This window comes from Halalkalicoccus subterraneus (assembly GCF_003697815.1).
Classification (GTDB): Archaea; Halobacteriota; Halobacteria; order Halobacteriales; family Halalkalicoccaceae; genus Halalkalicoccus; species Halalkalicoccus subterraneus.
In genome coordinates this window covers 1-43,408 of sequence record NZ_RDQG01000028.1, presented here as the reverse complement: position 1 = coordinate 43,408, position 43,408 = coordinate 1, and the positions used below count along the sequence as shown (strand labels likewise).

The window sequence follows — 43,408 nt, the reverse complement described above, 5'->3', positions numbered from 1 at the left end:
CGGCGAGATCCAGGGTCGCCGCGGCCGCGTCGACGACATGTACCAGGAGGGTGACCTGATGGTCATCGAGGGGATCGCCCCCGTCGACGAGATGATCGGCTTCTCCTCGGACATCCGTAGCGCGACCGAGGGGCGTGCCTCGTGGAACACCGAGAACGCCGGTTTCCGCGTGATGTCCGACAGCCTCCAGCGCGAGACGATCATGGAGATCCGCGAGCGAAAGGGCATGAAGCTCGAACTGCCCGAATCGATCGATTACTTCTAGACACGGACCTTTTCACTTCTCGGGTGCGCGCTTCGCGTCGTTCGAAAGAGCGCGAAGCGCTCTTTCGTGATGTGGCCAGAAATCGGAACTCTCTGGCTGCCTGCCGGACGTAGTGCGGCAATGACGAGAGACGCAAAGCGTCTCTCGGACCACACCACTCGAAGCAAAAACTTCCTCCAAAAAGCCGCCTTCGCGGGGTGTAGCCCCGTTTCTGCGGCCGTATGACGACGGTCCGTCATGGAACAGCAACCCGTATCCCGGCGAACGCTCGATACCAGCTATGCCAAGCGAGCGTGAGAAGATGCTGTGTGGGGAACTCTACGACGCGAGCGACCCACAGCTCGTCGTCGAGCGCCAGCGCGCCCGCGAACTCACCCGCGAGTACAACCACACTGCGGCGGACGAACCCGACCGGCGCGAGCGAATTTTGGAAGAGCTGTTCGACTCCGTCGAAGGTGACGCCACCGTCGAACCGCCCGTTCACTGCGATTACGGCTCGAACATCTCCGTGGGCGAGGACTTCTACGCGAACTTCGACTGCGTGATTCTGGACGTCTGCCGGGTCGAGTTCGGCGACAACTGCCTGCTCGGGCCGGGGATCCACGTCTACACCGCGACCCATCCGCTCGCCGCCGAGGGACGTGCGGCGGGCATCGAATCCGGCGAGCCGGTCACTGTCGGCGACGACGTCTGGATCGGCGGGCGGGCGGTACTCAATCCGGGCGTCACCGTCGGAGAGGGTGCGGTGATCGCCTCGGGCGCGGTCGTCACCGAGGACGTTCCCGCAGGCGTGGTCGTCGGCGGAAACCCGGCGCGGGTTCTCAGGGAACTCGACTGATCAGTGTTCGACGAACTCGATCAGGATTCCGCCCGTCGATTTCGGGTGGAGGAAGGCGACGTCGTGTCCCCACGCCCCCTGACGGGGCTCCTCGTCTATGGGTTCGATACCCTCCTCACGGGCTGTTTCGAGTGCTCCCTCGATGTCCTCGGTACCGAGCGCGAGGTGGTGGATTCCGGGCCCGTTACGTTCGAGATAGCGTCCGATCGCCCCTCCCTCGCGGGGTTCGAGCAGTTCGAAGTAGCCGTTCCCGAGATCGAGAAACCTGACGTCCATGCCGTCGAACGTCTCCCGGTGGACCGGTAGGGCGTCGAACACGGTCTCGAACAGTTCGGTCAGTCCTTCTGCGTCGTCGGTCGCGATGCCGGCGTGATCGAAGCGCACACTGCCCGTAGCGTGCCGGTCGGTATAGTTCGCTCCCTCGGCGGTTCGTCCCTGTACTCTTGTCTTATCGGTTCCGAGAGCTCCGAACGTATGCGGAAACGATGGCCAAGACTGGTGATACTGGCTTTCCGAAAAACGAAAACCCGACTTCAGTAGAACTCGCGAACGAGGTCCATCGCGTCCTCCGGGGCACCGTCGGGAATCTCGTTCATCGGCCCCTCGATACCGAGGCGCTTCTCGTAGCCGACGCTGTCGTCGTCCTGGTAGAGCACGCCCTGATAGATGTTATCGAAGTCCATGATTCTCTGTCGGGCCTGATCGTAGTCGGTGGGGTCGTGATCCTCCTCGTCGAGGTCGACCAGCGAGTCGCGGAAGAAGTCGTAGGTGTCGACGTCGTTGAACGTCACGCAGGGGCTGTAGGTGTTGACCAGCGAGAAGCCGTCGTGCTCGATGGCCTGCTCGATGATCTCGGTGTGGCGCTGGGCGTCCGAGGAGAAGGACTGGGCGATGAAGCTGCCGCCCGCGGCCATCGCGAGCGCCAGCGGGTGAACCGGCGACTGCTTGGTCCCCTCGGGCGAGGTCGAGGTCTCGAAGTCCTCCCGACTGGTCGGCGAGAACTGTCCCTTCGTCAGCCCGTAGATGCGGTTGTCCATGACGACGTAGGTCATGTCGACGTTCCGGCGCACCGCGTGGATGAAGTGGCCCGCGCCGATCGAGTAGCCGTCGCCGTCGCCGCCGGCGACCATCACTTCCAGGTCGGGGTTCGCGAGCTTCACGCCCGTGCCGACCGGTAACGCGCGCCCGTGGACGCCGTGGAGCGCATACGAGTGCATGTACGTCCCGATCTTGCCCGAGCAGCCGATACCGGCACAGATGAAGGTGTCGTCCGGGCTATTGCCGGTGTTCGCGAGCGCCTTCATCATGCCGTTCATCGTCCCGAAGTCGCCGCAGCCGGGACACCACGTGGGTTGCTTGTCCGACTTGAAGTCGGTGAAGTGTGCCTGAGAGCTCATACTTTCGCCTCCGATTCGGCGGCGAACGTCTCCGTGATCCGATCGACGAGCTCGTCCGCGTTGAACCGGATGCCGTTGTATTTGTTGATGCGCTCGACCCGTGTAAGGGTGTCGCGTTCGACGACGTCGGCGAACTGCCCCGTCGCGTTACACTCGACGACGACGGTTGTCTCGGCGCTCTCGACGGCCTCCGTCAGGTCCGGCCGCGGGAACATGTACGGCACCGAGATGAAACGCACGTCGATATCGAGCTTCTGCATCGCCTCTCGGATCGCGCCCTCGTTCGAACCCCAGGTCAACACGAGGTTCTCGGCGTCCTCGTTTCCGAACTCGCGGGGAGACCAGTCCTCCTCGTTCTGGGCGGTCTCGACCTTCCGGTTCCGTTTGTCGACCTGCCGAACGCGCTCGTCGGTGTCCTCGGTCCGCCGGCCCAGTTCGTCGTGTTCGAGGCCGGTCGTCATGTGTGCGCCCTCGACGGTGCCGGGGAACGCTCGGGGGCTGATCCCGTCGCCGGCGTCGTAGTGGGGCTGGAACCGGTCCTGTTCGTCGAGATACTGGTCGATGTTGTCCTCGTCGACGACCTTCCCGCGGTCGATCTCGACTTCGTCCATGTCGAACTCCTCCGGCGAGAACGTCTGTTCGGTGACGGCCATCGCGAGGTCCGAGACGACGTAGACCGGCGTCTGGTACTTCTCGGCGAGGTTGAACGCCTCGATGGTCTTGTGGAAACACTCGGCGATGGTGGTCGGGGCGAGGACGAACCGTGGGATCTCGCCGTGACCGCCGTAGAGCGTCATGTTGAGGTCGCCCTGTTCCTGTTTTGTCGGCATCCCCGTCGAGGGGCCCGAGCGCATCACGTCGGCGATCACGAGCGGGGTCTCGGTGGTCGCGATCAGCCCGAACGTCTCGGTCATCAGGTCGATCCCCGGCCCGGAGGTCGCGGTCATCGCCCGAGCGCCGGAGCGCGCGGCGCCGAGCGCCATGTTGATCGCCGAGAGCTCGTCTTCGGCTTGGACGACGGTACCGCCGTACTCGTCGATCCGTCCCGTGAGATACTCCATCACGTTCGTCGCGGGCGTGATGGGATAGCCCGCATAGAAGCGACAGCCGCCGACGAGCGCGCCCATGCCGATCGCCTCGTCGCCGTTGAGCAGGACGTAGTCGTTGTCGGTGGTCTCGAGGCTGTAGCCGAAGTCGTGGTCGTAGTTCTCCTGAACGTAGTCACGACCCTTGCGGGCGGCCTCTTGGTTGTTGTCGACGAGCTTCTGGCCCTTCTCGCCGAATCGCTTCTCGAGGGCGCTGTCGAGGTGCTCGATCGGGAACCCCGCGACCTCGCAGGCCGCACCGAGCGCGACGACGTTTTGCATGATCGCGCCGCCGGCGTCCTCCGCGAGCGATTTGAGGGGGACGTCGAGGGGAATCTGCTCGTCGGGCACCTCGGCGTCCCACGAGCGCTCGCCGTCGTAGATGACGACGCTGTCCTCGTGGAGTTCGTCGAGGTTCTCGTCGATGGTGCGTTGGGTCAGCGCGACGAGGATGTCGAGCCTGTCGACGACGCTGTTTAACTCGTCGACGGAGGTTCGAATCTTGTAGGCGGTGTAGCCCCCGCGGATCCGCGAGGCGAAGTCCTTGGAGGTGAAGACGTGTCGTCCAGCCCGTGAGAGAGCCTGGGCGAAGATCTTCCCCGTCGAATCGATCCCGTCGCCGGCTTCCCCGCCGACGGCCCAGTTTAAGTCCTCAGGCATGTGGGTTAGGAGTAGCCCGTCCCCGGACAAAAAGCCTTCTGAAACGCCCAGTAGGGGGAAATCCGGCCGCGAGAGCAAGCCCTTTTTCTCGTCCGCGAGTACCCGTTTGTATGGAGCCGACCGAAACCACCATCACCGCCGTCCGGGACGTCGGGGCCGACACCGTCGCGGTCGCCCTCGAAACGCCCGACGGGTTCGACGCCCGACCCGGCCAGTTCGTCAAGCTCTCGACCGAAGTCGAGGGCGAGCACGTCTCGCGCTTCTACACCCTCTCGTCGCCCGACGTCGGCGACACCATCGAGACCACCATCGGGATCGACCCCGAGGGCGAGCTCGGACCGTGGATCGAGAGCGCGGAAGGCGAGACAGTCACCGTCGAGGGTCCGTATGGGAGCGCCTACTACGAGGACGAGGACGACTCGCTGATACTGGCGGGCGGGCCGGGCGTCGGTCCCGCAGTCGGGATCGGCGAGCGCGCGATCGCCGACGATAACGGCGTCACGATCGTCTACTGCGACGACGAGCCCGTCCACGAGGACCGGCTGGCCGACCTGCAGGAGGCGGGCGCGACCGTCGTCGTCACAGACGAACTCGCGGATCACGTCGCGAGCTACTACGAGGGCCAGCAGGTGTTCGTCTACGGCTTTCAGGAGTTCGTCACCGAGGCGCTCGACGCACTGGAAGCGGCGGGGGGCGATCCCGAGGAGGCGAAGGTCGAGAACTTCGGCTGAAAGCCCTCGCAGCTGCTTGGCAGCAGCCGCTCGTCCTTGTAGTCCGCTAAATTCGCATCGCAGCCGTCCGATTGGACGGCTGCTCTTAGCGATACCAGCCCTTCCCCGTCCCGCTCGCGCGGACGGCGGGGTGCCGCCCGCGCTCGCGCCGGCCGCCGCACCACTACCATGAACCGCGACTACCCGTCCAGTCGGGCGCTCGCCTCGCGGAACAGCCCGTCGAGGATCTCGGGAAGCGTCGGGTGATACGCTCTATCAGGTAGCTCCCGGACGTCGAGCCCGAGTTCGACGACGACCTGCATCGTCTTGGCCATCGAGTCGGCGTGGTGGTGCAGCCCCTGATAGCCCAGCACGGTGCCGTCCCGTGCGACCACGAGCGTCGCGAGCCCCTCGGGGACGTTTTTCACTGTGAACACGCCGTCGTCGCTCGCCTGCCGGCTCACCTCGATCGGGTCGTAGCCCGCCTCCCGGGCGCTGTCTGCAGTGTGGCCCAGTCGAGCGAACGGGTAGACGCCCAACCCGCTGAATATCACGTGGTGGTGGACGTTCTCGTAGGGTTCGAGTTCGCGGCCCTCCGCGTGTGCGAGGACGTTCTCGGCGGCCCGAAACCCCTGCTCTTTGGCGACGTGAAGGATCGGCTCGTGGCCGTTGACGTCCCCGACGACGAACGTATGAGGGTCGTCGCGGGCCTGCATCGTGTCCTCGACCCAGCCCTCCTCGGGCGAGAGGTCGGTGTGCTCGATTCCGACGCCATCCAGGTTCGGTTTCCTGCCGGTGAACGTGAAGAGCTGGTCGGCCTCGATCGTCTCCGTCTTCCCCTCACAGTCGAGTTCCATGCGCACGCCGCCCTCGGCGGTCGCCTCGACCGAGCGCTCGCGTGCGTTCGTCAGGACCTCGATCTCGAAGGCCTCGCGGTAGAGATCGAGGATCGTATCGCCGTACTCGGGCGGGGCCTCGTCGACCGGGCGGTCGTCATGCTCGATCACTGTTAATTCCATTCCGGCGGCCTCGGCGAGGTAGGGCACGAGTTCGAGCCCGATGTAGCCAAAGCCCATCACGATCCCCGAATCGGGGAACTCCGTCGTATCGAGCACCTCGGCACTGCCCATGGGATCGACCTCGTCCATTCCGGGTAGGTCCGGCACGTTCAGCGTCGAACCCGTCGCGATCACGACGTAATCGGCCTCGATCTCCCGGTCGTCCACCGCCAGTGTGTGCGGGCCGGTAAAGCGGGCAGTCTCATGGATGAACTCGACGCTTTCGCGCTCTGCGAGGTCGTGGACCGCCGCTCGGCGGTGTTCCGCGAAGCCGAGCACCTGCTCGTCTTTCGTCTCGACGACGCGCGCGAGATCGACCTCGGGGACGCCCGACAGCCGGTCGTCGTGGCGGGCTTGGAACTTGTGAGCGCCCGCCGAGAGCACCGCCTTCGAGGGCATACAGCCTCTGAGAATACACAGTCCGCCGCCCGGTTCGCCGTCGTCGATCAGCGTCAGTTCGACGTCCTCGTCGGCGTCGGCCAGCGACTCGGCAACCGCGACGCCCGCGCTGCCGTAGGCCCCGACGATCGCGACGTGGGTCATATCCCTCCTTCGGCCCGCGGCCGTTTAGCCGTTGCCCGGTCGGGGTCGGTGACCTACCGCGAGATCCCGCTTTCGGCCGTGTCGATCACGCTTTCGACCTCCACGGAGGTGACGACGGCGATGTCGCCGGGGATCGTTCGCTTGAGCGCCGCCGTCGCCGCGCCGTATTCGAGCGCCCCACCGATATCGCCGCCTCCGATCCGTTTCGCGAGGAAGGCCCCGACGAAGGCGTCGCCGGTCCCGATGGGATCGAGGGTCTCGGTTTCGAACGCCGACTGGCGAGTGAGGTCTCCGTCGTGGACGGCGAGTGCGCCCTCGGCCCCGAGCGTGAGTACGACCGTCTCGAAGCCCCATTCGTCGGCGAGCTCGCGGGCGATCGCCTCGCGGTCGCCCGTCGCGTCGAGGACGTTCCTCGCGTCGCGCACCGCCGTCACGAGCACGTCGACGTGTTCGAAGAGCCCGGTGAGGGTCTCGCGGGCCGCCGCGGGCGACCAGAGCTTGCTCCGGTAGTTCAGGTCGAAGGCCGTCTTCGTCCTCGCCTCCCGTGCTGCCCGCAGCAGCTCCTCGGTCGTTTCTTCGAGGGTATCCGAGAGCGCGGGCGTGATTCCGCTGGTGTAGAACCATTCGCTTTCCCTGATGCGCTCGATCGGGAGCTCCTCGGCGCGGGCGGTCGTCACCGCTGCGTCCGCCCGGTCGTAGATCACGTCGGTTCCCCGCGGCTCGCCGGCGAACTCGATGTAGTAGGTGCCCTGGCGCCCCTCGTCGCTCAGGACGGGGTCGGTTTCGAGTCCGTAGCTCTCGAGTTCGCTCGTCACCCGCCGCCCCAGCGGCGAGTCGGGCAGTTTCGAGGTCCAGACGGCTTCGGTACCCAGCCGCGCGGCCGCGACCGCGACGTTGCTCTCGGCGCCGGCGGCGCGGACCTCCAGTTCGGTCGTGGTTTCGAGACGTTCGTCGTCCGGCGGCGAGAGCCGGATCATGGTCTCGCCGAAGGTCACGAGGTCGGTCATACCCCGCAGTTCTCGCGCGGCGTCAAAAATCAACCCCCTTCGCGCTCTCGTAGGGTGACCCCGTTCCCCTCTGGCTGTTTCACTTTCAGTGCGCTTGGCGGGGTATCTTAACGGTCGCGCGCGTATCGCCACCCATGTTCCCGACCGATGGCGCTGACCACGAACGGGGGGCGATCGAGCGGACCCGCCGGCGGCTCTACGCCGGGGCAGGCCTCTGTGTGGGGAGCGTCCTCGGAACTGCCGGGGCGGCACTGCTCGACCTGCCCGTCGCGCTGGCGTTGTTCGGCGGGGCCGTCCCCGTACTGGGCTTGCAGACGTATCGGGAGTACCGCCTGTTCGAACGCCTCCAGCGCCGACCCGACCGCGTCGGCGACGCGCCCGGCCGAGAGACGGCCTCGTAATCAGTCCCGGCGTCCCGCGTGGCCCGGATAGTCGCGCTCGAACCGATCGGAGAGCTCCTCACCGTCGATTCGGATCACCGTCGGTCGCCCGTGCGGGCAGGCATACGGGTTCTCACAGGCGTCGAGCGCCGCCAGTAGCTCGACGACAGACCCCTCCGTCAGCGAGGTATTGCCCGTCACGGCAGGGTAGCACGCGAGGTCGCCCAGCAGGTCGTCGACGGTCGAATCGACCGTATCGCTGGGGTCACCCGAGACGCATTCGTCGAGGGCATCCCGCAGGAGTTCGGGCGACAGCGTCGCGTCGAAGGCGGTCGGGACGGTCGTGACCCGCGCCGTCCGCCCGTCGAGGCTCGCGGCGAACCCGAGATGCGCGAGCGCGTCCTCGTAGGCGGTGAACAGCTCGGCCTCGCGGGCCGTCAGTTCGAGTTCGACCGGCGTGGCGAGCGCCTGGGTCGTCGTCTCGCCGCCCAGTTCCTCCCGGAGGCGTTCGTAGTGGACCCGTTCGTCGGCGGCGTGCTGGTCGACGAGGAGGAGTCCGTCGTCGGCCGCACAGACGACGTACGTTCCCTGTAGCTGGCCGAGCACCCGCAGGTCGGGCAGTCGCTCGTAGTCCGGCGAGCGTGGCTCGCCGACCGTCGTCTGGGTCGCCGGGGCACGAAACCGGCGTTCGCCCGACTCGTCGCCCCTCGTCTCTCGCCCACCCGTAACGCCTCCCTCCGCGCTCGTTTCGCCACCGGTGCCCGATGTCCCGGTGGCGTCGCCGACCCCGTGAGTTCGCGACGGAGATCGTTCCGCCGAGCCGCCGGTGTCCGACCCGGTCCCGGACGCCCCCGACGGGGACGACGAGCCACCCGCCGCGTCGTTCTCCCCGGACTCCGGCGCGATCGCCGTCTCCTCGGGGGTCGACCGCCCGCGCGGGGCCGACGCCCGGATCAGCCCGTGTTCGAGCAGGGTGTTCTCTACGGTCTCCTCGATCTGCTCGCGAATGGCGTCTTCCTCGCCGAAGCGGACCTCCATCTTCCGGGGGTGGACGTTCACGTCGACCGTTTCGGGTGGGACGTCGAGATCGAGAACGGCGAACGGATACCTGTCGGGGGCCAACTGCGTGCCGTAGGCATCGATGACGGCCGACCGAACCGTTTTCGCACGGACGTACCGCCCGTTGACGTACGTCGAGATGTACGCCGAGTTCGAGCGCGTGGTTTCGGGGTCGCTGACGTAGCCCGAAAGCCCCTCTAAGGGCCCCGACGCGAGCTCCCCAATCGGAACCATCGCGCGGGCGACTTCCCGGCCGTAGATCGAGAGTACTGTCGACTGGAGGTCGCCCTGACCGGTCGTCGCGAAGACCTCCCGACCGTCGTGTTCGAGCACGAACCTGACCGCCGGATTGGCGAGCGCATAGCGCGTGACGACGGTGTTGACGTGGTCGAACTCCGTCGCCTCGCGTTTGAGGTATTTCTTCCGAGCGGGCGTGTTGTAGAACAGATCCGTTACTTCGACGGCGGTCCCTTCGGGACAGCCCGCCGGCTCGCAGCCCTCGACCTCGCCACCCGCCAGTGTGAGTTTCGTCCCCGTCTCCCCGCCGCGGGGTTTCGTCGTGACGGTGAGTCGCGACACCGCGCCGATGGTATAGAGCGCCTCGCCCCGGAAGCCGAGCGTCGAGACACCTCGCTCCAAGTCCGAAATATCCCGGAGCTTGCTCGTGGTGTGCTGTTGGACCGCCTTCTTCGCGCTCGATTCGCTCATTCCGACCCCGTCGTCGGCGACCCGGATCCGGTCGATTCCGCCCGCATCGACCTCGACGGTGATTTCGCTTGCATCGGCGTCGAGACCGTTCTCGACGAGCTCCTTCACGACCGATGCGGGCCGTTCGACCACCTCGCCGGCGGCGATCTTGTCCACCGTCGCGGCGTCGAGCGCGCGGATCTCGTGTTCGTCGCGACTCATTCGCGAACCCTCGATTGCCACTCCTGGACCTTCCCGATCAACTCGACGGGCGAGACGTTCGCGAGCTCCGTCCCCGAGAGCTCCGCGAGGACCGCCTCGGCTTCGGGATCGAGCGGCTCGTCGGCGTCATCCCCGCTGTTCCCGCTGTCCCCGCCGTCGGTCGAGGCCGTTGCGAACTGTCCCGAGCCCACGTCGAAGACCACCTGCTGGGTTCCGGATCCCCCACTCGACTCGCTACCCCCGCCTTTCGCCTCGATCGCCTTCTCCGCGCGCAGTCGTTCGAGCACCTCGTCCGACCGCGAGACGACGGGGCCCGGAACGCCCGCAAGCCCCGCGACGTGGACCCCGTAGGAGCGGTCCGTCGGCCCCTCGCGGATCGTCCGCAGGAAGGTGACGTCGTCACCTTCGTCATCCACCGCGACGTGGACGTTCTCGACGCGCGGGAGGTGGTCGGCGAGCGCCGTCAGCTCGTGATAGTGGGTCGCAAACAGCGTCTTCGCGCGGGTCTCGTTGTGCAGGTACTCGGTGGTCGCCCACGCGATGCTGATCCCGTCGTAGGTCGCCGTTCCGCGGCCGACCTCGTCGAGGATCACCAGCGAGTCCTCCGTGGCCGAATGGAGGATGTTCGAGAGTTCCTGCATCTCGACCATGAACGTCGAGCGGCCCTGTGCGAGCTCGTCGAGCGCACCCACGCGGGTGTAGATCCCGTCGACGAGGCCGATTCTCGCGTACTCGGCGGGCACGAAACTCCCCACCTGCGCCAGCAGGACGATCAGCGCGACCTGGCGCATGTACGTGGATTTGCCGGACATGTTCGGGCCGGTGACGATCAGGAACTCGCGGTCATCAGTTAGGGAAAGGTCGTTCGGGACGAACTCCGTCGTCCGCTCGACGACCGGGTGCCGGCCCGCCTCGATGTCGAGCGCCCGAGAGTCCTCCAGCTCGGGGCGGACCCAACGGTTCTCGACGGCGTGGGTCGCGAGGCTCGCCAGAGTGTCGAGCTCCGCGATCGTCCGTCCGACGTCCTGCAGCAGATCCGCCCGCTCGGCGACCCGTTCGCGCAGCTCGCAGAACAGCTCGTACTCGAGTTCACCGCGCTGTTCTTCGAGTCGAAGCACCTCGCGCTCGCGCTCCTCGAGGGCGTCGGTGGTGAAGCGCACCGAGTTCTTCAGCGTCTTCACCTGCCGGTAGCTCTCGGGAACCGTCTCGGCCTCGCTCTTGCCGACCTGGATGTAATATCCATCGGTTTTGTTGCGGTCGACCTGCAGGTGAGTGATTCCATGAGCCTCCTTCTCCCGCTCGCCGAGGGTGTCGATCCACTCCAGTGCCGCCTCGTGGCGCCCGACCAGCTCGTCGAGATCGGCGTCGTAGCCCCGGTCGATCAGCCCGCCCTCTTTGAGTGTTTTCGGCGGCTCTTCGGCCAACGCCTCACTGAGCGCTTCGCGGAGCTCCGCCGCGGCCTCGCGGTCCGGTCGCTCGACGACCTTCGATACCGGTGAGTCCGCGAGCCGGTCGTCGTCCGCTATCAGGTCGGCGAGGGCGGGCAGGAGGGCGAGGGTGTCGCGCGCCCGCAGCAGGGCGTGTGCGTCGGCGCTGCCGTGGGTCGCCCGGCCCGCGAGCCGTTCGAGGTCGGAGGCCTCCCCGAGCAGCTCCCGGAGGTCCTCGCGGGCCAGCGCGCGCTCTGCGAGCGCCGCCACGGACTCCTGGCGGCGATGGAGCTCGCGGAGCGACCGCCGGGGGCGCCCGAGCCACTCCTTCAGCAGCCGCCCGCCCGCGCTCGTGACGGTGTGGTCGACCGTCTCGAACAGTGACCGGCCCGCGCCGGTCATCGTTTCAGTGATCTCGAGGTTGCGCTGGGTCGTGACGTCACACGAGGCGAAGTCGTCGGCGCCGTAGGGCTGCAGCCGCGTCATCGAGGGAAGCACTCCCAATCCCGTCTCCGCGACGTACGAGAGCACCGCGCCCGCCGCGCGGACCTCCGGGCCCTCGGGCTCCAGATCCAGGCTCGCCAGCGTCTCGCGGCCGAACTGCTCCCTGGTAGTGTGGGTCGCCGCGCCGGGCGCAAAGGCGTTCTCCTCGTGGCGGGTCACCTCGGCGTCGGTCCGTTGAGAAAGCGAGTTGAGAAAGTCCTCGTCCTCTCTAAGATCTGGTCCTGGCAGGATCTCGACGGGGTCGTAGCGGTAGCATTCGGTGATCGCACGCGCCGCGGCGTCCTCGCCCTCGACCCGAGTGACGAGGAATCGTCCGGTCGTCACCTCCGCGAACGCGAGTCCGTAGCAGTCATCGGCGACGCGGACGATCCCCGCGAGGTATCGAGCGTCCTCGTCGCTCGTCTCGATGAGCGTACCCGGCGTCGCCACCCGGACGATCTCGCGGGCGTGGCCCCCGTCGTCGGTGTCGTACTGTTCTGCGACCGCGACCCGGTAGCCCCGCTCGACCAGCGCCTTGAGATACGGCGTGAGCTCCGAGAGGGGCACGCCCGCCATCGGGTACGACGAGCCGTGGGAGGACTTCTCCGAGACTCGCAGGTCGAGTTCCTCCGCCACTAACTCGGCGTCGTCGGCGAAGAACTCATAAAAATCCCCACACTGCATCGTCAACAGATCGGCGTCGGTCCCCTCCTTCAACCCGAGGAACTCCCCGACGATTCCGCCCTCTGTCATGACGTAACGGTCGCCCGTGATCGCCAAAACCGTGTCGGGTTCACGCCGACGCGGAGTCGTCGGCGTAGAGCCGAACCAGCCCGCACTCCGGACAGGCCCACGCCGTGACCGGCAGCGTTTCCTTCATTCCGAGCTTCCCGAGCACGCCGCCGGCAGACTCGTCGGTGCGGAGCTTCACCGCCTCGCGGTCGGCCGAACCGATCAGCGTTCCGGTGTCCATCGTCACCCCACAGTCGGGACAGCGTCTCTCGTCCATGGTGGGGTTCGAGCAGCGATCTCCAAACCCGTTGTGGCCGAACCGTCGGGGCTTTCCTCCCGTCTCCCCGTAGCTCACACATGGACAAACAGGCGCTACGCGAGCGGATATGGGACGCGCTCGAATCGGAGGGGATCGCCCGGTTCCCGTTCCCGCCCCACGGCCGGATCCCCAACTTCGCGGGGGCCGACGAGGCGGCCGAACGACTGGTCGAAACACCCGAGTGGGACGAGGTGGAGACGGTCAAGGCCAACCCCGACGCCCCGCAACTTCCCGTACGCCGGCGAGCGCTCCGTGAGGGCAAGACCCTCTACATGGCCCAGCCGCGGCTGAAAAGCGAGAAACCGTTCCTCGAACTCGATCCTGCCGAGGTGAGCGATATCGACGAAGCGACGACCGTTTCAGGGGTAGCGAAACACGGCGTTCCGAGAGGTCCCGACGGGATGCCCGCGATCGACCTCGTGGTGTCGGGCAGCGTGGCGATGACCGAAACCGGCGCGCGGGTCGGCAAGGGCGAGGGCTACTCGGACCTCGAATTCGCGGTCCTCCGTGAACTCGACCTCGTCGACGACGACACCCCGACGGCGACGACCGTCCACGAGACGCAGGTGGTCGACGACGCTCCCGCCCCCGCCGCCCACGACGTGCCGATGGATCTCGTATGTACCCCCGAACGCGTGATTCGGACCGAGGGCGGGGAGAAACCGTCGGGGATCGACTGGTCGCTGCTCCCCGCGGAGCGAATCGCGGAGATCCCGGTGCTCGATCGCGTTCGCTAGTCCGGCGCCCCGTCGAGCGCGTCCCGGACCGCCAGCGTCCGTTCGATCACTGTCTCAGGGTCGGGCGCGACCAACTTGACGATCGCCTCCTTGCCGACCTCTCCGCGGTCGATCACGGCCGCGGGCGTCTCCTCGACGTCGAACGCCTGGCGAGCGCCCCACCCCATCGTACTACCCTCCGCCGCTTTCACGTTCTCGGGCTCCTCGCCCCGGTCGAACTCGGCGATCGGGGCGTCGAGGGCGTCGAGCGCCGCCTCGACGTCGTCGTCGAACCGGCAGTTCACCGCGAATCGGAGGTCGGGCGCGAACTCGCGGGCCGACAGCAGGAAGCGCGCGACGTGACTCGACGCCCCGAAGCGAACCCCCCGATTGGGCGCGATGCCCGACATCGTTCTCGTGATCCGTCCCTCGACGGCGGCGGTCTCGCCCACTGATTCGGCGTAGGGTGTCGCCCCGACGACGTTCATCCCCACCTCGGGGACGAGTTCTCGAAGGTCCTCCGCGACGAACCGCTCGACGATTCCTTGCACTCTCTCGGCCGTCGGCTCGCGCTCGGCGCGGTCTCGGAGGCTGGCGAGGTGGTGGACCGCCCCCGGACCCTCTCCCACGTCGAGCGAGTACCTGACGGCGCGCTCCATGAAGTCGAGCGCGCCCGGGACCGCTCGGTCGAGGTCCTCGCCGCGTGCGAGGCGGGCGGCGATCGCCGACCCGAGGGTACAGCCCGAGCCGTGGGTCGCCTCGGTGTCGACCCGCGCGTGCTCGAAGACCTCGCTTCCCTCGTCCGTCACGAGCACGTCCTGTACGTCCTCGGTCGGCAGGTGTCCGCCCTTGACGAGCGCCGCCTCCGCACCCGTTTCGACGAGCGCCTCGCCGACCTCGCGGGCGTCGTCGGCGTCCTCGGGATCGATCCCGGTCAGGACGGCGGCCTCGTCGGCGTTCGGTGTCACCACGGTGGCCTCGGCGATCAGTGCCTCGTAGGCCGCCTCGGCCTCGGGTTCGAGCAGTCGATCCCCGCTGGTTGCGACCATCACCGGGTCGATCACCGCCGGTCCGTCGTAGTCGGCGAGCGTTTCGACCACTAGCTCGACGATCCCGCTCGTCGCGAGCATGCCGGTCTTGATCGCGCCCACCTCGAAGTCGTCCGTCACGGCCTCGATCTGGGCGTCGATCTCCGCGGTGGGGAGAACGTGCGAGCGCTCGACCCCGCGGGTGTTTTGGGCGGTGACCGCGGTGATCGCGCTCGTCGCGAACACTCCATGCGATTCCATCGTCTTGACGTCGGCCTGGATCCCCGCGCCGCCGCCCGAATCGCTGCCCGCGATCGTCAGTGCCACCGGCGGGGTGTGCGGGGCCGGTCTGCGGGTCATTCTTCGCCCTCCAACTCGGCCATTCCCTCTTCGAAGGCCGCCCAAAAGGGATCGCGCTCGGGGCGCTCTACGGGTTCGCCGTCGAAGTAGACGCCCGTGCCCGCGCTCGCCTCGCCGACGCGCGCCGCCGGGATGTCTTCCGATTCGAGCGCCGAGAGCACGTCCGTGGCCCCGCCGCTCTCGACGGTCACCAGCAGGGTCCCCTCGCTGATCGAGATCCACGGGTCGATCTCGAAGGCCCCGCAAGTCTCCTCGACCCCGCCCAGGACCGGTACCGCGTCGCGCTCGACGTCGATCCGCACGCCGCCGGCCCGTGCAATCTCGTGGAGCCCTCCATACATCCCGCCCTCGGTGGCGTCGTGCATCGCCGTGACCGGTCCGGCCGCGGCCGCGACCAACGCGTCACGCACGGGGCTCATGTCGTAAAAACGCTCCTTTGCGGCCTCCATCGCTTCCCCATCGAGATCGAGGAGGTCCTCGAACTGGATCGCGAGCAGCCCCGTCGCCTCGATCGCCGGTCCCTTCGTGACGATCACCTCGTCGCCCGCCCGCGCGCCGTCCGGGCGCACCAGATCCGCGGGATCGCCGACGGCGAGTGCGGTGCCGCCGCCGACCATCGGGTAGTTACAGCCCGCGTATCGCCCGGTGTGGCCGGTCACGACCGAGACGCCAAGGTCCTCGGCCTCGGCGTGCATCGTCTTCCAGACCGTCGCGAACTGCTCGTCGGTGATCTCGGCGGGCAGGTTGAGGTCGATCGAGAGGTGCGTCGGGCGGAGCCCGGAGACCGCGACGTCGCTCATCAGGATGTGGAAGGCGAACCACGCCGCCCGGTCGAAGCCCAACGAGGGCATGACGAAGACGGGGTCGGTCGCGAGCGCGACGACCCGATCGCCCACGTCGATTACCCCGAAATCGACGCCGTGCTGTGGCCCGAGCCGGACGTCCTCCCGGTCGGCACCGAGGTGCGGGTAGATCTGCTCGTCGAAGAACTCGCGGTCGATCTTGCCCAGATCGCTCATGGGTGAGCAATGACGCTGTGGTACTTAGCGGTGGTGATCGAGCCACTGCCGGCCCAAAGGCTTTCTCCTCCGGCCGATTGGTACCGATATGACCAACGTTTCGACGGTACTTCTCCCGGTCGGCGTGCTCGGCCTGTTGTTCGGCGCCGTCCCGCTGCCGGGCACCGGACTGCTCTACGGGATCCTCGTGACCCTTGCCGGGCTCGCCGCTTGGAAGACCGGCCACTGATCGGTCAGTTCAGATGCCGGGTCAAGCCCTTTGGGCGTTCCCCGACCACGATACGTGTGATCAAGATCTCGACGATCGTGATACTGCTGGGTATCGTCCTCGGTATCGGCCTGCTGCCGATCCCCATCCCCGGAATCGGGCTCGGCCTCGGGTTGCTGGTCGTCGGTCTCGGGGTCGTCCTGCGGCTGCTCGGCCTCTGAGGCGGCTTCGAGGAATCGGGGTTCGCTTCCGATACTATAAGTAGCAGTGGACTAGACTTCCCGGCAATGAGCGGGGAGTCGCACAAGCGACCGTGGTTCGCGGCCTTTCTAGCGATCGCCGTTCCCGGCCTCGGCCACGTCTACCTCCGGGCCTGGTTCCGTGCCCTGTTGTGGTTCTGGATGGTCGTCCTCTCGTTCGTCCTGTTCGTTCCGGAGGGGCTCGTCGACGGGGTCAACTCGTTCGGCGACGCCCTCGCGCTTTCCGCGGACCTTCCGTTCGAGGCACAGCTAGCGCTCTTCGTCGTGATCGGGTTCAGCGCCGCCGACGCCTACTGGCAGGCGAGTCAGGAGCGCCAGCGCGTCGAGGGCCACCGCTGCCCGCACTGCGGACGCGAGGTCGACGACCTCGAACTCGACTTCTGTCACTGGTGTACCGAACCGCTCGACCCCGAGGCCGAACCCGAAGGACCCGACCTCACTTCTCGATGATGCGCTCCTCGACGGCCTCGCCGAAGTGGCGCGCAACCGCCTCGTAGTAGAGCAACACCTCGTCGCCCTCCTCGAGGTCGGTCACGGCTTTTCGCCCCTCGCGGGTCCGGACCTTGATGGTTTCTGCGTTCTGGAGCAACGTCGCGACCCGATCCCCGTTCTCGGTTTCGGCCTCGACGCGGAACATCGGCCGGCTCTCGATCTTCACGCGGCCGACGATCGCCTCGCGGGTCTCCCCGTTCGCGTCGACGATCTGGACCTCGTCGCCGCTTTCGAGCTCCGAGAGGTACTTCGTGCCGCCGTCCGGCGTGCGAACGTAGGCGTGGACCGCCCCGGCGTTGACCCGGAAGGGCCGCGAGGCGACGTACGGCGACTCGGCGGTCTCGGCGTGGACGAAGAACAGTCCTCGACTCATCGATCCGACGAGCATCCCCTCGTCGTGGTCCATCAGGCTGCCCGTATCGACACAGACCCGGTCGGCACTGCCCGTTTGGGCGATCTCGGTGACCGTCGCCCAGTCCAGATCGAGGTGTTCGCGCTCGGCGCTGTCGCGTACGGCGACCGTCTCGCGGATCGTATCGGGATCGTCCGAATCGAGTAACACGGCGTCCGCACCCAGTTCCAAGGTCTCGAAGGCGGTGCGGGCCTCCTCGGCGCTCTGGACGCCGGCGATCAGTTCGGTCTCTTCGCCGATCCGGGCGATCAGGTTCTCCAGCGGGATGATCGTCCAGTCCTCGCCGACGACGACCGTGTAGTCGGCCTCCTCGGCCGCCTGCTCGGCGAAGGACTCGTAGTACTCGTCGAAGATCCTGATATAGGCCCCCGTCGCGAGCTCCGCTTCGCGCCGCAGCGCCGAGAGGTCCGCCGACCCCGAGAAGTCCTCGGGGAGGTCGACGGTGCCGTCGCCCTCGCCTTTCTTGCCGACCACGACGGCGTCCGGGTCGGGCTCGGTCTCGGACTCCTCGGCGTCCATGACGTGGACGTCGCCACCCGAACGGAAGGCCGCGACGTTCACGCTGCCCAGTTCGCGCACGCGCTCGACGTCGTCCTCGTCGACGAGGACCCAGTCGACGCCGGCCTCCAGCCCGGCGGTGATTCGTCGTTTGCGCGTCTCCCAGTCGCCGACCGCGTCGTCGGCTTTCAGCCACACGGATCGCGTCATGTCTCGTCGCTCGCACGGGGCGGGCTTGAAACCAACCATTCGGGCCCGCCGCGCGCCCCGCTTCAGGCGATCTGCCAGCCGCCGTCGACGGGGAGCAGTTCGCCGGTGGTGTAGCCGGCAGCGTCGCTCGCGAGATAGAGGGTGGCGTCGGCCACGTCCTCAGGAAAGCCCGCCCGCCCCATCGGGATCGGTTTGAGGAACTCCCCGTCGCCGGCACGCTCCTGGGTGCGCTCGGTACCGTTCTCGGTGAACTCCGTGGCGATCTGACCCGGTGCGGTGGCGTTCACTCTGATCCCCTCCGAAGCGAGTTCGAGGGCCGCTCCCCGCGTCAACATCCGCAACGCACCTTTTGTGGTGTCATACGCCACTTGGCCGTGCTGGGCGAGGTTCGAGCTGATCGAGGCGGTATTAACGATCGCCCCCTCGGCCTCTCGGTCGAGCATGTCGTTCGCGGCGGCCTGGGTGCCGACGAACATTCCTCGAATGTTGACCTCGTAGCCCGTATCGAGGTCCTCGCTGTCGTACTCGGTGAACGAACCGCCGATGAACACGCCCGCGTTGTTGACCATGACGTCGACTCCCCCGTAGTCGCGGGCGGCCTCGACCACTGAGCGGACCTGCTCGGGGTCTGCGACGTCCGTCTCGACGAACTCGGCGTTACCCCCCGACTCCGCGATGACCTCGTGGGTCGGAACGTCGCTGTCGGGGTCCTTCGGTTCTTCCTGTTTATCGGCGACGATCACGGTCGCCTCCGCGTCGCCGAACGCCAGCGCGATCGCCCGGCCGATGCCCGAGGAACCGCCTGTCACGATCGCCGTCTCGTCCGCGAAGTCGTAGTGTACCTGTCCCATACTAGGGGGACCTCGCTCGTCGGCCAAACGAGTTGTGCCTGCGGTCGGCGACTACGCGTCGTCGAGTCCGACGTGTATCGAGACTCCCAGCGGCCGGTGGGCGTTGTTACCGTAGCCCTGCGTGTTCCACGGGTAGCTATCGTCCTCGATTTCCGTCTGTTCGGGATCGGGTTCGGCGACCCGCGTCGGCTGGATTCGTCCCGTCGTGTCGGTCGCCCGCGCGAGCAGTCGGTGCTTGCCCGCCTCAGGGTTCCACTCGGCCCGGAAGCGCCGCCATGCGTAGCGCCCGAGCGCTTGCTCCCCGAGGTCGGCGTCGACCCACGTCCCGCCGCCATCCGTCGAGAGTTCGACGCTCTCGACGGGGTTCTCGCCCGCCCACGCGAGCCCCTCTATCTCGACGGCCTCGTCCGCCGACAGGGTCGCACCGTCGGCGGGGGCCGTGATCAACGATTTGGGGAGTTGGTCGAAGAAGTAGGCGTGGCGCGGCTCGTCGGCCGCCATCTGCTCGTATGTATCCGTGGTCTCCACGCAGTCCAGTTCCTCGGGATCCGTCCCGTCGTCGAACCGCAGACGGTACTCCAACTGCTGTGGCCCTCCGCATCGGGTTCGAAGAACGTGCGGCCGTTGCCCGAACACTCCATCGTGTGAACGACCGACTCGGTGGGGTAGTCCTCGCGCAGTTCCTCGATCCCGACGGCGGGGCCGTCGGCGTCCGCCCCGGTCTCCCCGCTTCCCTCGACCAGCCCCGTCAGTGATACCGTCCATCCCTCGGCGTCGGTTTCGGGCGTCGGGTAGTGGTTCCGGATGTAGTGTGTCCCCGCTGGCGTCAACAGCCCGTCGAGATCCGATCGGGTGGCGACCTCGGCGTTCTCGGGTGATCGCGAAAGCACCGTGAGGTTCGGGAACTCCTCGTCAAGTGCCGGCTCGTCGCCGGGACGGAGCTCGCGTGGCATGGGCGGCGCTTTGCCGTCGCCGTCGTTAGTCGTTGTGCCTGCAGCCGTCTTCAGGCTTCGATCACGAGTCCTGCTTCCTCGATGGCCTCGTCGACGCTTGCGCCCTCGTGGATGATCGTCGAGACCGCCCGCGTGATCGCCTCGGGGTCGTCGTGCTGGAAGATCGACCGGCCCATCGAGATGCCCGCGCCGCCGGCGTCGACCGCCCCGCGGACCTTCTCGAGGGTGTCCTCGTCGGTGCCTCGCGCCCCGCCCGCGATCACGACGGGCAGGCGCGTCGACTCGATGACGTGCTGGAAGCTCTCGGCGTCGCCCGAGTAGCCCGTCTTGACGACGTCGGCGCCGAGTTCCTCCGCGAGGCGCACCGCGTGGCCCAGCGCCTCGGGGTCGGCGCTGTCGATTCCGGGCCCGCGCGCGTAGGCCATCGCCAGCACGGGGATGCCGAAGCGTTCCGCTTTCCCGCTCAGTTCGGCGAGCCCCTCGATCTGCTCGGGCTCGTAGTCCGAGCCGACGTTGATGTGGAAGGAGACGGCGTCCGCGCCCGCGCGGATCGCCTCCTCGATCGTGCAGGTCACGCGTTTGTCGTTCTCGTCGGGGCCGATGGTGGTCGAGCCGTTGACGTGGACGACGTAGCCCGCGCCGTTGGTGTTCGGATGGACTCGCGAGGCGATCCCCTTTTGCGTGAGCACGCAGTCCGCGCCGCCCCGGGTCACCGCGTCGATCGTCCCCTCGATGTCCTTTAGTCCCTTCACCGCGCCCATCGTGATCCCGTGGTCCATCGGGACGATGAGGTACTTTTCGCCGGTACTGATCCTGTCGAGTCGCGCGTCGAAGCCTGCGGTCATAGTATGAGACACTCCGGCATGGAGCGGTTATGGACGTTCCGGTTGCGGCCGGTCAGCCGCCCCCGCGAGCGCACCCTCCTTCAGTTCGCGAGCCTTGCGTTCGAGGCGTTCGGCGACGGTTCCATCGTCCGTATCGCCCTCGGCAATGATGTCGACCAGGGCCGAGCCGACGATAATCCCGTCCGCGCCGCCCGCGACGATGCGTTCCGCGTGTTCGCGCTCGCTGATCCCGAAGCCGACCGCCTTGGGGACGTCCCACTCCTCCAGGCGTTCGAGACTCGCGTCGGTCTGGTCGCTCACGTCGGCGCGCGCGCCCGTGGTTCCGAGGCGCGCCTGCACGTAGACGTAGCCCGAGACCTGGCTCATGATGCGTTCGAGGCGCTCGCCGCGCGTCGTCGGCGCGACGATGAACACCAAGTCCAGCCCGTAGGAATCGCAGGCCTCCCGGAGCGGGTCGGCCTCCTCGGCGGGCAGATCGGGAACGACGAACCCGTCGATACCGACCTCGGCAGCGCGCCGAACGAACGGCTCCGGTCCCTCCTCGTCGCCGTAGCGATAGATCAGGTTGTAGTAGGTCATGCAGACGATCGGCACCTCGATGTCGAGGTCCTCGACCAAGTCGAAGTAGGTCTCGGGGGTCATCCCGCCCGCGAGCGAGCGGACGATCGCGTTCTGGATGGTCGAGCCCTCCGCGATCGGCTCCGAGAACGGAAGGCCGAGTTCGACCACGTCCGCGCCGCCACGCACCAGCGCGCGGACGTACTCCTTGGTCGACTCGACGCCGGAAGACCGTAGGTCTTCCGAGCCTCCGGTCGCTTCGCTCCCGGAGACGCCTGAATCGCCCGCCGCGAGATAGGGGATAAAGGCCGGCCCGTCCGCGAAGGCCTCGTCGATACGACTCCGACTCATAGTCCCCCCTGGAAGACGTCCATGTCAGGTGCCCCTTCGATCTCGCGTTCGGCGGTCTCCTCGATCACCGATTCGAGGTCCTTGTCTCCGCGCCCCGAGACGTTGACGATCACGACCTCTCCCAAGTCCTCGTACTCCTCTTCGAGGAAGGCGAAGGCGTGGGCCGTCTCCAGCGCAGGGATGATTCCCTCCAACTGGGAGAGCCGGTGAAAGCCCTCGAGAGCCCCGTCGTCGTCGACGTTCACCGGAGTCACTCGCTCCTCGTCGACGAGATGGGCGAGTTCGGGGCCGACGCCCGCGTAGTCGAGCCCCGACGAGACCGAGTGTGACTCCATGATCTGGCCGTCCGAGTCCTGTAGCAGTTTGGTTCGCGCGCCGTGGAGGACGCCCTCGCTGCCAGTGGAAAGCGACGCGGAGTTCGGCGCCACGCCACCCTTCTCGTCCACTTCGAGGCTACTGCCGCCGGCCTCGACGGCATAGAGATCGACATCCTCCCCCATGAACTCGTGGAACGCCCCCATCGTGTTCGAGCCCCCGCCCGCACACGCGAGCACGCTGTCGGGCAATTGTCCTGTTTTCTCCTCGATCTGCCCGCGGGCCTCCTCACTGATCACCGCCTGAAAGTCCCGGACCATCCGCGGGAACGGATGCGGGCCCACGACGCTGCCGATCACGTAGTGGGTGTCCTCGACCGAGGTGGCCCAGTCGCGCATCGTCTCCGAGATGGCCTCCTTGAGGGTTCCCCGTCCCGTCGTCACGGGGTTCATTTCCGCGCCGTTCAGTCGCATTCGGAAGACGTTGGGACGCTGGCGGTTGATGTCGCGCTCGCCCATATAGATCTCGCAGTCCAGTCCCAGATGGGCACACGCCATCGCCGTCGCGGTGCCGTGTTGCCCGGCACCGGTCTCGGCGATGATCCGTTCCTTGCCCATGTATTTGGCGAGCAACGCTTGCCCGAGAGCGTTGTTCAGCTTGTGCGCCCCGCCGTGGAGGAGGTCCTCGCGTTTGAGATACACCTCCCGGTCGTAACGCGCCGAGAGCGCCTCGGCGTGCTGTAGCGGCGTGGGTCGCCCGCCGAAGTCCCGTAGACGGGCGCGGAAGTCGTCCATGAACCCGTCCTCGTTTTCGAGGACGTACCGCTGATACGCGTCCTCCAGCTCCTCGATCGCGGGCATCAGCGCCTCGGGTACGTACTGGCCGCCGTAGCGTCCGAACTTGGTCTCGTGCGTGCTCATTGCGTGGTGAACTCCTCGGTGTTCTCGCGTACGTCCCCGTCCATGATGGCGGTACCGATCAACAGCGCGTCCGCGCCCGCCGTCCGCATCCGCCGGACGTCCTCCTCCGAACTGATCCCGCTTTCTGCGACCAGTAGCACGTCCTCGGGGGCCTCCTTCGCGACCGACTCGAAGGTCGCGAGATCGACCTCCAACCGGGCGAGATCGCGGTTATTGATCCCGACGATCTCCGCGCCGGCCGCGAGCGCTTCCTCGAGTTCCTCGCGGGTGTGAACCTCGACCAGCGGCTGGAATCCCCGTTCTCTCGCCGCTTCGATAAGCCCCGCGAGGTCGTCGACGAACCGTGCGATTAGGAGAACGAGATCGGACTCGACGACGTCGAGCTGGTCCTCCCGAAGCAGGAAGTCCTTCCTGAGCACCGGCACGTCGACGGCCTCGCGCACCCGCTCCAGCGTTTCGGGCGACCCCCCGAAGTGCTCGGGCTCAGTCAGCACCGACAGCGCCGCCGCCCCGCCGGCGACCATTTCTCGAGCCAACTCGACGGGCTCGTCCTCCCGGACGCCCTCCGTCGTCGGGCTCGTGGGTTTGACCTCGGCGATTACGGGGACCCGTCCCTCGCGCTCCGCGGCGGCGACCGCCTCGGGGAACGACCGGGCCTCGACCGCAAGCGGCTCGTGCCCCCCTTCGCGCTCGCGGGCCGACCGAAGGATCGCCTCGACGGCGGGCGCGAGCGCATCACTAGTGTTCATCACTGTACGCTAACGTACTGATTTGCACATAAGACTTGCGCCACGGGGTTGAAGTCGCCCTCGGCCCTCCAATCGATATGGACGAAAGCGACACGGGAATCTACGCTCGGGCGCTCGGGGAGTTCGGTGTGGTGCGGATCGGGATCGCCTCCCGACGCGTCATCAGTCTCTCGATTCCCGAGGAGCCACCCGATGAGGCGACGCGTGGCCACCCGTTGCTCGATCAGATCGAGCGCGTTCTGGCCGGCGAGTCAGACGACTTCGAGGACGTCCCGATCGCGCTCACGGTCCCGACGGACCACCGTGCGGTGCTCGAACGGGTGCGCGAGGTCCCATACGGGGAGACGACGGACGTGGCGACCCTCACCCGGACGGTACCGGGGCTCGATTCCGAGGAGGACGAGGGGGTCGTCCGGGCCGCCCTGGAGGCCAATCCGGTTCCGATCCTGCTGCCCTCACACCGCGTCGTCGACGGTCCGAGCGCACTCCCTGCAGGGCTCGACCGACGGCTTCGGGAGCTCGAATCGAGCCCTTAGAGCCACTCGATCCCGATCCCCTCGTGGATCAGGAATTCGAGGGCGTTCACGAGGTAGTGTGCGAGGACGACCACGAGCAGGCTCTCGGTGACGATGAACGCCGCCGCGAGCGCGAACCCCAGCAGGCCGGTGACGACGATCCCGCTGGTGCCCTGTGCACCGTGGCCGAGCGCGAAGAGGATCGAGGACAGAACGGCCAGGAGCCACGGCGAAACGCCGTAGCCCGCCGCTACTGCGCCGATCAGCGCGGCCCGAAAGAGGACCTCCTCGAAGACGGCGATCACCGGAAGGACGAGCCCCAACAGTACCGCCCAGCCGCCCGGTGAATCCGGTGCGAGGAGCTCTCTGAGCCCCTCGTCGTACTCGACGTCCAGCCGGTCGGCGACCGCCCCACCCAGTTCCGAGGCGACGTAGAGGGCGGTCCCGACCGCGAGACCGGCACCGAGCGCCGCAGTCCCGGTCGACCCACCACTGACGCCGAGCGCGCTACGGGGAATCTGCGTGTACCACGCGGCGGCGAGAAGCAGGCTGAGAAAGACGCCCTGTGAAAGCGCGACGTTCACGAGCAAGAGGCCGCTCGTCGGCTCGACGTCGATGTCGGAATCGGGTTCGCTGATCGCGGTTTGCGAGGCGTGAGACAGCGCGAGAAGCAAGAGGGTGACGACGCCCGTCAGGCCGACGAACGTCGCCCAGTTGGCCACGCTACTGCGGCGTCGGAGAGCCGCTCGGGACCTGTCGGTCCCGATCGAGCGCGGTCGTGATGTTCTTCAGGCGATCGACCAGCCCGTCCTTTTCGGGTTCGCCGACCAGGGCGATGTCGAGCACCTGGCTGATGTGGCTGACGGGGACGACCTCGATCTGGTCCTTGTACTCGTCCTCGATCATGACGTCCTGCTCGTTGGACTTGGGGATGATCACCGTGTCGATACCGGCCTTCGCGGCCGCCTCGATCTTGTGGGTGACCCCACCGACGGGCAGTACGTCGCCCCGGACCGACAGCGAACCGGTCATGGCGACGTTCTGGGCGATCGGGATCTCCTCTAAGGCGCTGATCACTGCGGTCGCGATCGAGACGGACGCCGAATCGCCCTCCACGCCCTCGTAGGACTGGAGGAACTGGATGTGGACGTCCATCTCGTTGATGTCGTTGTTGGTGAACTTCTTGATGATCGCCGAGACGTTCTGGACCGACTCCTGGGCGATCTCCTGAAGCTTGCCCGTCGCGATCACTTCGCCGTGGCCCTGGGTGACCTCGGCCATGATCGGTTTCACGATCCCGCTGTCCCCGCCCATGACCGCCAGGCCGTTGACGCGGCCGACGACGCCGCCCTCGTTCATCGAGATGTCGTAGTCGCTGTAGCGCTCGATGAACGTATCGGCGAGCTGCTGTTCGATCGAGCGCGAGCGGTCCTTCGCGTCGAGGACGTGCTGGCGGGTCGTGAACTCGGCGTCCTCCGCGCGGGCGATGTCGCCTGCCACCCGGACCAGACCGCCGAGGTTACGGAATTCGAGCGTGAGATGGTCCTTTCGGCCCGACCGGCGCTTGGCCTCGAGGATGACCTCCTCGATCGCGTCACGGGTGAAGTGCGGGAGTCGGCCGTCCCTGTCGACCTCCTGGGCGACGAAACGGGCGTACTTGCGGCGCATCTCGGGGGTGTCATCGATGGTGTCGTCGAAGAACACCTCGTAGCCGTAGCCCTTGATCCGCGAGCGCAGCGCGGGGTGCATGTTCTCCAGTGCGTCCTGGTTGCCCGCCGCGACCATGATGAAGTCCGTCGGGACGGGCTCGGTCTGGACCATCGCGCCCGAGGAGCGCTCGCTTTGCCCGGTAATGGAGAACTCGCCCTCCTGGATCGCCGTCATCAGGTGCTGTTGGCTTCGCACGTCGAGCGTGTTGATCTCGTCGATGAACAGCACGCCGCGGTGGGCCTTGTGGATCCCGCCGGCCTCGACCCGGTCGTGGCTCGGCGTCTCCATGCCGCCCGACTGGAACGGGTCGTGGCGGACGTCGCCCAGCAGCGCGCCGGCGTGGGCGCCGGTCACGTCCTCGAAGGGCGCGGTGGTGCGGTCGGCGTTGTTGATCAGGAGGTTCGGGATCATCGCGTCGCTGCCGCGGTTCGCGTACTTGAACGCGAGGTAGATGATCGCGGCGGCGATGATTCCTAAGAGAATGTTCCCGATGAACAGCGAATACCCGAGGATCACGATGATGATCAGCCACATCAGGATGGTCCGCATCGTGTTTCGCTTGCGGGCTTCCTCCTTGTGGGCGTCGACGATCTGATCGCCCTTCCCTGCGGGCACGGTGCGAACCTTCGGCTCGTTGCCGTCGTCAGGGTTGTGGTAGATCAGGACGTCCTGGAGGTCCTCGTTCGGGAGGAGCTGGGTCATCGCTTTGGCCAGCATCGACTTCCCGGTGCCGGGCGCGCCGATCATGAGGATGTGCCGTCGCTGTTTGGCGGCCTTGCGGACGATCTCCTGGGCGTGGTCCTGGCCGATCACCTGATCGACGAGCTTCTCGGGGACTTTGATGTCCTCCGTGGACTCGATCTGCAACCCTCCCAGAAGGCCGCTTTCGTCCTCCTTGATGTCGGCGTCGAAACCGACGTCGACATCGCTGCCGAACCCATCCCCCGAGTCGTCCTGCGGGGATTCGTCTTGGGCGTCGTCGGGATCGATGTCCGACGACTCGCTCACCCCGTCTACGGGGCGATCTCCGGTGTCTCTCTCGTTGCTCATAGAATCTGGTCGCTGGTGGAAACGAGGGTTGCGCAACTGATATACTTTCTCCCTGCCGCCCTCAGTGGACGACTCGCTACGCTTTTGGTGGCTCGCACTGTCGGGTGGGTCAAGACGATGACACGGGGGTTCTACATCGGTCGCTTCCAGCCGTACCACAACGGCCACCACCGCATGGTCGATCGGATCGCAAGCGAGGTCGACGAACTCGTCCTCGGGATCGGCAGCGCCGGTGATTCCCACTCGATACACGATCCCTTCACCGCCGGCGAGCGCATCATGATGATCACGAAATCGCTCGTCGACTACGAGCTGGTGACTTACGCGGTCCCCATCGAGGACCTCGATCGCAACTCCGTCTGGGTTAGCCACGTCCAGTCGATGAGCCCTGAGTTCCAAGTCGCCTACTCGAACAATCCCTTAGTGATCCGGCTGTTCGAGGAGGCCGGCGTCGAGGTGCGCCAATCGCCGATGTTCAACCGCGAGGAGCTCGAGGGTACCGAGGTCAGAGAGCGCATGATCGAGGACCGCGACTGGGAGTCGCTGGTCCCCGACCCCGTCGTCGACGTGATCTCCGAGACCAACGGTATCGAACGTCTCCAGCGGGTCAGCGAGAGCGATACCAACGGGATATGATCACGCTGACCTCCGACTTCGGCGAGCCGTACCCGGCGACGATGAAAGGCGTGCTCCTCTCGCGGACGGACGCCCGCCTGGTCGACGTCGCCCACGGCCTCCCCCGTCAGGAGCCCCGCACCGCCGCCTTCTGGCTGCGGGAGGTCCTGCCGTGGTTCCCGCCGGCGGTCCACCTCGCGGTGGTCGATCCCGGCGTCGGCACCGAGCGGAACGCGCTGGTCGTTCAGGCAGGCGAGCACGCGCTCGTCGGTCCCGACAACGGCGTGCTCCTCCCGGCGGCACGCGAACTCGGCGAACCCGAGGCGTTCGCGATCGACCCCGACCACGAGGAGTTCCCCGCCACCGGCGGCGAGGGATCCACGTTCGACGGCCGCGACGTCTTCGCGCCCGCCGCCGCGGCGGTCCACGAGACCGGCGTCGAAGCGGTAGGAGGACTCGAGTGGCTCTCGCCGGTCGACGACCCCGAGGACCTGCGCTTTCCCGAGCCCGACCTCCGGGGCCGGGAGGCGAGCGGCGAGGTACTCGTCACGGATCGCTTCGGCAACGCCATCACCAACATTCCCGGGAGCGTACTGGAGGAGCGCTTCGGCGAGGAGGTCGCGGTCAACGGCACCGCCGCTCCCGCAGAACGGAGTTACGCGCGCGTCGAACCCGGACATCGGCTCGTCACCGTCGGCAGCCACGGAAACGTCGAACTCGCGGTCAACGCCGGCCGCGGCGACGAGGCCTTCGGCGTGGGCGTCGGCTCCGACGTGACGGTCTCGTTCTAAGGGCCTACCCGTCGTTGCTGTGCAGCGTCTGGCGGATGAACCCCGCGGACGGTTCCGTCTCGTTCTCGCTCCCGGCTGGCGGTCCTGTTGCTGGGGCTCGATTCCTACGAAGACCTTTCGTGAGGCGGGCCGACGGTTCCGTATGCGACGGCGCACCGTGCTCGGACTGACCGCAGCGAGCCTGCTCTGTGTCCCCGGCGCCGGCTGTCTTGGTGACGGCTCGTCCGGTGCGGGGAACGACGGCAGTACTGACATACTCTACACCGTTTCCGTAGCGATAGCAGAAGAATCGCCGACCGAGAACCTGCCGCTCGAACTCGGGTTCGACGTGCGCCGTGAGTCGATCACCGAGGACGATCCCTTCGGGATCGAGTTCGCGCTCCGAAACGAGGGCGACGAGCCGATCGAGGTCTCCTCGGGCGCGCCGTGGCCGTTCGGCGTCCCGTGGCTGGAGCCGACGGACGCGTCCGACGAACCCGGTGTTACGCTCTGGACGGACGCCTACGAGAAATCGAGTCACGTCGGCACGAACGGACGGCACGTAACCGCGGTTCAGGACATCGGCCTCGTCGAGGAACTCGAGGGCGGCGAGTCGGTTACACGAACCTACGAACTCTACAGCGACACGCCCGGATTGGAACCCGAGACGTACCGGTTCCGTATCGGTGTCGGCGCGAGAAGCGGGGAAGTGTCGGAGGGTGCTGCCTTCTATTTCGAACTCGTCGTCAGTGACGGCTCGGAAACGAGCGACTGACGGGACCCGATTCGCACGAAGAATCCGGCTTCGGAAAGCGACGCGGCTCAGTCCGCGGAGATGATGTCGTCGATACGGACGATCATCGTCGCGGACTCGGTGGCGCTCTCGACGGCCTCGCGCTTGACGGCGGCGGGATCGAAGACGCCCTCCTCGATGGGGTCGGCGACCTCGCCGGTCTGACCCTTCGAGATGATGCCCGCACTGCCAGTGGAGTCGTACGCCGAGCGCAGGTCGACCAGCGCGTCGATGGGGTCCATCCCGGTGTTGCGCGCCAGCGTGCGGGGCAGTACCTCGACGGCGTCGGCGAACGCCTCGACCGCGAGCTGTTTGCGACCCGAAACGCTCGCAGCCTCGCCCCGAACGCGCTCGGCGATCGCGATCTCGGTCGCGCCCGCGCCGGGGACGATCCCGCCCGAATCGAGTGCGGCGGTCACGACGTCCAGCGCGTCGTCGATGGCACGTTCGAGCTCGTCGACGACGTGCTCGGTACCCCCACGGAGGAACAGCGTGACGGCCTCGGCCTCGGCGCCGCCCTCGACGAACGCGAGCTCGTCATCACCGTATGTCTCGACGGCGATCGATTCGACGTACCCGAAGTCGTCGGTGTCGAGGTCTTCGAGGCTACCGATGCGCTTCGCGCCGACCGCGCGGGCGACCGCACGGGCGTCCTCGTTGCCGACGTTCTCGAAGGCCAGAATGCCCGCCTCCGCGAGCGCGCTCGCGACGCGGTCCTCGACGTCGTCGGTGACGAACGCGACGTCGACGCCGGCTTCCGAGAGCTTTTCAGTATAGCCTCGGAGCTCGCCCTCTTCTGCCTCGATGGCGGCGTTGAGTTGGTCGATGTCGGTGATGTTGTACTCGGCGTCGATGTTCGCTTCCCGTACACCGAGTTCCATGTCCAGCACCGCAACCGTCCCGTCCTCGACCGAACGGGGCATGTTCTCGTTGACGGGCTCTTCGTCGACGATGACGCCCTCGACGAGCTTCGTCGCGCTCGAACTCCCTCCCACTTGAGTCTGGACGCGGATCTCGTCGCGCGCGATGCCCTCGTCGGTTCGGACCCCTTTGACGGTGTCGACGACGATCTCCGCGAGCTTCTCGGCACTGATGTCGCCGGTACCTTTGCCGGTCATGCTGGACTCGGCGACGGCCCGGAGGTGGTCGTCGTCGACCTCGCCCTCGACGGTGATCTCGTTGATCGCTTCCTGTGTGATGCGGGCGGCCTCGTGATACCCCTCGACGATCGTCGTCGGGTGGACGTCGTCCTCGAAGAGGTCCTCGGCCTGTGCGAGCAGTTCGCCGGCAAGCACCGCGGCGGTCGTCGTCCCGTCGCCGACCTCGTCCTCCTGGGTCTGGGCGACCTCGACGATCATTTGGGCCGCGGGGTGCTCGATGTCCATCTCGTTCAGGATGGTCGCCCCGTCGTTGGTGATGACGACCTCGCCGGATGAACCGACGAGCATCTTGTCCATCCCACGGGGGCCGAGCGTGGTGCGTACGGCCTCCGCCACCGCCTTGCCCGCCGCGATGTTCGAGGACTGTGCGTCCCGCCCCTTCGTTCGCGAGCTGTCGTCGTTGAGAATGAAGACCGGCTGTCCGCCCATGCGCCGCTGTGATGCTTGTGACATGTGTATTCCTCAGATATGGGTCGTTAGCGGTTCTATATAAGTTTTTCTATTATTTTCCGCCTGATAGGGAGTGACAATACCGGGGAAGGCGATCGGATGGCACTCGCCCCGCTGTCCGGATGGCGGTTCGAGGCGGGTCACGGCCCGACGGCCCGCTCACCGCCAGTCGTACTGCTCGACGGCTCGGTCCTGGCGACCCGAGATCCCGTAGGGGTTACGTCGGGGCGTCCGGTCGCTCACGCGCGCTTGAAACCCGTCTTTCAGCCCGATCAGCGTGTTGGCGGTCACCGCGCTTCCGCCGCCGATCCACGCCGTCGGCGTGAGGCCCCCTTTGAGCACGCCGCGGGTCGAGGCGACCCCGTCGACGGCCGTGTGGCCCGCGAGCCGCCGGAGGACGGTGGGTCGGGGGCCGTAGTTCTTCGCGAGCCGGTAGGCGAGCGCCCGGTACTTGAGCCCCCAGCGTCGGTGGGCCTCGTCGCCCAGAAACGCGCTCGCCCGGCTGATCATTCGTGGATCCCCGTCGCCCCCGCCGTCGGTCTCGACGCTCTTCTTGACGCCCATACCGGGCTGCCAGCTCACCGCCCGCTTCTGGCCCGCGAGCCGGTGGGCGAGATCGCGCGCGCCGCCCGTTTCGAGGTACTCGTCGAACCCGTCGAGCTCCTCGACCGCCGCGCGGCTCAGCGCGACGTTCCCGCCGTTGAAGTAGGTCACGTCCCGGCCGGCGATGGTCCGGTGCTCGCGGGCTTCGGTGGTGATCCCCCCGCGAATCGGGCGGTGGGTTGGCCCGGTGATCGCGTGCCCGTCGGCGTCGATCCCTCGCTCGACCGCACTCGCCCAGCCGTCCTCGATCCGATGGCCCTGATCGAGCAGCGCCACCACGTCGCCGCGCGCGATCTCGAGTCCGGCGTTTCGCGCGACGTTGATGTTCCTGTCGGCGATCTCGACCAGTACGTCCACGTCGGGACGCTCGTGGACCATTCCGCTGGTACCGTCCGTCGAGGGCCCGTTGACGACGATGACCTCCGCGGCCGGCAGTCGCTCCCGGAGCGCGTCGAGACACCCCACGAGCTGGTGCCGGCCGTTCAGGGTCGGGACCACGACGGAGAACTCCATACCACCGGATACCGGACCGGAGCACTAAAAATACAGTGGACTGATACTGTCCTCGTCCGTCGGTCACTGACGCACGTGGGCGTTCCAGTACGACACTGAGGCGAACCCGTCGCCCAGATCGGTGTGTCTCAAGCCCGATTCGAGCCGATAGAGTCCGTCGGCGATCGACCGCGAGATCCCTCGGTAGAGTCCGTAGGGCAGCAAAAAGTCGTGACTCGTGCCGTCGAGTTCGTAGCCCGTCCGGTCGAGCATCGCACGGACGTCCTCGTCGTCGTACAGCCGCGAGCCCATCGGCAACAGCCAGTTGTAGATCGAGCGTGTGCTCGGCGTGTTGAACGTATCGAAGACCAGCTGTCCCTTCGTCACCCGGCGGATCTCCTCGAGATATCTATCGGGATTGGGGATGAGGTGGAAAAACCGCATCGCCAGCACCGCGTCGAAGTGATCGTCCGGAAACGGCAGCCGGGCGGCGTCGCCGCGGATGAACTCGACGCGCTCGGAGAGACCCGCCCCGCGGGCCTTCTCGCGGCCCTGCGCGAGCATCGCATCGGAGATGTCGAGGCCGACGACCTCGGCGCCGCGTGCGCCGAGCATCACCGAAAACCGGCCTGTCCCGCAGGCGATCTCCAGAACCGTTTTGTCCTGAAGATCGCCGAGAGCGGAGCTAACCGCCTCCTTCTCCTGACGGTCGATCAGCCGGCCGCCCCCGGAGAACCGCTTGTCTTCGTACTCCTCGGCGACCTCGGCCGCTTGGTACCACTCCTTGCCCTTCACGGTCCCACTACCTCAGTCGAGGGATAAAGTCCTACTGACTCACTGGCCCGTGATCACGCGCTCCGGTCGGATCTTGACGATCACGCGCTCGGCGTCCTCCCCGTCGTGATAGGGGTACTCCTCGACGTCCATGTACCGCCGGGCCAGCGAGTCGATGTGCTCGACTGCGCCCTCCTCGGTCACCTCCGCGACCTCCCCGCGGATCGAGACGTACGTATAGGGGTCGTTCGGGTCGAGGATCGACAGGCCGATCTTCGGGTCGCGGGTCAGGTTGCGCTCCTTCTGGCGGCCACGGACGGTGTTGATCAGGACGAACTCGCCGTCGTAATCCACCCACACCGGCGTCACCTGTGGCGTCCCGTCCTCCATCAGCGTCGCGACGTGTGCGAACGTCTTCTTGCCGAACAGCCCCTCGTACTCCTCGGGTATCTCGCCCATACCCGATCAACGACGAACCGGCGGAAAGCCGTTGTCTTGGTATGGTGATTATACTCCTTACTGTGTATATATTGTTTTCACACACCTATAGCCAACGTTTACCATTACCCCTTGCGAGTGATGGGTATGAGCACACGTGCGGACAGTCAGGGGAGGGACGAGGCGTCGCTCTCGGAGGAAGAATACACCGAACGCCTCGTCGAACTCCCGCCGAGCGCCAAACTCGTTGCGAAGGTCTTGGAGACCGACGCACCGCTCTCGCAGGGCCAGCTTGCCGAGGAATCGCTGCTGCCCGACCGAACCGTTCGCTACGCGCTGAACCGCCTAGAGGAAGTCGACATCGTCAGCTCCCGATACAGCTTCCGCGACGCGAGAAAGCAGGTCTATTCGCTTCGCCGGTAGGTTCTCGCCGCTGAAGCGCGAACGCCCCGCATGCAGATCGATCGGTTCTCGGTTTCGACCACCACCCGCGCACCGACCGGTTCGACCAACGCCTACGTCGTTGGCGACCTCCTGATCGATCCCGGCGCGCGCACCGACGCCCTCGACGCCGCCGTCGGGACCGCGGACCACGTCGCGGTCACCCACACGCACCCCGACCACGTCGGCGCGCTCGCCGAGTACGCCGATTCTCGGACTGTGTGGGCGCTGGCGGGCCACGAAGCGCGTTTCGAGGCCGCGACGGGGATCGAACCCGATGAGACGTTCGCCGTGGGGGATCGCCTCGCCGGCCTCTCCGTGCTCGAAACGCCCGGTCATGCCCCGGACCACGTCGCCTTCGCGACCGACGGCGCGGTCCTCTGTGGGGACCTGGTGATGGCGGAGAGCAGCGTCTTCGTCGGCGGTGACGGGGCAGACATGCAGGCGTACCTCGACTCGCTTCGGCGGCTCAAAGAGTACGATCCGAAAACGCTTCACCCGGGCCACGGCGACCCGATCGACCACCCGAAAGAGCGCCTCGACTGGTTGATCGACCACCGGCTGGAGCGCGAACGCCGGGTCCGGGGGGCGGTCGAGGCCGGGAATCACACGATGGAGGCGGTCCGGGATGCGGCCTACGGGAAGGACCTTTCAGGCGTTGCGGATCTCGCCTCGCTGACCGTCGAAGCTCATCTGAAAAAGCTCGTCGCGGAGGGAGTCGTCGAGTGGGACGGCGAGTGCGCCCGGATCTGACGACGGGCTTTTCCTCTCCCAAGCGCTCGCTTTCGTATGGAGTCGCTCGAAGCGGAACTCGAACGCGCCCGCGGGCTCGACGTGGCGGAGATCGCCGACGCCATCGAGTCCATCGGCTTCGAGTGCACCCGCTGTGGGGCCTGCTGTACCCGCGAGGCCGAGGACCCACACACCGCGACGGTGTTCCCCGACGAAGTCAGGGAACTGGAGTCCGAGGACCGCCAGTGGAACGACGTCGCCCGCCCCATGCCCTACGGGCTGGACGACGGGGAGGGTCAGACCTTCGAGTGGGCACTGCAGACGGACGCCTGCGGGGACTGTGTCTTCTACGAGGAAAGCGAGGGGGTAGGAGCCTGTTCGGTCCACGAGGACCGGCCGCTGATCTGTCGGACCTATCCGTTCAGCGTGGCGCTCGCGGGAACGAGCCAGCCGATGGGTGAGGCGGTCGATTCGGAGGGGATGGTACGGGCCCACGAGTGTGAGGGACTGGGCCGCGACATCTCGCGGGAGGAGGCCGAGGACCTCGCCGGGGCGCTCAAGGAGCGGGCCGTCCGCGAACTCGAGGAAGCGATCGGCGTGCGCGAGAACTACCGGCCAGTCGACGAGCCGACCGTCGTCTACGATTCGGAGGGCCCGAAGCGGTCGGACGGACGCGAGATCCGCGGCGAATGACGTCCGGCGCGGCCGTCGCCGGGTGGGCCGAGTGGGAGTAACTACTATTAGGCACGACTCCCACGCTTAGGCCGGAGGTCTCCATGCAAATATCTGATAAGCTCCTGTGTCTGTTCAACGCCGAACTCACCGAACGCGACGGCGAGTACACCGTCGAGATCCCCGACAGCGAGATCGAAACGGGATCGCTCGAACCCGGTAAAACGTACCGCGTCGCGCTTGTCTCCCGCGAGGCGACCGAAACCACGGAAACCGAGACGACCACCAACCGCCGACCCTCCACCGAACCCCAACCGCCGGTCGAGGAGGGCGAGATCCGCTACGTCGAGATCGAGGACATCGGCAAGCAGGGCGACGGCATCGCCCGCGTCGAGCGTGGCTACGTCATCATCGTCCCCGGTGCCGAGATCGGCGAGCAGGTGAAAGTCGAGGTCAGTCAGGTCAAATCGAACTTCGCGGTCGGCGAAGTCATCGACGAATAGCTCCACAATTTCCCTCGTTGGCCGGTCCGTTCGGATCGGCCGGTTTTCACATCCCGTCGAGCCTCGGGTTTATCGGGTCGTTGCGCGGTATTCGCCGTGTTTGACGCCGATCGCGAGCACGAGCAGGCCGAAGATCACCATCGAGGGCAGCACCATCATGAGTACGGTCCCGGCCCCCATCATCGGCATCGTCCCGACGACGCCGAGGGCGATCAACGCGACGAACACCGCGGCCGTCTTCGGGAGATCGAACTCCATACTCGATGCTTCGTCGCGGTGAGGATGAGACTGTCGGTTCGCCCCGCTCGCTTCAGGCGACGTGATAGCGGGCGATCGCCGCCTCGCCACACGCGGGACACTCCTCGGCGCCCGATTCGACCGTCGTTCCGCACTGTCGGCATTCAGAGATCACCGGCTCCGTTTCGGTGAGATAGGTCCGAACCGTGTCGATGAGCGGCATAGGTATCCTACGTCTCACTCCTCCGCCGCAATAACCGTTTAGGTTTTCTTCCGACGTGCGGGCCGAACGAGGTCAGCGAGCCTGACGGCGCAACCGACCGTCCAGCCCACGGGGATCGCAAGCCCCATCACCGATACGAACCCCCCGCGATCGATCTCGGCCCCGAGCAACCCCGTCGGATGGGGTCCCGGAACGGCCGTTAACCCGCTCGCGATCGCGAGACCGACCGCGATCGCGAGCGCGGGGTACGCGAGCAGGACCATCGCCGTCCGACCGCCGCATGCGGCTCCGGGTTCGAAACCGGCCACCCGTTCGGCGCGGCGCGCCCAGGGGCGTAGTCCGAATCCGATCGTCACCAGCGGATAGAGGCCCGCGACGACCAGCGCGCCCAGTACCGCCCAGCTACCGTATGCGAGGCGTCCGACCGCCGTGTTCGGTACCGGCGCGCGCACCGCCGGCGCGTCGTCGTTTCGCCGGAAGCACAGTTCCATCCACCGCTCGTACAACCGCCAGAGATCGAGTCGGATCGCCCCCGCCCGGCTCGTCGGGCGTGACCGCGCTGTCATACCGCTCAATTAACATAAAATATCTTTAGTCTTATGGCCGACAGTACCTACCAGGGGGCGAAATCGGGGTCGACCTGGCGTTCCTGTGTATCGATCCCGTCGATGACCTCGACGTCCTCGGCGTCGAGTTCGAGCGCCAGGGACTCCCAGTTGTCGCGGATGTGCTCCTCGCCGGTCGCCTTCGGGATCGCCGCGATCCCCTTCTCGCGGAGCCACGCGAGACTGACCTGTGCGGCGCTGGCGTCGTGTTTCTCGGCGATCTCTTCGAGTTCGGGCACGTCGAAGACCTCCCCGCGCGCCAGCGGCGAGTAGGCAACCAGCGGGATGTCGTGTTCGTCGGCGTAGGCTCGCAGGGACTCCTGGGGGAGGAGGGGGTGACACTCGACCTGGTTCGCGAAGATATCTATATCGCTCGCCTCCCGGGCATCGTCGAGCTGTTCGGGCTCGAAGTTCGAGACGCCGACGTTCTCGACGAGGCCGTCGGCCACCAGCGTCGAGAGCGCGTCGAAGGTGTCCTCGGGGTCGTACTCGCCGGCCGGCCAGTGGATGTACAGCAGGTCCACGTAGTCGACGCCGAGCTTTTCGAGGCTCTCCTCGGTGCTCTCGACCACGTCCTCCGGCTCGAGGTTCTCGATCCAGACCTTCGTCGCGAGGAAGACGTCCTCGCGGTCGACGCCGGCGCGCTCGATCCCCTCGCCGACGCTCTCCTCGTTGCCGTAGGCCTGGGCGGTGTCGATGTGGCGATAGCCCGTTTCGAGGGCCGCTCGGACGCTTTCGGCACACTCCTCTTCGTCCTCGTTTTGCCAGGTGCCGAGCCCGAGCATCGGCATTCCGTTCACGGTCGCTACGTCGTCACTGGTCGGTGAGTCCATACCCGAAAAAGGGGCGTGAGAGGAATAGGCGTTCGGGATGCGTCAGCAAGTTCGTCCTTCGAAAGCGGCTCACAGCGCGCTGCCCGGATGATACTCGCCGAAGCTCTCGCGAAGCACGTCGCAGATCTCGCCGGTCGTCGCCTCGGCCTTTACGGCGTCGAGGATCGGAGGCATGACGTTTTCCGTGCCCTCGGCGGCCGTCTCGAGCGCCGCAAGCGCCTCGGCGACCGCCTCGTCGTCGCGCCCCTCCCTGACTCCCTCTAGCCGGCTGATCTGGCGCTGCTGGTCCTCCTCGGTGACCTCCTCGATGTCCATCTCGGGCTCCTCGCTCACCTCGTACTCGTTGACGCCGACGATGACCCGCTCGCCCTCCTCGATCTCACGCTGGCGTTCGTAGGCGACGTCTTGGATCTGCCGTTGGACCCACTGGTCCTCGACGGCCTGCAGCATTCCGCCCCGGTCGTCGACTTCTCTGATGAGCTCGAAGGCCTCCTCCTCGAGTTCGTCCGTGAGCGCCTCGACGTAGTACGAGCCGGCAAGCGGGTCGATGGTGTCGGCGGCGCCCGACTCGTGGGCGAGGATCTGCTGGGTCCGCAGGGCGGTCCTGACCGACTTCTCGGTCGGCAGCGCGAGCGCCTCGTCCTTGCCGTTGGTGTGGAGGCTCTGGGTACCGCCCAGTACCGCCGCCAGTGCCTGATAGGCCACTCGAACCACGTTGTTCTCGATCTGCTGGGCGGTCAGCATCGATCCGGCGGTCTGGGTGTGGAACTTCAGCTGCTTCGCTTTTTCAGTACTGGCGTCGAACCGTTCCTCCATGATCCGCGCCCACATCCGGCGGGCCGCCCTGAACTTCGCGACCTCCTCGAAGATGTCGTTGTGTGCGTTGAAGAAAAAGGACAGTTGGGGGGCGAACTCGTCGACGTCCTGGCCGGCGTCGAGCGCGGCCTCGACGTACTCGATGCCGTTTCCGAGGGTGAACGCCAGCTCTTGGGCCGCCGAGGCGCCGGCCTCGCGGATGTGATAGCCCGAAATGGAGATCGTGTTGAAGTTGGGCACCTCCTCGGCGCAGAACTCGAAGACGTCGGTGATGATTCTCATCGAAGGACCGGGCGGGTAGATGTAGGTATTGCGGGCGATGTACTCCTTCAGGAGATCGTTCTGGATCGTTCCTCTGAGTTCCTCGCGGGGGACGCCCTGCTCGTCGCCGACGGCAATGTACATCGCGAGCAGGACGGCCGCGGGCGCGTTGATCGTCATGCTCGTCGAGACCTCATCGAGGGGGATCTCCTCGAAGACGGTCCGCATGTCGTCGAGGGAATCGATCGCCACACCGGATTTGCCGACCTCGCCGGCCGCCATCTCGGCGTCCGAGTCGTAGCCCATCTGCGTGGGTAAGTCGAACGCCATCGAGAGGCCGGTCTGGCCCTGGTCCATGAGGTAGTGGTAGCGCTCGTTGGTCTCGACGGCACTGCCCATGCCGGCGTACTGGCGCATCGTCCAGAGGCGCCCGCGATACATCGTCGAGTAGACTCCCCTGGTATAGGGGTCCTCGCCGGGAAATCCGAGGTCCTCCTCGTAATCGAGATCCGCGACGTCGTCGGGCGTATAGAGGGGATCGATCTCGTGGCCGGCGGTGTCGGTCGTGAAGGTCTCCTTTCGTTCCCCGAAGCGCTCGACGGTGGGCCCGCGCGTCTCCGCCTCCCACTGTGATTTCCCCTCGCGGATCGATTCGAGTTCCTTCTGGTCGAACATGCCAAACTCTACCGTGCGCAGGCTCTTAAGCGGTCGTCAATCGCGCGGGGCGGTTCGCGTCACTTTTTGTCGCCGGGCTACAATGAGCCCTATGGACACGCCGATCGCCCCCGACGAGGGCGAGGGCTCGCCGATTCCGACGGACGAGGACAGCGATCGCTGGCGGGCAACGAAGTACACCCTCCCGTTCGTGGCGCTCGGGATCTTCGACGTGGTGCTCGTCATCGGGTGGGGACTCAACCCGATCTGGGGGTTCGCCATCCTCCCGCCCATCCTCTTCATAAGCGTGCTGACGTGGATCGCCTTCAAGAACGGTTTCATCACCGAACGCGAGGACTACTGACGGCCGGTGTCGTACTTGTAGGTCGCACTCTTGGGGTCGATCCCGAACTCCTCGGCCGGGATCGATTCCGCGTCGGGACCGGCCTCGGCGACCGGCGAGGCCTCCTTGAACCGCTCGCGGAGCCGGTCGGGCATCGAGAACGAGTCGATATCCAGACCCATCGCGAGCACCTCGTCGTGACGTTCGCGTTTCGCCTCGAGGCGCGCCTGGAGGGATTCGGGCAGCGCCGATCGCTCGACCGGCTCGAAGCCGAACTGGAGCAGGTAGTCGGGCTCTGGTGCAAGCGCGTAGGCCGTCTCGAACCCCTCGTCGCCGGCGTGTTCGACGAGTCGTTCGACGACGTGCGCGCCGACGCCCTGACCGCGCCACGGGTCGGTGACGCCGAGGCTGGTGAGCTCGGCCGCCTCCTCGTGGGGTCGCAGTCGACCGAACCCGGCCTTCTCGCCCGATTCCTCGTCGAGCGCGACGACGTACTCCCGGGAGCGAAACGCCGCCTCGTCGAGATCCAGTCGCTCGATCTCGTCGAGGAGCCAGGCCTCGTCTCGATTCTTGGCACCTCGGACGTACATACCGAGTCGTTGTATTGCCCGCAGTAAAAGCCTTTCAGGCCGATCGAAAGCTTGAATCACGCCCCTCGCGAATCGACGGCCATGAGCGACGACGAAGAGGAGGAGGAGGACGCCCCGCTCGTCGAACTCGGCGAGGGTGCGGACGTCGATGGAGCCCCCATCGCGCGGGTCGCTTCCCGACTCAACTGGCCCGTCCAGCAAAGCGAGATCAGGCGCAAGGAGGGCGACAGCGTCGTCCGAACCCCCGACGGACCGCAGGCCGTCGGCGAACTGCTCGACTCGGTCGAGAACCCGTACTTCGAGAGCCGACAGGAGTTCGTCACCGCCTGTCGCGAGGTCACCGGTGACGGGCCGATACCGACCGACGAGTAGATGGCGATCGCAGAGCGGCTCTCGTGGATTCAGCGCGCCCTGCTGGTCGCGGGGGTCGTTCTCGTCGTCTGGGTGAGCTGGGGGACGACATCGATCACCGAGCGGGTCGTCCGCGATACCCTGCTGTATCTGGTGATCCCGCTCGGCCTCGGGCTGGTCCACGGTAGACACATCGGCTGGAAAATAGATCGCCGGGCGATCCGCGATACGCTGTTGCTCTCGGTGTTCGTATTGCCCTTCTATCTCGTGGGTTCGACGCTCCCCAGCGTCCGGGAGTTCTACCCGATGTGGCAGACGACGCCCGACCTAGCGTTCGTCCCCCACGCGATCCAGCTGTTCGTCCTCGCGCTCGCCACCGAGACCTACTTCCGGGGGCTGCTCTGTGTCGGCGTCAGGGACCTCGGCGCGAAGTGCATCTTCATCAGCCCCGTCCTGTACACGCTGCTTCACGTCTCCAAACCCCCCGTCGAGCTGATCCTCTCGGGGCCGACGGACGTGCTGTTCGGCGCGGTCGACTATCACGCCGACTCGATCCTGCCCTCCGTCGTCGCCCACGGCGGCGGACTCGTTCTGCTCGACTGGCTCGTCCTCCACGAGCCGCTCGTTTCGCCCGACCGGGTTCTCCAGTGGCTCTCGTGGCTCCCCCTGCCGCTGTAGCCGGCGAGTCTTTTTTGGCGCCCTCGGACGACGTACCCGACATGAGCCTTCCGATCGATCCGGAACAGCTCACCCGAGCTGACATCGGCGAACGAAGCGTGACGCTGAACATGGACCACGACGAGGCGATCGAGCACGTCCGACAGACGTTCGAATCGGCCGGCTTCGGCGTGCCCGTCGAGTTCTCGCCCTCGGACCTGTTGCGCGAGAAGATCGACGCCGATCGCGACCCCTACTACGTGCTCGGCGCGTGCAACCCCGAGATGGCCGACAAGGCCCTCGAGGTCACCCGCGAGATCGGTGCGTTGTTCCCCTGTAACGTCGTCGTCTGGGAGGTCGAGCCCGGCCTCCAGCAGGTCTATCACGTCTCGATCATGAAGATCGCCCGGCTGAACGGGATCGCCCCCGACAACGACGACTGGGAAGCGGTCGTCGACGGGACAGGGCGGATGGTTGAGGAGGCCTTCGACGACCTCGAGACGACCGACGCGTCCGGGAGTGGTGAGGAACCGCGTGGACGACAGGGCGGCAAACGCGAGGGACAGGGCAAGCACTCGGGTGCCCGGCGCGATGACGACGAATAGCTACTCCTCGTTCTCGCGGATCTGCTCGGCCCACGTCTCCCCGTTCTCGAAGCGTCCCTCGAACTCCGCGAAGCCGACCGGGTCGGCCGCCCGGCCCTCGTAGACGAACCGTTCGAGCGCCAGCGCCAGCACGACGGGCAGGACGATCGTCACTCCGATCAGTGCGAGCAGGCCGAGTTCGACCGGGGAAAACGAGCCCACGGCCATCAGTACGTCCGCGTCCATGGGCCCGCTACGGACGAGGGGCGAATAAGCGTTCGCCCCTGCCTGTCTGCGGTCAGGGCGCGAAGTCCGCAAGGGAGGCCTGCACGCCCGCGACCATCTCCGAGGACCGCCGCAACTGCCCCGTCGAGACGGGGAGATGCGGTTCGATTCCGCCAACTGCTTCGTGGAAGGTCTCGGCGACCCCGCTTTCGCCCTCGAAGGCGTCCCGCACGCTTTCGCGGATCTGCCACACTCCCACCGGCGCCCAGTATTCGTCGGAGACGTGGCGCAACACGAGCACCTTCGCCTGCCGGCCGATCTCTTCGAGGTACTCGAGGGCGGCGAGCCGGGTCGCGTAGTACGCTCCTGCAGTGCCGCCGTCGACATACCCCGTTCGGCCCTCGTAGCCCTCGTGGTCGCTCGCGATCCAGACGTCCGAACCGACGGGGTTCCAGACGCTTCCCGGTGCCTTCATCTCGACGAGTTCGAACTCCCAGTTGCCCGGAGAAAGGACCGCCCAGTAGCGATTGCCCATGTACTCGCTGGAGAACACCTGCGTCTCGTCGACGCTCGGGTTCGAGCGAATGGATCCTCTAAGGAACTTCCCGACGGTGTCGTCGACGGCGGTGATCGACCAGCGGGTGGGGACCAATCGTCGAGTGTCGGCCTCGCCGAGCGCGCCCGCCGAGAGGATGCGGTTGATCTCGTAGACGTCGAACCCTCGTCGGTAGAGATAGCTCATCGCGCCCTCGGCACGCCAGTCGTCGTCCTCTAACGTTTTTTCGACGGCGCGGGGGACGTGGGGGTTCTCGGTGAGAGTCGCGGATTCGGCGCCCGTGCGCGGGCCCCGTGGCGCGGCGGTGTCACCGTCGGGGAAATCGAAGTCAAGCCGTGAATCGGAGAGCCCGATCTCGACGTCGACGGGTCGGTCGGCGATGGCGACCTCCCGCTGGGTGCCGACGAAGCCGTCCCAGACGTCGTGAACGTTCGGCGAGCCCGTCTTGTCGGTGGCCGGACTCTCCCCGACCGAGCGGACGTCGGTGAATCGGTTGGCGTTCAACAGTCCAGTCCGGCGCTGGACGACGTCGTCGATCGAGAGCCCTTGACGGTACCACTCGCCGTCGGTGGCATATTCCGACGCACGGTCCTCGTCACCGACGGGCGAGAGCAGGCCGGTCGACACCTTCGGGTAGTTCGAGTGGCCGACGAAAATGGAGGGGGCCGTCGAACCGACCAACGAGTCCCCCGAGAGCGCGTCGTTGAATCGGTCCTCGACCTCGTCGAGGTAGCGGGTGATCCCGTAGGACTTCTCGCGGGCGAGCCGGCGGCGCTCGGCGGCCTCGTCGCGCTCGAACCCCTCGAGATACTCGTCGAGTCGCATTCGTCTCTTCTAGGACGCGAAGCGGCTTGAACGTTCGGCTGGCGGGCGTTCGGAGGCGATTCACTATGGGACGCGGAACGCCGACCGCAGTGAGAGGTCGGGTTAGCTGTGGATCCCCATCGCTTCGATCTGTTCTTGATACCGGTTCCGGATGGTGACTTCCGTGACCTGGGCGACGTCGGCGACCTCGCGTTGAGTCTTCTTCTCGTTACAGAGTAGCGAGGCGGCGTAGATCGCCGCGGCGGCATAGCCCGTCGGGGACTTCCCCGAGAGCAGGCCCTTTTCGGCGGTGGTTTCGATGATCTCGTTGGCT

At 66.6% G+C, this 43,408-nt stretch carries 52 protein-coding genes and 1 pseudogene; 20 read left to right on the top strand and 33 right to left on the bottom strand.

What is annotated here, in order from left to right:
* Both EAO80_RS08210 and EAO80_RS08205 read left to right on the top strand, forming a co-directional pair.
* Positions 1-265 (top strand): annotated as a pseudogene (locus EAO80_RS08210) (elongation factor EF-2); the annotation flags it as partial.
* 280 nt (positions 266-545) lie between these two features.
* Positions 546-1,103, top strand: coding sequence for a sugar O-acetyltransferase (locus EAO80_RS08205; RefSeq protein ID WP_122089441.1), 558 nt, complete (start codon positions 546-548; stop codon positions 1,101-1,103).
* Here the strand turns inward: EAO80_RS08205 and mce are convergent, their stop codons facing one another.
* From mce to EAO80_RS08190, 3 genes are all read right to left on the bottom strand, one after another.
* Positions 1,104-1,487 carry a methylmalonyl-CoA epimerase gene (gene mce, locus EAO80_RS08200; RefSeq protein ID WP_122089440.1) on the bottom strand — a complete coding sequence of 128 codons (384 nt, stop codon included), beginning with the start codon at positions 1,485-1,487 and terminating at the stop codon, positions 1,104-1,106.
* 149 nt (positions 1,488-1,636) lie between these two features.
* Complete coding sequence (locus EAO80_RS08195; protein WP_122089439.1) at positions 1,637-2,500, bottom strand: 2-oxoacid:ferredoxin oxidoreductase subunit beta; 864 nt, start codon at positions 2,498-2,500, stop codon at positions 1,637-1,639.
* The gene (locus EAO80_RS08190) at positions 2,497-4,245 is read right to left on the bottom strand and encodes a 2-oxoacid:acceptor oxidoreductase subunit alpha (RefSeq protein WP_122089438.1); all 1,749 of its coding nucleotides are present in this window, start codon (positions 4,243-4,245) and stop codon (positions 2,497-2,499) included. Before EAO80_RS08190 ends, EAO80_RS08195 begins: the two co-directional genes overlap by 4 nt.
* Positions 4,246-4,355: 110 nt before the next feature.
* On the opposite strand from EAO80_RS08190, the gene EAO80_RS08185 reads away from it, so the two are divergent.
* Positions 4,356-4,976, top strand: coding sequence for a ferredoxin--NADP reductase (locus EAO80_RS08185; RefSeq protein WP_122089437.1), 621 nt, complete (start codon positions 4,356-4,358; stop codon positions 4,974-4,976).
* A 179-nt stretch (positions 4,977-5,155) separates the two neighbouring features.
* Here the strand turns inward: EAO80_RS08185 and EAO80_RS08180 are convergent, their stop codons facing one another.
* Together EAO80_RS08180 and kdgK1 are read right to left on the bottom strand one after the other, a co-directional pair.
* A complete protein-coding gene (locus tag EAO80_RS08180) occupies positions 5,156-6,556 on the bottom strand; it encodes a dihydrolipoyl dehydrogenase family protein (RefSeq protein ID WP_122089436.1) in 1,401 nt (466 codons plus the stop codon).
* Between the two features lie 53 nt (positions 6,557-6,609).
* Positions 6,610-7,563, bottom strand: coding sequence for a bifunctional 2-dehydro-3-deoxygluconokinase/2-dehydro-3-deoxygalactonokinase (gene kdgK1, locus EAO80_RS08175; RefSeq protein ID WP_122089435.1), 954 nt, complete (start codon positions 7,561-7,563; stop codon positions 6,610-6,612).
* Between the two features lie 134 nt (positions 7,564-7,697).
* Between kdgK1 and EAO80_RS08170 the strand changes: the two genes are divergently transcribed.
* On the top strand, positions 7,698-7,964 hold the full coding sequence (locus tag EAO80_RS08170; RefSeq protein WP_122089434.1) for a hypothetical protein: 267 nt from the start codon (positions 7,698-7,700) through the stop codon (positions 7,962-7,964).
* Here the strand turns inward: EAO80_RS08170 and mutL are convergent, their stop codons facing one another.
* Genes mutL through EAO80_RS08155 form a run of 3 tightly spaced genes read right to left on the bottom strand, consistent with a single transcriptional unit; the run spans position 7,965 to position 12,830 of the window.
* Complete coding sequence (gene mutL / locus EAO80_RS08165; protein WP_122089433.1) at positions 7,965-9,911, bottom strand: DNA mismatch repair endonuclease MutL; 1,947 nt, start codon at positions 9,909-9,911, stop codon at positions 7,965-7,967.
* Positions 9,908-12,574, bottom strand: a complete 2,667-nt coding sequence (mutS, locus tag EAO80_RS08160; protein WP_122089442.1) for a DNA mismatch repair protein MutS — start codon at positions 12,572-12,574, stop codon at positions 9,908-9,910. Before mutS ends, mutL begins: the two co-directional genes overlap by 4 nt.
* A gap of 40 nt (positions 12,575-12,614) precedes the next feature.
* Positions 12,615-12,830, bottom strand: a complete 216-nt coding sequence (locus EAO80_RS08155; protein WP_122089432.1) for a PF20097 family protein — start codon at positions 12,828-12,830, stop codon at positions 12,615-12,617.
* Between the two features lie 80 nt (positions 12,831-12,910).
* On the opposite strand from EAO80_RS08155, the gene EAO80_RS08150 reads away from it, so the two are divergent.
* Entirely contained in the window at positions 12,911-13,609 is a 699-nt protein-coding gene (locus EAO80_RS08150) for a 5-formyltetrahydrofolate cyclo-ligase (RefSeq protein ID WP_122089431.1), read from the top strand.
* Here the strand turns inward: EAO80_RS08150 and thiD are convergent.
* Together thiD and EAO80_RS08140 are read right to left on the bottom strand one after the other, a co-directional pair.
* Positions 13,606-14,976: a bifunctional hydroxymethylpyrimidine kinase/phosphomethylpyrimidine kinase gene (gene thiD / locus EAO80_RS08145; RefSeq protein ID WP_122089430.1), complete on the bottom strand. Its 1,371-nt coding sequence runs from the start codon at positions 14,974-14,976 to the stop codon at positions 13,606-13,608. The genes EAO80_RS08150 and thiD overlap by 4 nt on opposite strands.
* Positions 14,973-15,995 (bottom strand): AIR synthase family protein, encoded by a 1,023-nt coding sequence (locus EAO80_RS08140; RefSeq protein ID WP_122089429.1) that lies wholly within the window; start codon positions 15,993-15,995, stop codon positions 14,973-14,975. The genes thiD and EAO80_RS08140 overlap by 4 nt, the downstream gene beginning before the upstream one ends.
* A gap of 88 nt (positions 15,996-16,083) precedes the next feature.
* On the opposite strand from EAO80_RS08140, the gene EAO80_RS19620 reads away from it, so the two are divergent.
* The 3 genes from EAO80_RS19620 (at position 16,084) to EAO80_RS08135 (ending at position 16,913) form a co-directional block, all read left to right on the top strand.
* Entirely contained in the window at positions 16,084-16,224 is a 141-nt protein-coding gene (locus EAO80_RS19620; RefSeq protein ID WP_162993924.1) for a hypothetical protein, read from the top strand.
* Between the two features lie 56 nt (positions 16,225-16,280).
* On the top strand, positions 16,281-16,424 hold the full coding sequence (locus EAO80_RS19615; RefSeq protein WP_162993923.1) for a hypothetical protein: 144 nt from the start codon (positions 16,281-16,283) through the stop codon (positions 16,422-16,424).
* 66 nt (positions 16,425-16,490) lie between these two features.
* Positions 16,491-16,913 carry a zinc ribbon domain-containing protein gene (locus EAO80_RS08135; protein WP_122089428.1) on the top strand — a complete coding sequence of 141 codons (423 nt, stop codon included), beginning with the start codon at positions 16,491-16,493 and terminating at the stop codon, positions 16,911-16,913.
* Here the strand turns inward: EAO80_RS08135 and EAO80_RS08130 are convergent.
* The 8 genes from EAO80_RS08130 to trpC all read right to left on the bottom strand — a co-directional run bounded on the left by EAO80_RS08130 (position 16,900) and on the right by trpC (position 23,617).
* Positions 16,900-18,075 carry a 3-dehydroquinate synthase II gene (locus EAO80_RS08130; protein ID WP_122089427.1) on the bottom strand — a complete coding sequence of 392 codons (1,176 nt, stop codon included), beginning with the start codon at positions 18,073-18,075 and terminating at the stop codon, positions 16,900-16,902. The two genes, EAO80_RS08135 and EAO80_RS08130, sit on opposite strands and share 14 nt — an antisense overlap.
* A gap of 62 nt (positions 18,076-18,137) precedes the next feature.
* Complete coding sequence (locus EAO80_RS08125; RefSeq protein ID WP_122089426.1) at positions 18,138-18,926, bottom strand: SDR family NAD(P)-dependent oxidoreductase; 789 nt, start codon at positions 18,924-18,926, stop codon at positions 18,138-18,140.
* Between the two features lie 51 nt (positions 18,927-18,977).
* Positions 18,978-19,427: an Ig-like domain-containing protein gene (locus tag EAO80_RS20290; RefSeq protein ID WP_245998530.1), complete on the bottom strand. Its 450-nt coding sequence runs from the start codon at positions 19,425-19,427 to the stop codon at positions 18,978-18,980.
* Complete coding sequence (locus tag EAO80_RS20285) at positions 19,370-19,879, bottom strand: molybdopterin-dependent oxidoreductase (protein ID WP_245998529.1); 510 nt, start codon at positions 19,877-19,879, stop codon at positions 19,370-19,372. The genes EAO80_RS20290 and EAO80_RS20285 overlap by 58 nt, the downstream gene beginning before the upstream one ends.
* A 50-nt stretch (positions 19,880-19,929) precedes the next feature.
* Positions 19,930-20,724 carry a 2-amino-3,7-dideoxy-D-threo-hept-6-ulosonate synthase gene (locus EAO80_RS08115; protein WP_122089425.1) on the bottom strand — a complete coding sequence of 265 codons (795 nt, stop codon included), beginning with the start codon at positions 20,722-20,724 and terminating at the stop codon, positions 19,930-19,932.
* A gap of 27 nt (positions 20,725-20,751) precedes the next feature.
* Positions 20,752-21,633: a tryptophan synthase subunit alpha gene (trpA, locus tag EAO80_RS08110; RefSeq protein WP_122089424.1), complete on the bottom strand. Its 882-nt coding sequence runs from the start codon at positions 21,631-21,633 to the stop codon at positions 20,752-20,754.
* Positions 21,630-22,868 (bottom strand): tryptophan synthase subunit beta, encoded by a 1,239-nt coding sequence (trpB, locus tag EAO80_RS08105; protein WP_122089423.1) that lies wholly within the window; start codon positions 22,866-22,868, stop codon positions 21,630-21,632. The genes trpA and trpB overlap by 4 nt, the downstream gene beginning before the upstream one ends.
* Positions 22,865-23,617: an indole-3-glycerol phosphate synthase gene (gene trpC, locus EAO80_RS08100; protein ID WP_122089422.1), complete on the bottom strand. Its 753-nt coding sequence runs from the start codon at positions 23,615-23,617 to the stop codon at positions 22,865-22,867. The genes trpB and trpC overlap by 4 nt, the downstream gene beginning before the upstream one ends.
* 77 nt (positions 23,618-23,694) lie before the next feature.
* Between trpC and EAO80_RS08095 the strand changes: the two genes are divergently transcribed.
* Positions 23,695-24,153, top strand: coding sequence for an MGMT family protein (locus EAO80_RS08095; protein WP_122089421.1), 459 nt, complete (start codon positions 23,695-23,697; stop codon positions 24,151-24,153).
* Here the strand turns inward: EAO80_RS08095 and EAO80_RS08090 are convergent.
* Both EAO80_RS08090 and lonB read right to left on the bottom strand, forming a co-directional pair.
* Positions 24,150-24,854: a CPBP family intramembrane glutamic endopeptidase gene (locus tag EAO80_RS08090; protein WP_122089420.1), complete on the bottom strand. Its 705-nt coding sequence runs from the start codon at positions 24,852-24,854 to the stop codon at positions 24,150-24,152. The two genes, EAO80_RS08095 and EAO80_RS08090, sit on opposite strands and share 4 nt — an antisense overlap.
* 1 nt (position 24,855) lies before the next feature.
* Entirely contained in the window at positions 24,856-26,892 is a 2,037-nt protein-coding gene (lonB, locus tag EAO80_RS08085) for an ATP-dependent protease LonB (protein WP_122089419.1), read from the bottom strand.
* A gap of 117 nt (positions 26,893-27,009) precedes the next feature.
* Between lonB and EAO80_RS08080 the strand changes: the two genes are divergently transcribed.
* From EAO80_RS08080 to EAO80_RS08070, 3 genes are all read left to right on the top strand, one after another.
* The gene (locus tag EAO80_RS08080) at positions 27,010-27,528 is read left to right on the top strand and encodes a nicotinamide-nucleotide adenylyltransferase (protein WP_122089418.1); all 519 of its coding nucleotides are present in this window, start codon (positions 27,010-27,012) and stop codon (positions 27,526-27,528) included.
* On the top strand, positions 27,525-28,298 hold the full coding sequence (locus tag EAO80_RS08075; protein ID WP_122089417.1) for an SAM hydrolase/SAM-dependent halogenase family protein: 774 nt from the start codon (positions 27,525-27,527) through the stop codon (positions 28,296-28,298). The genes EAO80_RS08080 and EAO80_RS08075 overlap by 4 nt, the downstream gene beginning before the upstream one ends.
* A gap of 142 nt (positions 28,299-28,440) precedes the next feature.
* The gene (locus tag EAO80_RS08070; RefSeq protein WP_122089416.1) at positions 28,441-29,052 is read left to right on the top strand and encodes a hypothetical protein; all 612 of its coding nucleotides are present in this window, start codon (positions 28,441-28,443) and stop codon (positions 29,050-29,052) included.
* A gap of 47 nt (positions 29,053-29,099) precedes the next feature.
* On the opposite strand, the gene thsA is transcribed toward EAO80_RS08070, so the two are convergent.
* The 4 genes from thsA to EAO80_RS08050 form a co-directional block, all read right to left on the bottom strand.
* Positions 29,100-30,659, bottom strand: coding sequence for a thermosome subunit alpha (thsA, locus tag EAO80_RS08065; protein WP_122089415.1), 1,560 nt, complete (start codon positions 30,657-30,659; stop codon positions 29,100-29,102).
* A gap of 180 nt (positions 30,660-30,839) precedes the next feature.
* Positions 30,840-31,796: a glycosyltransferase family 2 protein gene (locus tag EAO80_RS08060; protein WP_122089414.1), complete on the bottom strand. Its 957-nt coding sequence runs from the start codon at positions 31,794-31,796 to the stop codon at positions 30,840-30,842.
* A gap of 63 nt (positions 31,797-31,859) precedes the next feature.
* A complete protein-coding gene (locus tag EAO80_RS08055; RefSeq protein WP_122089413.1) occupies positions 31,860-32,570 on the bottom strand; it encodes a class I SAM-dependent methyltransferase in 711 nt (236 codons plus the stop codon).
* Positions 32,571-32,609: 39 nt separating this feature from the next.
* Positions 32,610-33,008, bottom strand: coding sequence for a PPOX class F420-dependent oxidoreductase (locus EAO80_RS08050; RefSeq protein ID WP_122089412.1), 399 nt, complete (start codon positions 33,006-33,008; stop codon positions 32,610-32,612).
* A 120-nt stretch (positions 33,009-33,128) separates the two neighbouring features.
* On the opposite strand from EAO80_RS08050, the gene EAO80_RS08045 reads away from it, so the two are divergent.
* From EAO80_RS08045 to EAO80_RS08030, 4 genes are all read left to right on the top strand, one after another.
* Positions 33,129-33,410 (top strand): winged helix-turn-helix transcriptional regulator, encoded by a 282-nt coding sequence (locus EAO80_RS08045; protein ID WP_394343434.1) that lies wholly within the window; start codon positions 33,129-33,131, stop codon positions 33,408-33,410.
* A gap of 30 nt (positions 33,411-33,440) precedes the next feature.
* Entirely contained in the window at positions 33,441-34,181 is a 741-nt protein-coding gene (locus EAO80_RS08040; protein WP_122089410.1) for an MBL fold metallo-hydrolase, read from the top strand.
* A gap of 36 nt (positions 34,182-34,217) precedes the next feature.
* Positions 34,218-34,853, top strand: a complete 636-nt coding sequence (locus EAO80_RS08035; RefSeq protein WP_122089409.1) for a YkgJ family cysteine cluster protein — start codon at positions 34,218-34,220, stop codon at positions 34,851-34,853.
* Between the two features lie 83 nt (positions 34,854-34,936).
* Positions 34,937-35,335, top strand: coding sequence for a TRAM domain-containing protein (locus tag EAO80_RS08030; protein WP_122089408.1), 399 nt, complete (start codon positions 34,937-34,939; stop codon positions 35,333-35,335).
* Between the two features lie 69 nt (positions 35,336-35,404).
* On the opposite strand, the gene EAO80_RS08025 is transcribed toward EAO80_RS08030, so the two are convergent.
* The 5 genes from EAO80_RS08025 to EAO80_RS08010 all read right to left on the bottom strand — a co-directional run bounded on the left by EAO80_RS08025 (position 35,405) and on the right by EAO80_RS08010 (position 38,985).
* Positions 35,405-35,593: a DUF7333 family protein gene (locus EAO80_RS08025; RefSeq protein ID WP_122089407.1), complete on the bottom strand. Its 189-nt coding sequence runs from the start codon at positions 35,591-35,593 to the stop codon at positions 35,405-35,407.
* Positions 35,594-35,645: 52 nt separating this feature from the next.
* Positions 35,646-35,795 carry a hypothetical protein gene (locus EAO80_RS19610; protein WP_162993922.1) on the bottom strand — a complete coding sequence of 50 codons (150 nt, stop codon included), beginning with the start codon at positions 35,793-35,795 and terminating at the stop codon, positions 35,646-35,648.
* A gap of 38 nt (positions 35,796-35,833) precedes the next feature.
* On the bottom strand, positions 35,834-36,361 hold the full coding sequence (locus tag EAO80_RS08020) for a hypothetical protein (protein WP_122089406.1): 528 nt from the start codon (positions 36,359-36,361) through the stop codon (positions 35,834-35,836).
* A 47-nt stretch (positions 36,362-36,408) separates the two neighbouring features.
* The gene (locus EAO80_RS08015; RefSeq protein ID WP_122089405.1) at positions 36,409-37,233 is read right to left on the bottom strand and encodes an aldo/keto reductase; all 825 of its coding nucleotides are present in this window, start codon (positions 37,231-37,233) and stop codon (positions 36,409-36,411) included.
* 69 nt (positions 37,234-37,302) lie between these two features.
* Positions 37,303-38,985 (bottom strand): acyl-CoA mutase large subunit family protein, encoded by a 1,683-nt coding sequence (locus tag EAO80_RS08010; RefSeq protein WP_122089404.1) that lies wholly within the window; start codon positions 38,983-38,985, stop codon positions 37,303-37,305.
* Positions 38,986-39,076: 91 nt separating this feature from the next.
* On the opposite strand from EAO80_RS08010, the gene EAO80_RS08005 reads away from it, so the two are divergent.
* Positions 39,077-39,328: a hypothetical protein gene (locus EAO80_RS08005; RefSeq protein WP_122089403.1), complete on the top strand. Its 252-nt coding sequence runs from the start codon at positions 39,077-39,079 to the stop codon at positions 39,326-39,328.
* Here the strand turns inward: EAO80_RS08005 and EAO80_RS08000 are convergent.
* A complete protein-coding gene (locus tag EAO80_RS08000) occupies positions 39,322-39,897 on the bottom strand; it encodes a GNAT family N-acetyltransferase (protein WP_122089402.1) in 576 nt (191 codons plus the stop codon). The genes EAO80_RS08005 and EAO80_RS08000 overlap by 7 nt on opposite strands.
* Before the next feature lie 81 nt (positions 39,898-39,978).
* On the opposite strand from EAO80_RS08000, the gene EAO80_RS07995 reads away from it, so the two are divergent.
* Genes EAO80_RS07995 through EAO80_RS07985 form a run of 3 tightly spaced genes read left to right on the top strand, consistent with a single transcriptional unit; the run spans position 39,979 to position 41,510 of the window.
* A complete protein-coding gene (locus EAO80_RS07995) occupies positions 39,979-40,269 on the top strand; it encodes a DUF5789 family protein (protein ID WP_122089401.1) in 291 nt (96 codons plus the stop codon).
* Positions 40,270-40,926, top strand: coding sequence for a CPBP family intramembrane glutamic endopeptidase (locus EAO80_RS07990; RefSeq protein WP_122089400.1), 657 nt, complete (start codon positions 40,270-40,272; stop codon positions 40,924-40,926).
* Between the two features lie 41 nt (positions 40,927-40,967).
* A complete protein-coding gene (locus tag EAO80_RS07985) occupies positions 40,968-41,510 on the top strand; it encodes a DUF302 domain-containing protein (RefSeq protein ID WP_122089399.1) in 543 nt (180 codons plus the stop codon).
* Here EAO80_RS07985 and EAO80_RS07980 read toward each other — a convergent pair whose 3' ends face one another.
* From EAO80_RS07980 to EAO80_RS07970, 3 genes are all read right to left on the bottom strand, one after another.
* Positions 41,511-41,735 (bottom strand): hypothetical protein, encoded by a 225-nt coding sequence (locus EAO80_RS07980; protein ID WP_122089398.1) that lies wholly within the window; start codon positions 41,733-41,735, stop codon positions 41,511-41,513.
* Between the two features lie 52 nt (positions 41,736-41,787).
* Positions 41,788-43,095, bottom strand: a complete 1,308-nt coding sequence (nreA, locus tag EAO80_RS07975; protein ID WP_122089397.1) for a DNA repair protein NreA — start codon at positions 43,093-43,095, stop codon at positions 41,788-41,790.
* A 102-nt stretch (positions 43,096-43,197) separates the two neighbouring features.
* On the bottom strand, positions 43,198-43,408 hold a 211-nt coding region (locus EAO80_RS07970; protein ID WP_122089396.1), incomplete at its 5' end, for a transcription initiation factor IIB family protein.

Coding starts and splice junctions, on each gene's coding strand:
- EAO80_RS08180 (WP_122089436.1), bottom strand. CDS start 6,556: ATGACCCACGTCGCGATCGTCGGGGCCTACGGCAGCGCGGGCGTCGCG.
- thiD (WP_122089430.1), bottom strand. CDS start 14,976: ATGACCCGCAGACCGGCCCCGCACACCCCGCCGGTGGCACTGACGATC.
- nreA (WP_122089397.1), bottom strand. CDS start 43,095: ATGCGACTCGACGAGTATCTCGAGGGGTTCGAGCGCGACGAGGCCGCC.
- EAO80_RS08170 (WP_122089434.1), top strand. CDS start 7,698: ATGTTCCCGACCGATGGCGCTGACCACGAACGGGGGGCGATCGAGCGG.
- EAO80_RS08155 (WP_122089432.1), bottom strand. CDS start 12,830: ATGGACGAGAGACGCTGTCCCGACTGTGGGGTGACGATGGACACCGGA.
- mutL (WP_122089433.1), bottom strand. CDS start 9,911: ATGAGTCGCGACGAACACGAGATCCGCGCGCTCGACGCCGCGACGGTG.
- mutS (WP_122089442.1), bottom strand. CDS start 12,574: ATGACAGAGGGCGGAATCGTCGGGGAGTTCCTCGGGTTGAAGGAGGGG.
- lonB (WP_122089419.1), bottom strand. CDS start 26,892: ATGAGCAACGAGAGAGACACCGGAGATCGCCCCGTAGACGGGGTGAGC.
- EAO80_RS08130 (WP_122089427.1), bottom strand. CDS start 18,075: ATGACGCGATCCGTGTGGCTGAAAGCCGACGACGCGGTCGGCGACTGG.
- EAO80_RS08150 (WP_122089431.1), top strand. CDS start 12,911: ATGGACAAACAGGCGCTACGCGAGCGGATATGGGACGCGCTCGAATCG.
- EAO80_RS08010 (WP_122089404.1), bottom strand. CDS start 38,985: ATGTTCGACCAGAAGGAACTCGAATCGATCCGCGAGGGGAAATCACAG.
- EAO80_RS20285 (WP_245998529.1), bottom strand. CDS start 19,879: ATGCCACGCGAGCTCCGTCCCGGCGACGAGCCGGCACTTGACGAGGAG.
- EAO80_RS08040 (WP_122089410.1), top strand. CDS start 33,441: ATGCAGATCGATCGGTTCTCGGTTTCGACCACCACCCGCGCACCGACC.
- EAO80_RS08205 (WP_122089441.1), top strand. CDS start 546: ATGCCAAGCGAGCGTGAGAAGATGCTGTGTGGGGAACTCTACGACGCG.
- EAO80_RS08075 (WP_122089417.1), top strand. CDS start 27,525: ATGATCACGCTGACCTCCGACTTCGGCGAGCCGTACCCGGCGACGATG.
- trpB (WP_122089423.1), bottom strand. CDS start 22,868: ATGAGCACGCACGAGACCAAGTTCGGACGCTACGGCGGCCAGTACGTA.
- EAO80_RS19610 (WP_162993922.1), bottom strand. CDS start 35,795: ATGCCGCTCATCGACACGGTTCGGACCTATCTCACCGAAACGGAGCCG.
- EAO80_RS08020 (WP_122089406.1), bottom strand. CDS start 36,361: ATGACAGCGCGGTCACGCCCGACGAGCCGGGCGGGGGCGATCCGACTC.
- EAO80_RS08060 (WP_122089414.1), bottom strand. CDS start 31,796: ATGGAGTTCTCCGTCGTGGTCCCGACCCTGAACGGCCGGCACCAGCTC.
- EAO80_RS08070 (WP_122089416.1), top strand. CDS start 28,441: ATGCGACGGCGCACCGTGCTCGGACTGACCGCAGCGAGCCTGCTCTGT.
- EAO80_RS08135 (WP_122089428.1), top strand. CDS start 16,491: ATGAGCGGGGAGTCGCACAAGCGACCGTGGTTCGCGGCCTTTCTAGCG.
- EAO80_RS07995 (WP_122089401.1), top strand. CDS start 39,979: ATGAGCGACGACGAAGAGGAGGAGGAGGACGCCCCGCTCGTCGAACTC.
- EAO80_RS08030 (WP_122089408.1), top strand. CDS start 34,937: ATGCAAATATCTGATAAGCTCCTGTGTCTGTTCAACGCCGAACTCACC.
- EAO80_RS07985 (WP_122089399.1), top strand. CDS start 40,968: ATGAGCCTTCCGATCGATCCGGAACAGCTCACCCGAGCTGACATCGGC.
- EAO80_RS08115 (WP_122089425.1), bottom strand. CDS start 20,724: ATGACCGCAGGCTTCGACGCGCGACTCGACAGGATCAGTACCGGCGAA.
- EAO80_RS08035 (WP_122089409.1), top strand. CDS start 34,218: ATGGAGTCGCTCGAAGCGGAACTCGAACGCGCCCGCGGGCTCGACGTG.
- EAO80_RS08185 (WP_122089437.1), top strand. CDS start 4,356: ATGGAGCCGACCGAAACCACCATCACCGCCGTCCGGGACGTCGGGGCC.
- EAO80_RS08050 (WP_122089412.1), bottom strand. CDS start 33,008: ATGGGCGAGATACCCGAGGAGTACGAGGGGCTGTTCGGCAAGAAGACG.
- kdgK1 (WP_122089435.1), bottom strand. CDS start 7,563: ATGACCGACCTCGTGACCTTCGGCGAGACCATGATCCGGCTCTCGCCG.
- EAO80_RS07990 (WP_122089400.1), top strand. CDS start 40,270: ATGGCGATCGCAGAGCGGCTCTCGTGGATTCAGCGCGCCCTGCTGGTC.
- EAO80_RS08140 (WP_122089429.1), bottom strand. CDS start 15,995: ATGAGCGATCTGGGCAAGATCGACCGCGAGTTCTTCGACGAGCAGATC.
- EAO80_RS08125 (WP_122089426.1), bottom strand. CDS start 18,926: ATGGGACAGGTACACTACGACTTCGCGGACGAGACGGCGATCGTGACA.
- EAO80_RS07980 (WP_122089398.1), bottom strand. CDS start 41,735: ATGGACGCGGACGTACTGATGGCCGTGGGCTCGTTTTCCCCGGTCGAA.
- EAO80_RS08025 (WP_122089407.1), bottom strand. CDS start 35,593: ATGGAGTTCGATCTCCCGAAGACGGCCGCGGTGTTCGTCGCGTTGATC.
- EAO80_RS19620 (WP_162993924.1), top strand. CDS start 16,084: ATGACCAACGTTTCGACGGTACTTCTCCCGGTCGGCGTGCTCGGCCTG.
- EAO80_RS08095 (WP_122089421.1), top strand. CDS start 23,695: ATGGACGAAAGCGACACGGGAATCTACGCTCGGGCGCTCGGGGAGTTC.
- trpA (WP_122089424.1), bottom strand. CDS start 21,633: ATGAGTCGGAGTCGTATCGACGAGGCCTTCGCGGACGGGCCGGCCTTT.
- EAO80_RS08015 (WP_122089405.1), bottom strand. CDS start 37,233: ATGGACTCACCGACCAGTGACGACGTAGCGACCGTGAACGGAATGCCG.
- EAO80_RS20290 (WP_245998530.1), bottom strand. CDS start 19,427: ATGGCGGCCGACGAGCCGCGCCACGCCTACTTCTTCGACCAACTCCCC.
- EAO80_RS08000 (WP_122089402.1), bottom strand. CDS start 39,897: ATGTACGTCCGAGGTGCCAAGAATCGAGACGAGGCCTGGCTCCTCGAC.
- EAO80_RS08045 (WP_394343434.1), top strand. CDS start 33,129: ATGGGTATGAGCACACGTGCGGACAGTCAGGGGAGGGACGAGGCGTCG.
- EAO80_RS08005 (WP_122089403.1), top strand. CDS start 39,077: ATGGACACGCCGATCGCCCCCGACGAGGGCGAGGGCTCGCCGATTCCG.
- thsA (WP_122089415.1), bottom strand. CDS start 30,659: ATGGGCGGACAGCCGGTCTTCATTCTCAACGACGACAGCTCGCGAACG.
- EAO80_RS08080 (WP_122089418.1), top strand. CDS start 27,010: ATGACACGGGGGTTCTACATCGGTCGCTTCCAGCCGTACCACAACGGC.
- EAO80_RS08195 (WP_122089439.1), bottom strand. CDS start 2,500: ATGAGCTCTCAGGCACACTTCACCGACTTCAAGTCGGACAAGCAACCC.
- trpC (WP_122089422.1), bottom strand. CDS start 23,617: ATGAACACTAGTGATGCGCTCGCGCCCGCCGTCGAGGCGATCCTTCGG.
- EAO80_RS08190 (WP_122089438.1), bottom strand. CDS start 4,245: ATGCCTGAGGACTTAAACTGGGCCGTCGGCGGGGAAGCCGGCGACGGG.